Origin of the sequence: Janthinobacterium sp. SUN073, from assembly GCF_030397665.1 — a bacterium.
Lineage (GTDB): Bacteria > Pseudomonadota > Gammaproteobacteria > Burkholderiales > Burkholderiaceae_D > Janthinobacterium.
In genome coordinates, this window is sequence record NZ_JAPUBT010000001.1 from 1,690,566 (window position 1) to 1,748,236 (window position 57,671).

The following is a 57,671-nucleotide window of genomic DNA, read 5'->3' on the forward strand; positions in this document are numbered from 1 at the left end:
TTCATGGTGGCGCCACTGGCCGATCAGGATGATGCCGATCACGCGGCCGCTATCGAAAGACTGGGCGGCCGCATCGAGCGTTTCGGCATCCACGCGCGAAATGAGCATGTCGAAGCCCTGCTCCGTCAGCGCATCGGCCAGGCTGCCCAGCATGCTGAGGAAAAAAGGGTCGGACAGGTGCTGGCGCGTGGCAGCGTCATACGGCACCACCACGCCGACCGTGCGGTTCTGTTTCAGGCGCAGGTTTTGCGCGCCGATATTGATGGAATACTTGAGCGAACGGGCCAGCGCGATGACGCGCGCGCGCGTCTCTTCATTGACCAGCGAACTGCCGCTCAGCGCGCGCGACACGGTGGACGTCGACACGCCAGCCAGGCGCGCGATATCGGCCATCTGCAGGCGTTGCTGCGCCTTTGAATCGGTACCGGTCATCGTACGCTCACTGCGGCACGGTGTCCTTGAACGATGGCCGCTCGGACAGTTTGTCGAACAGGCGCGCCAGCGCGGGATGGTCCGCGCGCCAGTCGATTTCCGGGAAGCGGAAGCTGAGCCAGCCCAGCGCGCAGCCCACGGCCACGTCGGCCAGGGTGTAGTTCTTGCCGGCGCAATACGCACTCTCGCCCAGACGTGCTTCCAGCGCTGCCAGACCCAGCGTGATTTTGTCGAGCTGGCGCGCGATCCAGGCCGCGCTTTGCTGCTCGGGCGGGCGCTGCGTGCGCTCCAGGCGCACCAGCACGCCCGCGTCGAGGATGCCGTCGGCCAGCGCTTCCCAGTTCTTGATATCGGCCCGCTCGCGGCCATTGCCGCCAGCCGGCAGCAGCTTGCACACGGGCGTGAGGGTGTCGAGGTATTCGACGATGACTTTCGAATCGATGAGCGTGCTGCCATCCTCCATCACCAGGCAGGGCACCTTGCCCAGGGGATTGGCCTGGGCGATGCGGGTTTCCGGCACCCACACGTTTTCCAGCTCAAAGACATAGTCGAGCTTTTTTTCCGCCAGCACGATACGGGCTTTGCGGACATACGGGCTGGCGAGGGAGCCGATCAGTTTCATAGGTACTTTAAGGTAAAGGAGCAGCAAGCAGTATAGCATCGGCGGCAGCGGCGTTTGGCAGCGCGCGCCCGGCGCTCCCCGCAGTGTGGCAGGCATGCCGCATCGGGGCCGGATTCGGCCAGATTGCGGTGCGCTGGCGGCCGACGGACGGCTGGCCAGCGGCCAGCGGTGGTAAAATCGCCCTTTACTGTGGCGCCGTCAGTGTTGCTGTATTGCAATAACCCTGCCCTCCCCGCGCGCCACACGCCAACCGTTTCTTTAACTTGCGTCCGCTCTCATGACTTCTACTACTCCGTATTCCACGCTGTCGGCCCTGTCTCCGCTCGATGGCCGCTACGCCAGCAAGACCGATCTGCTGCGCCCGATCCTGTCCGAAGCCGGTTTCATGCACCACCGCGTGAAAGTGGAAATCTCCTGGCTGCAAGCGCTGTCGCAAGCCGGTTTCGCCGAGATCAAGCCGTTCTCGGCGGAAGCGAGCGCCCTGCTCGACAAGATGGCGGCCGATTTCTCGGAAGCCGACGCGGCCCGCATCAAGGCCATCGAAGCGGTCACCAACCATGACGTCAAGGCAGTCGAGTACTGGCTGAAGGAACAAGTGGCGGACGTGCCGGAACTGGTGGCGGCGTCGGAATTCATCCATTTCGCCTGCACCTCGGAAGACATCAACAACACCTCGCACGGCATGATGCTCAAAGCCGCGCGCGATGGCGTAATGCTGCCGGCCCTGCAAGGCTTGGTAGCCAAGCTGACGCAGATCGCGCACGACAATGCCGACGTGCCGATGCTGTCGCGCACGCACGGCCAGACGGCCAGCCCGACCACCCTGGGCAAGGAAATGGCCAATGTCGTGGCCCGCCTGCAGCGCGCCGTCAAGCGCATCGAGCAAGTGGAAATCCTCGGCAAGATGAATGGCGCCGTCGGCAACTACAACGCCCATTTGTCCGCCTACCCAGGCTTCGACTGGCCGGCATTCTCGCAGGCCGTCATTGAACAGCGCCTGGGCCTGGTCTTCAACCCGTACACCATCCAGATCGAGCCGCACGACTACATGGCCGAACTGTTCGACGCCTTTGCGCGCGCCAACACGATCTTGCTGGACCTGAACCGCGACATCTGGACGTATGTCTCGCTGGGCTATTTCAAGCAAAAACTGAAAGCGGGCGAAATCGGTTCGTCGACCATGCCGCACAAGGTCAACCCGATCGACTTCGAAAACTCGGAAGGCAACCTGGGCCTGGCCAACGCCATCCTGAAACACCTGTCGGAAAAACTGCCCGTCTCGCGCATGCAGCGCGACCTGACCGATTCGACCGTGCTGCGCAACATCGGCGTGGGCCTGGGCTACACCCTGCTGGCCTATGACAGCTGCCTGCGCGGCTTGAACAAGCTGGAAGTGAACCACGCGCGCCTGGCGCAAGACCTGGACGCGACCTGGGAAGTGCTGGCCGAGCCCGTACAAACCGTGATGCGCCGCTACGGCATCGAAAACCCGTACGAGCAGCTGAAAGAGCTGACGCGCGGCAAGGGCATCTCGAAGGAAGCGCTGCAAACCTTCGTCAACGGCCTGGCCATTCCGCAAGATGCCAAGGACGTGCTCTTGACCATGACACCGGGTAACTACATCGGCATCGCGGCGCAACTGGCCAAGGCAATCTAAGCGACCATCGCTACCCGGATCAGGCAGATCCACTCCCGCGGGGCGGCCAGCATACAAATGCTGCCCGCCCCGCGGTTTTTCCGGCAATCTTTCTTGTAGAATCTGCAGCACGCAGCGTAATTTGCTTTTCTTTGGTATATTAGGTCGAATTAGTCCTAATACGTACTACATTCAAGAAAGCCGCCGATGCAACGCTACACCACCACCGCCATCATCCTGCACTGGCTGACCGCCCTGCTGATCATCAGCGCCTTTGTCATGGGCCTGGTCATGACGGACATTCCCGGCCTGACGCCCACCAAGCTCAAATATTTCTCCTGGCACAAGTGGCTGGGCGTGACCGTGCTGGCCATCGCCGCCATCCGCCTGCTGTGGCGCAAGGCCAACGTGCCGCCGCCGCACCCGGCCAGCATGGTTGCCTGGCAAAAGAAGGCGGCCGATGCCATGCACGTGCTGCTGTACATCCTGATTTTCGCCGTGCCCATCTCCGGCTACCTGTACACCCTGGCAGCCGGCGTGCCGGTGGTGTATCTGGGCCTGTTCCAGTTGCCCGTCATCATGGCGCCGAACCCGGAACTTAAGCCGCTCTTAAAAGAAATTCATTATGTTCTGAACATGACAATGGCCGCCGCCGTGGCCGCCCATGTGCTGGCGGCGCTGAAGCACCAGTTCATCGACCGCGACGGCGTCCTCAAGCGCATGTTGCCGTAACACCGACTTCCCTTGCTAACTGAAACTCCAGGAAAAATAAGATGAAAACCACCCAACGCCTCGTCCTCGCTTCCCTGCTGGGCCTGTCCGTGGCCGCCACCGCCGCCACTCTGCTGAAAGTCGATCCCGCCAAGACCAGCGTGTCGGCCGTGTTCAAGCAAATGAACGTGCCCGTGGAAGCGAAGTTCAAGAAATTCAATATCGCCATCGATTACAACCCGGCCACGCCGGATGCCTCGAAGGCGTCGGTGGACATCGAGACGGCCAGCATCGATATCGGCGACCCCGAGTACAACAAGGAAGTGGCGAAGAAAGAATGGTTCAATTCGGCCCAGTTCCCGAAAGCCACCTTTGTCTCGAGCAGCATCAAGGCGGCCGGCGCGGGCAAGCTGACGGTGAGCGGCAAGCTGAGCATCAAAGGCAAGACCACCGACGTGACCTTCCCCCTGACGGTGAAAGCCGACGGCGGCAAATATGCGTTCGACGGCGCCCTGCCGATCAAGCGCCTGACCTACAACATCGGCGAAGGCGAGTGGAAAGACACGAGCATGGTCGCCGATGAGGTCACAATTAAATTCCATGTTTCTGCTCAGTAATCGCTATACCCCTTGTTCAACCTTAGGATATTCATGACATTCAAGCATTTGATGATCGCCGTGCTGGCAGCCGCCGGCGCGGGTTCGGCCATGGCCGCTACCGACACCTACAACCTCGACCCGACGCACACTTTCCCCAGCTTTGAAGCCGATCACATGGGCATGTCCGTCTGGCGCGGCAAGTTCAACAAGACCAAGGGAACCGTGACCCTGGACCGCGCCGCCAAGACGGGCAGCCTGGACCTGGTCATCGATGCCGATTCGATCGATTTCGGCCTCGACGCCATGAACACGCACGCGAAAAAAGCGGACATGTTCAATGTGGAAAAATTCCCGGCCATCACCTACAAGAGCAAGTCGTTCAAGTTCAACGGCGATCAGCTGGTGGAAGTCGATGGCGAACTGACCCTGCTGGGCGTGACCAAGCCCGTCAAATTGAACGTGAGCAAATTCAAGTGCATCATGCACCCGCGCTACAAGCGTGAAGTGTGCGGCGCCGATGCCAGCGCGGAATTCAAGCGCAGCGACTTTGGCCTGAACTACGGCATGCCGGCGTTCTCGCCGGAAGTCAAACTGGCCATCCAGGTGGAAGCCATCAAGGCCGACTAAACACAGCCTTGCCGTATCACAAGCCCGCCTCGCTGCCCGCAGCCAGGCGGGCTTTTGCATGCACGACGCAAATCCGCTGGACTTTTCTATCGTGCGGCATCAGTATCACTTGGCATGATGTTTTTCTAACATGACACCCACTTACCCATCGCGCGGAGGATTACATGAATTTCATTATCTGGATCGTTATTGGCGGCGTCATCGGCTGGCTGGCCAGCATGGTCATGAAAACCGATGCGCAACAAGGCATCTTCCTCAATATCGTCGTCGGCATCGTGGGCGCCTTTCTGGGTGGCTGGCTGCTGGCGCCCCTGTTCGGCACGGGCACCATCAATAGCGACAACTTCAGCGTGTCTTCGCTGCTGGTTTCATTCCTGGGCGCCGTGATCCTGCTGGGCATCGTGAATCTTTTGCGCCGCGGCAAAATCCGCTAGACCGGCGACACGCCGTGCCTCACGAGGTGGCCGGGCCGCGCAAGCGCCCGGCCACTTTTATTGCTGCTAGGACACGTATGGACAATACCACAGTCGCCGCACGGAAAAATGCGGGCTGGCGGCCGGCTCCTGCCCCTACGCCACTGATAATGATGCAATTTAAGCAATTATGCCGAAACATGCCACCCGGAAAATGTCATTGACTAGTGCGAGTTCGATACGGATACTCTAGGTCGCCCGCTGAGAAAAACACTGGGTACACGTTGGTTCCGACTTCCCACCATGTAAAAAGACTAGAACTCGAATGAAAAAATCTTTAATCGCGCTCGCCATCCTGAGCAATTTCGCACACGCCGACGAAGGCATGTGGATGCCCCAACAGCTGCCACAAGTAGCCAAGGAACTGAAAGCGGCCGGACTGAAACTCGATCCGACCACCCTGACCAAACTGACCGAGTTCCCGATGGGCGCCATTGTCAGCCTGGGTGGTTGCTCGGCCTCGTTCGTCTCGCCGCAAGGTCTGGTTGCCACCAACCACCATTGCGTCTACAACAGCGTGGCGGTCAATTCGACCAAGGAACGCGATTTGCTGGCCAACGGCTTCCTGGCCAAGACCTTCGCTGAAGAATTGCCGGCCGCTCCGGGCAGCCGCATCTTCGTCACCTCGGCCGTGACGAATGTCAGCGACAAGATCATCACCGCCGACGTGGCCAAGCTGCAAGGCAAGGCACGCATCGACGCGATCGAGAAAAACCAGAAAAAACTGGTCGCCGAATGCGAAAAAGAAGCCGGCTTCCGCTGCACCGTGTCGAGCTACTACGGCGGCCTGGAGTTCTACCTGATCAAGCAACTGGAAATCCGCGACGTGCGCCTGGTACACGCGCCTCCAGCGGGCGTAGGCAAATTCGGCGGCGACACCGACAACTGGATGTGGCCACGCCACACGGGCGACTACGGTTTCTACCGCGCCTATGTCAGCCGCGACGGCAAAGCTGCCGACTTCAGCAAGGACAACGTGCCGTACCAGCCAAAACACGTGCTGAAACTGGCCAAGGATGGCTTGAAAGAAGGCGATTTCGTGATGGCGCTGGGCTACCCTGGCCGCACCAACCGTCACCGCCTGCCATCGGAAGTGGCGTTCACGTTTGACTGGAACTATCCGGCCTTCGTGAAAGCGTCGGGCGAAACCCTGGCCATCATCGCGCGCGAAACCAAGGACAACAAGGACATTGCCCTGAAATACGCGGGTCAGGTCGCTGGCGTGAACAATTACTACAAGAACCGCCAAGGCATGCTCGATTCCTACGCCGGCAGCGACTTCCTGGCGCGCAAGACAACGGAACACGAAGCCCTGAAAACCTGGGTCAACGCCAATGCTGCCCGCAAGGCGGAGTTTGCCGGCGACATCGAGCAAGTGGAAAAGCTGATCGCCGAACGCGATGCCGACACCAAGCGCGACTTCTTCCTGGGCTACGCACAGCCACGCCTGCTGAACACGGCACGCAGTCTGTATCGTTTGTCCAACGAAAGCACCAAGGCCGATACGGAACGCAAGTCCGGCTACCAGACGCGCGATTTGCCGCGCATGGAAGCGGGCATCACCTCGGTCGAGCGCACCTACGATGAAAAAGTCGACAAGGCGCTGGTACTGAACAGCCTGACCAAGTACGCCGCGCAACCGGCAGCACAGCGCCGCGCCAGCTTTGACGCCGCCATCGGCATCAAGGACGGCATGTCGCCAGCCGACCTGTCCGCCGCCCTGGACAAACTGTATGCGGGCAGCAAGCTGGCCGACAAGGCCGAGCGCGCAGCATGGCTGAAACGCACGCCTGCCGAATTCCAGGCCAGCAAGGACAGCTTCATCCAGGCAGCCGTCGCCATGTATCCTGACTCGCTGAAAAACGAAGCGGAAGACGAAGAACTGGCAGGCAAGATCCAGCAAGCCTACGCCAACTACATGAAAGCAAAAATTGCCTTCATGAAGAGCAAAGGACTAGCCGTCTACCCTGACGCCAACAGCACCCTGCGCGTAACGTTCGGCAAAGTGGCCGGCCGTGACCATGGCGCCGACGGCACCACCTGGACCGCTTTCACCACCGTCAATGGCGTCGCTGCCAAAGCCACGGGCCAGGGCGAGTTCAATGCACCAGCGAATCAACTGGCGGCGATCAAAGCCAAGGACTTCGGTAAATTCGTCGATCCGAAGCTGAAAACCGTGCCGGTCGACTACCTGGCAACGTTGGATATCACCGGTGGCAACTCCGGTTCGGCTGCCCTGAACTCGAAAGGTGAATTCATCGGCCTGGCCTTCGACGGCACGCTGGACTCGATCATCTCCGATTGGGACTACAACAAGGCCAACACCCGTTCGATCCAGGTCGACCTGCGCTACATGCTGTGGAACATGAAACACATCGACCACGCAGATAACCTGCTGAAAGAAATGGGCGCTGAATAACAAAAAGCAATAACCCGGCAACGGGCGCTTTAGCCTGAGCCACTCCTGCGGGAGTGGCTTTTTTTCGCCTAGCGTTTTACTTTGGTGAAACGGTAAGGCACTTCTTCCTCCTCGCCAAACACGTGTGCCCTGCCACTTCCCAGCGGCAACATGACCCGCCGGCCATCCTGGCGCAGCAAGGCCAGGTCGGCGCCGGGAAAGCGCTGCGCCAGCAGCGGATACGCCGGCCGGGCTATGCTGGCGGCGGGAATCACGATGCGGTAATCGGCCTCGCCAAAGTCCAGCAGCAGCGCGGGAGCCTCAGGCCCCGGCAGCGCCGTGATGCGCAGGCGCGTGCTTCCCTTGACAAGCTCGAAGGCTGACCACGGGGGCAAGCTGCGCCGCATGGAGCCGATCTGCAACTGTGGCGCCTGGCCCGCATCGGCCGACGTCAGCAAGACATCGGGCCGCTCCTCCGCTACTGCCCCATCGACGGCCAGCAGCCAGCCACGGTAACGTATCAGCGCCCCCTGCGCGGTGGCCGTGACGGAACCGCCCTGCGTCACGGGTTCCTTGCTTGCCGGCAAGCGCAATGGCGCCGCCTGTGCCGCCAGGCAAGCCCACCACACCAGTGCCGCCATCGCTGCCTTGCCCATGCCGCCTCCACCCTTGCGCCTGAAAGGTATTCATAACACAAGTCCGGCGATCGCCTGCTGTCGCGCATCAAGGCAGAAGCGCCGGTGCTACAATTGGCCCCTAGCGGGCGTACTTACCCAGCGCGCCTTCCCCCTCCCAGACTCAGACCGCTATGCCACCAGACTTGCGCACGACCTACGAACTCGGCAACCACAACCAGACCACGACCTGGCTGGAATGCATCACCTTCTACAAAGATCTCGCCGCACGCTATCCGCAGGTGCTGCACTTCGAACAGATCGGCCTGTCCGACTCGGGCGTGCCCATCCACGCTGGCGTCGTCAGCGCCGATGGCGTGTTCGACCGCAAGCAGATCAAGCGTGCAGGCCGCACCGTCTTTTTCAACAACAACGGCATCCATCCGGGCGAACCGGAAGGCATCGACGCCTGCATGGCCATCGTGCGCGACCTCTGCACACAGCCCGAGCGCCTGGCGGCGCTGGGCAGCACCGTGCTGCTGTTCATTCCGATCTACAACGTCGATGGCAGCCTGAACCGCGCTAATACCTCGCGCGTAAACCAGGATGGCCCGGAGCAATTCGGTTTCCGCGGCAACAGCCGCCACCTGGACTTGAACCGCGATTTCATCAAGTGCGACAGCCTGAACGCGCAAGTGTTCAACCGCCTGCTGGCCAGCTGGGACCCGGACGTGATGGTCGACACGCACACGTCGAACGGCGCCGACTATCCGTACACGATGACCCTGATCCACACGCAGACGGATAAGCTGGGCAATGGCCTCGGCCCCTTCCTGCAAGACACCATGCTGCCGCACATCTTTGCGGCCATGGAAAGCGCCGGCTGGCCCACCTGCCCGTACGTCAATCCCGTCAAGGACAGCCCCGACCACGGCATCGCCGAATTCCTCGAAGTGCCCCGCTTTTCCACCGGTTTTGCGGCCCTGCATCACGTCATCGGTTTCATGCCGGAAACGCACATGCTCAAACCGTTTGCCGACCGCTACGCTTCCATGCGCGCCCTGCTCGACATCACGATGGCGTTTACCATCGAACATGGCGAGACAATCCGCCAATTGCGCGCGCAAGCCAAGGCGGCGGGACGCACGCAAGCCGAATGGCCGATCCACTGGGCCATGAATGAAGAGCAACCGTCGACCTTCCCCTTCAAGGGCTATGCGGCGCAATACACGCCGAGTATCCTGGGCGACTACCAGCGCCTGTCCTACGACCGCTCGCAGCCGTGGGAGCGCGATATCGCCTACTACAACCGCTTCGATGCGGACGTCACCGTGGCCGCGCCGAAAGCCTATGTCGTGCCCCAAGCCTGGCGCGAAGTCATCGAGCGGCTGCGCTGGAACGGCGTCGAAATGTCGCGAATCACCGCCGAACAGACCTTAACGGCGCGCTACTACCACATCGCATCCGTCGGCACGCGCGCCACCGCCTACGAAGGCCATATGTTCCACGACACGGTGGAAGTGGAAGCACGCACGGGCCAGTTCACGGTGCAGGCGGGCGATTATGTCATCAGCCTGGCGCAGGACAACGCCCGCTACGCCGTGGAAACGCTGGAACCGCAGGCGCACGACAGTTTCTTCCGCTGGGGCTTCTTCAACAGCGTGCTGGAGAAGAAAGAAGCGTTCTCCGATTACGTCTTCGAAGACATGGCATCCGAACTGCTGCGCGACGAACCGGCGCTGGCGGCCAAATTCGCCGACTGGAAAGCAGCGAATCCGGCCTTGCTGAGCAATCAGGAAGCCGTGCTCGATTTCATTTTTGAGCACTGCCAGCGCTTTGCCGAGCCCGAATGGCGGCGTTACCCGGTCATTGCCCTGATGTAACTCCGGGCTGTAGCGAATGCAACATCCTGGCGCCGCATCGGAGACCCCGGTGCGGCGCCTCTTTCTGTGCCCTGCCCACAAGGTAATCCCATGCACTACGCACTGAACCTGCGCACCTTTATTTACAGCCATTATTTTTACCTGGGCTTGCGCGTGGCCGTCGGCCTGGTGGGCCTGGCCTTGCTGACCCAGGAAATCAGCGACAGCGCCACCGCCATGACGGTATGCATCGGCGCCCTGTGCACGACCCTGATGGACATGCCCAGCCCGCTGCGCCACAAATTCAACGAAATGCTCGCTTCCGTGCTGCTGTGCAGCGCCGTCACCCTGCTGATCAGCCTGTGCGGGCCCGTGCAGTGGCTCTTGATGACGGTACTCGTGCTGGTGAGCTTTCTCGCCAGCATGATGGTGGTGTACGGCAAGAAGTCCATGCCCTTGCAGCTGGCCGCCCTGTTCATCATGACCATGTCGATGGAGCACCAGATGACGTGGCAGCAATCGTTCCACCACGCGGGCCTGTTCATGCTGGGCGGATTGATCTATCTGGCCTATGCCATGGCCATCGCCTGGGTCTTGCGCCACCGCATCAAACAGCAAGTGCTGGCCGAAGCCCTGTTCGAGTTAGCCGCCTACATCGACATCAAGGCCGATTTCTACGACACGCGTTTCAATTTGACGGAGCAATTCAACAAGCTGGTGCGCCATCAAAGTATTTTGGCCGACCGCCAGCAAGCGTCGCGCGACCTGATTCTGCGCAGCCACAAGAACAGCAAGGACGCCATCGTCGTGCAAGTGCACGTGTGCATGCTGGATTTATATGAACTGATCCTTTCCACGCACACGGACTACGCGCTGCTGCGCCAGCACCTGGCCGACTCCGAGGTGCTGCAATCCTTGCACGACCTCGCCTACAAGGCGGCGCGCGATATCGAAGCCGTGGCGTATGCCGTCACGCGCAAGCGCGCCTCGTATGCGCACATCAGTTATGACAAGGAATGGGCCGATATCGAAGGAGAAATTGCCCGCCTGCACGCACAAGGCGACGCTGCGCAGGAAGCGCTGGCGACCTTGCGCGCGCAGCGCAACAAGATCCGTGCCATTCTGAAGATGATCGCGGAGCTGCACCTGGCCACGCAAAAAGTCTACGACAACGTGCCGTTCTGGAGCGGTGCCGACATGGCGCCATTCCTGTCGCAGCAGAAATACGAATTCAAGACCCTGCTGTCGAATTTGCGCCTCGATTCACCCATCTTCCGCTTCGCCCTGCGCGTCTCGATGGCCATCTCGGTGGGATTGCTGATCGGCCACTGGCTGCCGTATGCGGCGCACAGCTACTGGATCGTGCTGACCATCGTCATCATCCTGCGCCCCACGTTCAGCATGACGCGCCAGCGCCGCGCCGACCGCATCATCGGCACCATCATCGGCTGCGTGGTCACGGCCATCGTGATCCGCTTCGTGCACAGCAATATCGTGCTGATGGCCATTCTATTTCTCTCCATCGTCGCCACGCCCACCTTCATCTATCTGCGCTACCGCTACACGGCCATCGCCGTGAGCCTGATGATCTTGCTGCAAATGCACCTGGTGGCGCCCAGCAATACGAACCTGGTCAGCGAGCGCCTGATCGATACCCTGATCGGCGCGGCGGTCGCCACCGTGTTCAGCTTCGTGCTGGCCAACTGGGAATACCAAAGCCTGCCACGGCTGGTGCGCCAGGTGCTCAACGTGAACCTCAGCTATATGCAGGCCAGCTTCGCGCTGCTGCAGGGAAAATGCTTCGATGATTTCGCCTACCGCATCGAGCGCAAGCGATTGATGGACAGCCTGGCAGCCCTCAGCTCGGCGCTGGTGCGCATGCTCGACGAACCGGCCAGCAAGCAGCGCGCAGTGGAAGACATCAACTTGTTCATCGTGCAAAATTACCTGCTGGTGGCCCACGTGGCGGCGCTGCGCTCGATCCTGGGACGCCACGCCAGCCAGCTGCCTGTCGCGCCCGTCAACGCCCTGCTCAGCCACAGCCATACGCAAGTGTGTTTGACCCTGTCGCGCGCGCTGGAGCAACTCGACAACAAGGCCACCATCAGCGCGCCGCTGGCTACCCCTGCCGCGCCGCCCGTCAGCGACGTGGCCTGGTCGGGCTGGCCGCTGGTCAAGCGACGCATCCGGTTGTTGCAAGCCGATGCGGACAAGATTGTGATACATAGCGCGGCGATCGTGCACATCGTCTCACCACGCGGCTGACAAAAAGTCCATGGCGTTGTTGCCGCGCCTCGTCGTACATTCGTACTGCCTTCGGCACGACGCCTAGCCCTGAACATTTTGTCAGCCGCGTTATCCAGGCTGGCCTGCCTGCGGCAGGCCACCAATCACTACTTCAGATACTGCTCGAACCAGCCAATGGTGCGTTTCTGCAAGTCGCGCTGGTGTTCGGGCTTGCGGAAGGAATGGCCTTCGCCATCGTAGATGAACAGGCTGGACGGCACGCCCATGGCGCGCAAGCCGTGCCAGAATTCCAGCGACTGGGCGGCCGGCGTTTCCACGTCGCGCTCGCCCACATAGATCAGGGTCGGCGTCTTCGCCGCCTTGATCGATTCGATGGGCGAAGCACGGCGGTAAACCTCGGGCTTGTCATACGCGGACGCGCCAAAGAACGGGATCATCCACTGGTTGATGCCGTTCTGGCCATAGTAACTGATCCAGTTCGATACTCCCGCGCCCGCCACGGCCGCCTTGAAGCGGTCGCTGTGCGTGACGCCCCACATGGTCATGAAGCCGCCATACGAATGGCCGATCAGGCCCAGGCGCTGGCCGTCGACGGGCGCCACTTTTTCCACCGCATCGATACCGGCCAGGATGTCGCGCCAGTCGCCGCCGCCAAAGTCCGCCATGTTGGCGCGCGTAAACGCCTGGCCTTGGCCAAAGCTGCCGCGCGGATTCGGCAGGAAGACGAAATAGCCTTTTTGCGTCAATTCCTCGATCACGGTGCTCGCTGCCACATAACGGGGCGAGGCGGCGGCGCCCGGGCCACCATGCACGTTGACGATCATCGGGTAGCGCTTGCCGGCCTCCACCGACAACGGTCCCAGCAGCCAGCCCTGCACCTTGTATTGCTCGTTGCTCCAGCCCACGTTCCGCACCGTCAGTTGCGGCGCAAAGCCGTCATTGTCGCGCGTGATCTTTTTCAGCTGGCCCACCGGTCCCGCCACCAGGTAGCTGGCGTGCGTAAAATCTTCCTGTGCGGCAGCGGCTTGGCGGCCATCGGCGCTGAACGACAGACGACCATCGCTGCCGCTACTGCTGAGCTCACCGAGCATCACGGGCTGGGCCGGACCGGTTTGCGCATCGACGGGCACCAGCGCCAGCTGCGAATCGATCAGCGCAGTCGCCAGCAAGCCGGCGCCGCGCCAGACGACGCCATTGAAGGTGCCGCGATAGTCTTGCGTGAGATTGCGCGGCGTGCCGCCGGCCAGCGGTACGGTATAAATGTCGCCGCCGATGGAGCCGAAATCGCTCATCAGGCCGCCGATGAAGGCCACCGTCTTGCCATCCGGTGAGACGGAAGGCAAGTTCAGCTGCATGGCCGGTGATGCGATCACGCGCAGGGCGCCCGTGGCGGCATCGATATGGCTGAGCTTGGCCACCCACCAGTTGCTGTCGCCATTGCCTTGCGCGCTGGTGGCGACAAAGCCGCGGCCATCGGGCGTCCAGCTGTATTCATACACATAGGTATCGCTTGGTGACAGCAAACGCGGTTCGCCGCCACTGGCAGGCACGACGGCGATGCGCTGGGCGTCGTCTTCGCTGCCCACCTCGCCCACCTGGCGCACGCCCGCCTCCACGGCGCCGGCCAACTTGCGCGCGCCCACCGTGGCGAGCAAGGCCAGCTGCTTGCCGTCGGGCGACCAGCGCGCCGTACCGGCCACGCCCTTGATACTGGTTAACATCCGCACTGGCGCCTGCGCCAGGGTAGCCAGGTACAGCTGCGCCGTGCCCGCCTTGGCGTCGTAGCCAACGAAGGCCAGCTGCCTGCCATCGGGCGACCAGCTGGGCTTGTCGTACGAACACACGGTGCAAGGATCGAATTGCTGCACGATGGCGCCGTTGGCGGCGTCGCGCACGACGATGACTGCATGCGGGCGCTGCGGCTGTGGCTGTTCCGCCGCCTTGCTCGATTCAATGGCGGCGATGTGCTGGCCATTGGCCGACAGGGCCACGGCACGGTAATCGCGCAATGCCGGCTCGGTGGCAGGGGCGGCCTGCGCCACGCTCCCCAGAAGGCTGCTTGCCAGCAAGCCGCAAGCGGCCAGATCAGTTATTTTCATCATGTAAATTCCGGTTAGAAATAAAAAAAACCGCCGGCAAGCGCGGCGGTTTCGGATGGAACAGACTGCATTAGCGGGCCTTCTTGCCCAGGTGCGAATGCCGCATGCTGTACAGGAAATAAATGGCTACCGTTACCGCCATCCACACGCTGAACACGACAAACGTCGTATGCGGCAAATCGCGCATGATGTACAGGCAAGCCAGGATGCTCAGGCCGGGAATCACATATGGGCCGAATGGCACGCTGAAGCCTTCGATGCGGTTGGCGCCCTGCTTGTGGCGCAGCACGGGCACGGCAACCGAGACGACCATGAAGGCGGTCAGGGTGCCGATGCTGACCATGTCCCACAAATAAGTGGCATCGATGGAGCCGGCCACCACGGCCACCACCAGGCAGACGATGATGGTATTGCTGACTGGCACCAGGGTGCGCGGGTGGATCTTCTGGAACGACTTCGGGATCAGGCCGTCGCGGCTGACGGCAAACAGGATGCGCGTCTGGCCATAGATCGTCACCAGGGTCACGCTGAAGACGGAAATGACGGCGCCGGCCGACAGCACCAGCGCGGGCCAGGTCTTGCCCGTGACGTTTTGCAGGATCACCGCCAGGCCCGCTTCCTGGCCTTCGAACAATTTCGCCTGTTGCGCGCCCAGGGCGGCCACGGCCACCAGCAAATAAAACACGGTGACGATGAGCAAGGCGCCGAGGATGCCGCGCGGCACATTGCGCGTGGGATTTTTCACTTCGTCGCCCGCCGTCGCCACCGTATCGAGGCCGATGAAGGAGAAGAACACGGTGCCTGCCGCGGCGGTGACGCCCGTCATGCCGGCAAAGCCCTTGCTATTGTCAGTATTAAAGAAGGGAAAGAAGTTGTCGGCATTGAATCCGGAAAACGCGATGACGACAAAAAACACCAGGATCGCCAGCTTGATGATGACCATGATGGCGTTCATCAGGGCCGATTCCTTGGCGCCGCGCAACAGCAAAAAGCCGCACATGCAGATCAAAAAGATCGGCGGCAGGTTGATGTGGCCGGCATGAAACTCCATGCCATGCGGGCCGGAAACGATCATCGGCGTGCGCAGCATCTCGGGAATGTGCCAGCCGAAGGCATTTTCCAGGAAGTTGTTCAGGTAGGACGACCAGCCGATGGCCACGGCACTGCCCGCCAAGCCGTATTCGAGCAGCAAGCAGGCTGCCATGATGAAGGCAAGAAACTCACCCACGGTGGCGTAGGCAAACGAATACGAGGAGCCGGAAGCGGGAATGCGGAACGACAGCTCCGCATAGCACAAGGCCGTCAAGCCGGCCGTGATGGCGGCGATCAGGAAAGACAGGACGACCGAAGGGCCCGCCTTGGGGACGGCTTCGACCATGGTAAAGAAAATGCCCGTGCCGATGGTGGCGCCGACGCCGATCATGGTGAGGGAAAACAGGCCGATGGAGCGGCTCAAGCCGCTGCTGCTGAGGCCTTCACCATATTCGACCGTGGTATCGATCGGCTTGGTGCGGCAAAGTTTCTGGACCAGGGTTTGGCTCACTAGCATTCCTTTATGAGGCACACATATTCGTATGACGGGTAAAAACAAATAGCGCTCCGGCCCTACCTGGCAAAAAACCGGAAAGATCGCGTCCATTTTCAAAACTAAGCGATTATAGGGCTTTCATCGGCTCAGCTAAACAGAACTTTGATGCAAGGAAACAACGCCAGGCGTGCGCCGGCAAAGCCGCAGGAGTGCAGGCGAAGAAGAAATTGTTTATATGAAAGAAAAAGCGCGCCGCTGCGGGGGCAGGGACGCGCTTTTGACTCAGCTCAACTACGCTGGCTTACTTCTTGACGTTTGGCGCATCGGCCGGCGGCCAGCCTGCCTCGTAGCCTTGCGGCACGTCGTCGCGGCGGTCTTTCGGCGCCAGGCCCAGCACGTAGTACAGCACCGTCAGCAGGATCAGCCAGGCTGGTCCGACCATCAGGGCGATGCGCGTATCGGGGAAATACGCCATCAAGCCGATCACCAGCGCCAGGAAGGCCAGCGAAATCCAGGAACCGTAGGGCGCGAACGGCATGCGGAAGGCCAGGTTCTTGATTTCCAGCGGCGTCAAGGTCTTGCGGAACTGGATCTGCGTGACCAGGATCACGCCCCAGGTCCAGACGGCGCCGAAGGTGGAGATCGAGGTGACCCAGATAAACACTTTTTCCGGCACCAGGTAGTTCAACAACACGCCCAGCAGCAGCGCGAAGACGGACACCAGGATGGCGCGGCGCGGCACGCCGCTGGCCGTGGTTTCCGCAAACGCCTTCGGCGCCTGGCCTTGCAGCGCCAGGTTGTACAGCATGCGACCGGTGCTGAAGATGCCGCCATTGCACGACGACAATGCCGCCGTCAGCACGACGAAGTTGATGATGCCGGCGGCCGTCTTGATGCCCAGGCGTTCGAACGTCATCACGAAGGGACTGCCGGTGGTGCCGATTTCATTCCATGGGTAGATCGACAGGATGACGAACAGCGCGCCGACATAGAAAATCAGGATGCGCCAGAACACCGAATTGATGGCGTCGGGAATCGATTTCTTCGGGTTGGCCGCTTCGCCGGCCGTCAGGCCGATCATTTCCACGCCCAGATAGGCAAACATCACCATCTGCAGCGACATCAGCACGCCTTGCGCGCCATTCGGGAAGAAGCCGCCATGCGTCCACAGGTTCGAGATACCGACGGCCACGCCGCCATTGCCCAAACCAAAGACGATCATGCCCGTGCCGCCGACGATCATCAGGATGATGGTGACCACCTTGATCAGGGCGAACCAGAACTCGAACTCGCCGTAAGCTTTCACGGCCAGCAGGTTGATCGCGCCCATGGAGCCCAAGGCCGCCAGGGCCCAGATCCAGCGCGGCACGTCGGGGAACCAGATGCCCATATAGATGGCGACGGCGGTAATTTCCGCCACGCATGTGACGAGCCACAGGAACCAGTAGTTCCAGCCCGTCAGATAGCCTTGCAGGGGTCCCAGGTAATCCTGGGCATAGCGGCTGAAAGAACCGGCCACGGGATTGTGCACGGCCATTTCACCCAGCGCGCGCATGATCATGAAGATGACCGCGCCACCGATGATATACGACAGCATGATGCCGGGACCGGCCATCTTGATCGCGTTGCCGGAACCCAAAAAGAGGCCCACGCCAATCGCGGCGCCCAGCGCCATCAGGCGGATTTGCCGCTCGCCCAGGCCGCGGTGCAAGCCTTGTTCACTCGTTTTCATTACGTGTCTCCGTTTTTTTCTTGAATACACCGATCCCTCGCCCCAATGGCGGTTCCGCTCTTGCTGGAAAGGAGGAAAAGGCGAGCCGGCGGTTATCGCCGGCATGCTCATGTGGTCAGGCTACGGCGTCAGGCCAGTTCGGCGATCAGTTCGATCTCGACGCAAGCGCCCAGCGGGATTTGCGCCACGCCGAAGGCGGAGCGGGCGTGCTTGCCGCTGTCGCCAAAGACTTCGACGAACAGTTCCGAGGCGCCATTGGTCACCAGGTGCTGTTCCGTGAATGTGGAGGTGGAATTGACCAGGCTCATGACCTTGACGATGCGCTTGACCTTGTTCAAGTCGCCGCCGCACGCGTCTTGCAAGGTGGCGATCAGTTCGATGGCGATGCCGCGCGCAGCGATCTTGCCTTCTTCCGTGGTGACGTCCTTGCCCAGTTGACCGACCCATACCTTGCCATCCTTCTTGGCCAGATGGCCGGACAGGAAGACGGTATTGCCCGTGCGGGCATGCATCACGTAGGCGGCAGCTGGTGCGGCAACGACTGGCAGTTCAATGTTGAGGGCTTTGAGTTTTTCGTAAAACGACATGCTATTTCTCCAAGAAAACAATATAAGCGAAACCAAAATTCATGCACGGCAGGGCACGGAGGATGACGCCCTGGCAGCGCGGTAGTGACCGACAACAGTGCCAGATTAAACGTCATCATATTGGTGAACGAGCAGTTTTAGTTCACAAATAGGCCCGGTTATTCAGTGGATTATACCGACAATCAAACAAAATTCAGCATTGGTTCATGAAGCATGCTCTACAGGCATCGAGCGTGACTTTTTTCATTAAATTATCACTTATGCAATGTCAAGCCCTCCGGGTCAAGGTTTATCGCCTGCAAAAATGCCTGGTCGTGCGAAACCACAAGTAACGCCCCCTGATATTGCAGCAGCATCTGCTCCAGCGCCTGCAGGCTGGCCAGGTCCAGATGATTGTCGGGTTCATCGAGCAACAGCAGTTGCGGCGGCGCCAGCGCATACAATTCGGCCGCCAGCGCCACCTTCATGCGCTCGCCGCCGCTGAGCAAACGACTGGGCATGGTGGCGCGCGCGCCGGCAATGCCCAGCAGCGCCAGCCGCGTGCGCAGCTCGCCTTCCGGCACAATGCTGTTGCGTTCCTGCAAGCGTTGCACGGCGCTCCACTCGCCTTCCCGCAGGCCCGCATGCTGGTCCAGCCAGGCCACCTGCGCATGGCAGCGCAGCGCGCCGCTGGCCGGTGTCAGCTGTCCGGCGATCACGCGCAGCAGGGTCGACTTGCCGCTGCCATTGTCGCCCGTCACGGCCAAGCGGCGCGGCCCGCTGAGTACCAGGTTGATCGCGTGCGCCTGGCCATGCGGCAAGACCACGTCGCGCAATTCCAGCAGCAATTTTCCATTCGGCACCAGGCTCTCGGGCGCCAGCAGCAAGCGTTCGACCTCGGGCGCGCAGCGGGCGCTGGCGTCCATCACGCGCTGCTGGCGCGCCTGCTGCGCCTCTTGCGCGCGCAGGCGCAGCTTGCCCTGGCTATCCTGGCTTTTCTCCTTTTTCGCGTCGAGCAGCAGCTTGCTTTGATTGCCTTCGCGGCCCTCGCGTTCACCGCGCGTCACCCGTTTATGTTGCCGTTCTGCCTGCTGCTGCGCCTCGCGCTGTTCACGTCTGGCACCGGCCTTTTCCGCTTGCAGGGCGGCAACGTAGGCGGCCTGCTCCAGTTCCCGCTGCTGCGCATACAAGGCGTAATTGCCGCCATAGCTGCGCAAGCCCTGCGGCGACAGCTCGACGATTGCATCGACGTGCCGCAGCAAGGCGCGGTCATGGCTGACCAACAGCAAGCCGCCGGGCCAGCGCGCCATCTGCGCCACCAGGCGGGCGCGCTGTCGCGCATCGAGATGGTTGCTCGGTTCATCGAGCACCAGCCAATCCGCCTGCGACAGCCAGGCGCCCTGCAAGGCGATGCGCTGGCGTTCGCCACCGCTGAGGCGACTCGTCGGCGTGGCGGCATCGACATGGCACAAATCGAGCGCATCGAGCGCCTGGCGCAGGCGGGCGGGGGCATCCCAGCGCTCGCCCACCAGGGCGTAGTCGGCCTCGTCAACGCTGCCGGCGGCGATGCGCGCCAGCGCCGCCAGCACCTCCTGCATGCCGGCGAGGGCCGCCACGGTGGGATAGCGCTGCGGATCGGGTTCCTGCGCCACGTAATGCAGGATGCCGTCGCAGCGCACGGCGCCAGAAGACGGCTGCGCCTGGCCCGCCAGCAGGCGCGCGAGAACGCTCTTGCCCACGCCGTTATCGCCAACGAGGCCGATACGTTGCGGTGCAAAGGAAAATTGCAAATCGGAAAACAGGGCGCGGCCATCGGGCAGCACGAAGGAAAGACGGTCGAGTTGTAGTAATGCGGGCATGGATACTCCTTGAGCAAGGCTGGCGAACCCGCGCGGCGCAATGGTGCGCTGGCGGGAAGGGCGAGGCCGTGCACAGCACGGCAGTATCAATGGCGCATGTCGAAGCGTCCGGGAAGAATGAGGAAAGAAACCGGAGTTTAGCAGAAGATGGAGGCCATTGCCCGGCGCACGTGCCAAGCGGGATTCTCATTGTTTTTTCATATCGATCAGCACGTGTCGGACAGATTCAATCTTTTTCTCAACGGCTACGGTATTTTCTATCTTGTCGCAAAGCAAGAATTCCATCCACCCTTGCCCATCACAGCGGTGGAAGCCGATGCTGGAGCGGCATTCGAACAATTACCGATAGAGACGCCTTTTCTGAAGACTCGCAACGACGCAAGTGGAAAAGAGGGGCGATTATTTATGATTAGCAAATGAAAAGGTGTCGATATGTTCAACTCTCCACGTAGTGGGCCAGCGCGGCTCACAAACCACCTGGCGATGACGCCCGCGCGCAGTGCCATGCGCCCCACTGTCTTGGTATTTCTGCTGTACATTTTCTCCCCTGTCGCCCAGGCCGGCCTTGGCGACATGATCTCGCCGGCCCAAGGGCCCGTCGCCGATGCCAGGGCCATGCACGCGCGCTCCTTTTCAACCGTCCTGAACGCATCGGCCTCGACGAGTTTGCCGTATTCCAGCCACAGGATTGTCCTGCCCGATGGCGGTGTCGCTACGGAGTTTGCCAATACCGACGGTTTCGTATTCGCCGTGTCGTGGGCCGCCCCAACCATGCCAGACCTGGCATCCCTGCTGGGCGCCTACAAACCCTCCCTCGATCGCGCCCAAGTCGCCCAGCGTTCGTCGCGGATTCGTTCGCCGCGCCTGCTCAATGCCTCCGCCGGCGACTGGACCATCGTTTCAAGCGGACACCTGCGCGCCTATTCGGGCTATTCCTACCTGAGTTCCCGGCTGCCGGCAGGCTTCGACCTGGCGACACTGCGCTAAGAGCCTCGCCCAATTCCCCCCCTCAAGGATTCCATGAAAACGACCTCCTTCGCACACCGCTGCCGCCTACCATTGATGTCCGCGGCATTTGCCCTGTTCGCCACCCTCGCCCTGAGCGCTTGCGGCGGCGGCTCCGACTCATCAGTCCCGCCCCCTGCGACCGGGAACCAGCCCGGGAATCAGCCCGTGATACCGCCAGTGGTGGCGCCTCCTGTCGTCGCCCCACCGGTAGTGGTGACTCCGCCTGTGGTCACCAATCCGCCCGTCACCCCCATCGATCCACCGATCATCATCAAGCCTCCTGAGAACAAGCCCGGCGGATCGCCGTTGAATCCGGTCGCCGCCGTCATCGGCGACGACAATGTCGCGCCTATCTATGTCGATGCCGGCCCCGCGAACGGTAACGGCAACACGCCGAACGCGATCTTTGTCGATGTCAAAATTTGCGCTCCGGGCAACGCCAGCAACTGCGCCGTCATCGACCATGTCCTGGTTGACACCGGCTCGGTCGGCCTGCGCGTGTTTGCCGCCGACATGCCCTCCCAACTGCTGGGGAGCTTGGCCAACGCCACCTCAGGCGGTGAACCTTTGGGCCAGTGTATTTCTTTCATCTCCGGCACCACCTGGGGCAGCGTGCGCAGGGCCAACATCCGCATGGGCGGCACCAATCAGGGCGGCAAACTGGCCACCAATATGGCCATCCAGATCATCGCCGATCCGGCCGCCACATTTGCCAGCATCCCGGCAACTTGCCAAACCCAGGGCAGCATGCTGAAAACGGCGGCGGACATGGGCGCCAAGGGCATCATTGGCGTGGGCTTGTTCGCGCAAGACTGCGGCTCCGCGTGCACTGTCTTCGCCGCTCCGGTCTACTACGCGTGCTCCTCGGCTCCATGCCACCAAATTCCAGTGCCGCTGGCTGATCAGGTTGGCAATCCCCTCACCGGCTTTGGCGCCGATAACAACGGCAACATCATCATCTTGCCCACCTTGTCGAACCACGTTGCCAACCGCGCCGAGGGCATGCTGATCTTTGGCCTGGGAACCCGCTCGAATAATGCCCTGCCGGCGGGCAGCTCGGTACTGGCCGCCACCAATCTCGGCTACTTTTCGTCGGACTTCAATGGCCGCACCTTGAGCAACAGCTTCATCGACAGCGGCTCGACCATTAACTACTTCCCCGCTGGCGGCAACTTCATCTCCTGCAGTGGTGCAAACTCCGCCTTCTTCTGCCCCGGCGGCGCCCTGTCGCTCACGGCCTCGAACACGGGCCGTGCCGGCACAGTGTCGACCGTCTCCATCCTCACCGTCGACGCATTGGCCGCGTTCAGCGCAAACCCGACCGCCCATGCGTTTGAGGGTTTGGCTGGCGCCGTGGGAGCGCCTTACCAGACCTTGAACATGGGGGCGAGCTTCTTTTTTGGCCGCTCGGTTGGCATGCTGATCGATGGCCGCTCCGCAGTGGGGGTGAGCGCCACGGGCCCCGTCTTTACGCATACGCCTTAGCCCTCCAGCCCCGCCGGCTGCCGGCAAAAGACGCTCCCGAGCGGGATTATTAACGCTGGCCCAGCGTCGTGTCGCCGAACAGGTTCTGGTACTCGCGCGGCTGCGAGCGCCAGTACTGTGGTGGCGCCTGCACTTGCGCGCCCAGCTGGGCCGCCGCATGCCAGGGCCAGCGCGGATCGAACAGGATGGCGCGCGCCAGCGCCACCATGTCGGACTGGCCATTGGCAATGATGTCTTGCGCCTGCTGCGCGTCCGTGATCAAGCCGACGCTGATGGTGGGCAAGCCGCTGTCGCGCTTGATGCGTTCGGCAAACGCCACCTGGTAGCCGGGTCCCACGGGGATCTGCTGCTGCGGCGAAATGCCGCCGCTGGAGACGTGAATGAAATCGGCGCCCAGCTGCTTGAGTTCCTGCGCGAAACGCACGCTTTGCTCGATCTCCCAGCCGTCCTCGACCCAGTCGGTGGCGGAAAGGCGCACGCCCACGGCCATGCTGGCGGGCACGGCGGCGCGCACGGCTTCATAGATTTCCAGCGGAAAGCGCATACGGTTGTCCAGGCTGCCGCCATAGGCATCCGTGCGGTGATTCGACAGGGGCGACAGGAACTGGTGCAGCAAATAGCCGTGCGCCGCGTGCAATTCGATGCCCTCGATACCGAGCGCATGCACGCGCTGGGCGGCCGCGACAAAGGCGCCCTTGATTTGCAACAAACCCATCTCGTCGAGGGCGATCGGCACGGTTTCGCCGGGCGCGTGGGCGATGGCGGACGGCGCCACCGTTTGCCAGCCGCCGTCGGCCAGATGCACGCAAGCACCGCCCTGCCATGGCGCGCGGCTCGACGCCTTGCGTCCCGCGTGGCCCAACTGCACCACCAGCGGAATCGGAGCGTGACGGCGGATCGCCTGCACCACGCCGGCCAGCGCAGCCTGATTCGCATCCGACCACAGGCCCAGGTCATCGGCCGAGATACGTCCCTCGGGCGAGACGGCCGTCGCCTCCGTCATCAGCAAGCCCGCGCCGGACAGGGCCAGGTGGCCCAGGTGGATCATGTGCCAGTCGGTGGCGTTGCCATTGTCGGCCGAGTACTGGCACATGGGCGCAATGGCGATGCGGTTGGCCACCTGCAGCGGCCCCAGTGCATACGGCGTGAATAGCTGGCTCATGGCGGACTTTCGGAAAGGGGGAAGCACCGATTCTACTGCGCTTTGGAAAGCACGGCTTACACCTGCTTACGTTTGATACAGCGCAAGGGCTAGCCTTGCGCAGGCGAGGACGTTAATCTGGACACATCAACAACACCCGCACTGCCACCCCCAGGAGAACACATGAACACGACGACCACCGCCAGCCGCATCCACCCCTTGATGGCCGGCGCCGCCATTTCCGTGACGGTCCTGTGCCTGGTGGGCGCGGCGTCCATCGCCGGCATCCTGCCCAATTCGCGGGCGAATGTGCCGGCCACGCCAGCCACCCCTGCCGACGTGGCCGCCATGACGCCGGCGAACGCCGCAGCCCTGGCAGCGCCTGTAGCAGCACCGGTGGCCGCGCCTGTTGTCGCGCAAGCCGCCCCGGCACCGGCGCCCGTCGTGCACAAGCGCGTCGTGCACCACACGCAAGTGGCGCAGGCGCGTCCTGCCTACAATGACGATGGCTACCGCGACACAGCCTACCGCGAACCCGTGCGCCAGCAGCCAGTGCCTGCGCCGGCACCAGCCCAGCCCAATTACGTGGGCATCGGCACGGGTGCCGTTATCGGCGGCTTGATCGGCAATCAGGTCGGTGGCGGCCGCGGCAAGGCGCTGGCGACGGTGGCCGGCGTGATCGGCGGCGGCATGCTGGGCAATGCGGTGCAGAACCAGGTACAACAGCCGCCACAACGTTAAACTAGGTCAGTCGTACGGTCCCAGATAGTCGAGCTTGCCCACGGTCACGCCATTGTTGCGCAAAATGGCGTGGACCATGGAGATGTGGAAATAGAAGTTCGGCAAGGCAAAGCTGAGCAGGTAATTGTCGCCCGAAAATTTCTTGCCCTCGTCAGTCCAGTTCAGCACCACTTCCTTCTGCGCGCTGCCCGCCATCTGGCCCGCATTCACGCTGTCGATGTAGGCGATGGTGTTGGCGATACGCTCTTGCAACTGCTCGAACGACGCTTCGTTATCCTCGAACTTCGGCGCCGGCACGCCGCTCAGGCGCTCGACCGACATCTTCGACGTATCGCTGGCGCGCTGCACCTGCGCCGTCAAGTCCAGCATGTCGGGCGCCAGTTGCGCGCCCAGTAAAATCTCGGGCACGATGCCATCTTCCTCCACATGGGCTTGCGCTTTTTCCAGCAGGGCCGAGACGACCCGCAAGCCGCGGATGAAGACGGGAATGGTTGCCTGATACATGGACACGGACATGGGGAACTCCTGATAGTGAACGATGAGTCAGTGTACCCGAGGCGCTGTTTTCCGGCAGCGCGCGCAATGCCACTCCTGTGCGCCAGCGCACCAAGCGGCACAGTTACCCTTACTTGTCCAGATTCACCTTGCCGTCCGGCGTGTGGCTAGCCTGTTCCGCCGCTTCGACCTGCGGCGCCTGCTTGGTCTTGCGCTTGCCAGTGAAAAACTTGACGATGGCCGCGCCGCCGCCCACCACGGCCAGGATCAGCACTTTCTTGAAGGCCAGCAGCAGCGCCAGCAACTTGCCAAACAGCCCCAGCTTGCTGGCCACGCCACCCGCCACCAGCGCCGCCAAGCCGTATTCGGCCACCTTGTCCGTCTTGCTGTCGAAATCCGTGTAGCGGTTACCGTCGGTAAATTCCGTGAACGCCGTCACTTGCTGCATTTCTTTCTTGATCGCTTCGATCTGTTGCATGCTGGCGATCGCGTTCAGGTTCAGCACGCCTTCGCGGCCCAGCACGCGCACGTTGTAGTTCAGCGAGTGCTCGCCGCCATCGACCATCAAGTCCTTGGCCCAGTACAGCTTGTGCGTATCCTTGGCATAGCTGGGTTTTTCCGCCCAGCCCATCAAATGGATGCCGGGATAACCCTGCTTCTTGCGCTCCGCGTTATGTTCCAGCACGGACGCCTGCATATCCTTGAGCAATTCGTCGTACTTGATGCTGTCCGCATCGTCATCCTTGATATGGCCTTCCTTTTCATACGTGACGATGACGCCCCAGCTATCGCGCTCGAGCACGCTGGTCTTGGCGGGCACGATCATGCCCAGCGATACCATGCCCGGAGGGTTGCCCCAGGCATCGACCAGCACGCGCTCGGCGTCCGTCGGCGACAAATAACGGAAGTTGGCCGGCAAATCCAGGGTGGCGATGCCGCCCGGCAAAGTGATCTTGCCGCGTTGCAGGTGCAACTGGGCAAGGAATTGCTCGGCCGTCATTTCCGGTGCGGCTGCCTTCTCTTCGGCAGGGGCGGCAGCCGTCAGGCCGGAGAGGGTCAGGCACAGCAAGGCTGTCAGCAGGCGTTTCAACATGATCGATCCAAAAAAATTGCAAAGGGTAAATATTTTAAATCAATTGATTGCTTAATGGATAATTATTTCTGTGCGGCATCTTTTTAAACAAAAAAACGCCAGGCGGGTTTCCCCGGCTGGCGCCTGACACTGTACGTGGCTGGAAGATCAGGACACGCGCACCACCATCAAGCCCGCGCGCAAGCCCACGCGCACGTCCGGGTTGGGGAATACCACCAGCTCTTCCGCGTGCCGCACCGTGTAGACGTGCTCGCCATCGCTGGCGATCACGGCGTGCTGCGGCAGGGAGGTGAAATTCTGCGTGCTGCGGTCGAACGCCATGCGGAATTCATCGCTGTGCTTGATGATTTCCTGCGCCACCTTGAACACGTGCGGTTGTGCCTTGACGGGCTGCGCAGGCAGCCCACGCAGCAAGCCGTCGAGCGCCCGCGACACGTCGTCGAACAGAGACAAATCGTTCTGCCCCAGGGTGCCCACGCGGCCCAGCTCCACCGTGCTGGCGGCCGCACCGCAATGCTCGGCCGAATAATAGCTGTAGGTGCCGGCCGACTGCGGGTTCATGATGATGGCGCCGATGGCCGCCTGGCCCAGCCAGTCTATCAGCTGCGCCTTGGCGTCGTCGGCCACCAGGTCCGGCACGATGGCAAACGTGGGGTACACAGAAGGCCGGATGGCCGTGTGCAAATCCAGGTGCCAGCGCACGGGACCCGCCGCTGCAAAGAACGCTGTTGTGGCGGCGATCATTTCATCGGCGCGCGCGCTTTCCGCCGCTTGCGCGAGGCTGCCCCGCACGGGGCGGAACATGCGATTCAGGTCGGCGTCGATGAAACGCTTGCCGGCCCGGATCGCATCGACATTGCCCACACAAACGAGCAAATCGACGGCCAGCTGCGACGCATCGCGCGACAGCGCGTCGAGCAGATGCGCCAGCACTTCGATCGGCCCCGTCTCGTCGCCATGCACGCCCACCGAGACGGCCACGCTGGCGCGCCCCGCATCGGCTTGCGGCTTGACGACTTGCAGCATGCCGGGCGCCGGCAAGGCCACCGTGAAACCGGCGTTGGCAAACAACTGTGCCACGCCGCTGAAATCAGCCTGCGCCAGCGCCTGCACGGCTGGCGGCAAGCCGCCAGCGCCCGATCCAACTTGTCGTACTTCTTGCGTCATTACACCGCCGCTTCCGCTATGGATTCCGCCGTGATTTTATTCACGGCTTCCGACAAGGTCCACACGTCCAGCATGGCTTGCTCCAGTTCCGTCGCCGCCACATACGCCGACAAGCCCAGCGCGCCCGTCACCGCATCGACGGCCTGGCCCGCATTGCCTTGCCCGGCACGCGCCAGCACCTGCGTCAGCAGACGCTGTTGCGTGCGGCGCAGCGCTTGCTGCGCGTAGTTGCGCAACTGTTCCTGCGACTTGCCTTGCGCGGCCAGCTTCAGGCCACGCTCCAGCGTATCGATGCCCGCCTGGCTGCGCAGGGCCAGGCCCACTTGCAGGAAGGCCGCCAGGTCCATCGCCGCAGGACGCGGCACGGACAGGGCCGGGAACAGGAAGCCGGCGACGACTTCCAGCGCGTCGACCGCATCCCACGCCTGCACGAAGGCAGGCGTCAAGCCCGGCACCAGCGCCGCTTCGGACTTGATGCCGACGGCTTGCAGCAGTTCGCGCTTCGATTCCGCACCAAACAAACGCGTCAGTTCGGCCAAGCCGGCGCCACGCAATTGCTCGGCCGGCACGGACAGCACACCAGTGATCATCGTTTGCTGCAGCACGCGCGTTTGCGCGTCGACCTTGATCGACACGGCGCGCGGAATCGTCAAGGCATCCGCATCGAGCGCGTCGAAGACGGGCGCCAGATTCAGCGCCACCCAGGCCTGGCCCCAGGCCAGGATCACGGCCGATTCGTCCACGCCGTGTTCTACGGACAGGTTGCGGATCATCAGCGGGCCGCAGCGGTTGATCACTTCATTGGCCAGCACGGTCGCCAGGATGGCATTGGCCAGCGGGTGGTCGAGCGCCGAACGGGTTTCCACCAGCAGCGACGGGAAGTAAGGCTTGAGCACCGGCTCGGCCCACGTTTCATCCGTCAACGGCAGGGCCGACAGGATGCGCTTGAAGCGGTTCTTCACGTTGGCGATCACCACCGCCAGTTCCGGCGTGGTCAAGCCACGGTTGTCCAGCTTGCGGCGCGCCAGTTCCGCCACCGATGGCAGTTGCTCCAGCTCGCGCGACAGGGCGCCCTCTTCCTCCAGGCTGGCGATCAGCGCGGCATAGCCATCTTGCACGGCGCTCTCGCTTTGCGCCTGCAACTCGCGCACCAGCAAATGCGTCTGCTGCGTGTTGTCGCGCAAGACCAGGCGTTCGACGTCGTCCGTCATCGCATACAGCTCGCGGTTGCGTTCCGCTTCCGTCAGCTTGCCCGCATTGACTTCCACGTCCAGCCAGATTTTCACGTTCACTTCATGGTCCGAGCAATCCACGCCGGCCGAATTGTCGATCGCATCGGTGAAGATGCGCCCACCCGTCAGCGCGAACTCGATGCGGCCGGCCTGCGTCGCACCCAAATTCCCCCCTTCGGCCACGACCTTCACGCGCAGCTCATTGCCGCTGACGCGGATATGGTCATTCGCGCGGTCCTTCACCTGGGCGTGCGTCTCGGTCGATGCCTTGATATAGGTGCCGATGCCGCCGTTGTAGAACAGGTCCACCGGCGACTTCAGGATGCGGTGCATCAGTTCTTCCGGCGCCAGCGAGGTTTCCGCGATATCGAGCGCGGCGCGGATCTGCGGCGACAGCTCGATCGTGCGCGCGGAACGCGGATACACGCCGCCGCCTGCCGAGATCAATTCCTTGTTGTAGTCATCCCACGAAGAGCGCGGCAAGGCGAACAGGCGCGCGCGTTCTTCGAACGAGACGGCGACGTCCGGTGTCGGGTCGAGGAAGATGTGGCGGTGGTCGAATGCGGCCACCAGTTTCAACTGGCGCGACAGCAGCACGCCATTGCCGAACACGTCGCCCGACATGTCGCCCACGCCGACCATGGTGATCGGGGTGGTGTTCAAGTCGTGGTCCATTTCATAGAAATGGCGCTTCACGGCTTCGAATGCGCCCTTGGCCGTGATGCCCAGTTTCTTGTGGTCGTAGCCGTTCGAGCCGCCCGAGGCAAACGCGTCACCGAGCCAGAAGCCGCGCTGCACGGCGATGCCGTTGGCGATGTCCGAGAACGTGGCCGTGCCCTTGTCGGCAGCCACCACCAGGTACGGGTCGGCATCGTCGAAGCAGACGGTGTCGACCGGCGGGACGATATTGCCCAGCGAGCGGTTGTCCGTCACTTCCAGCAGGCTGGAAATGAACAGGCGGTAGACGGCTTCGCCTTCGGCCGCGATGGTTTCGCGCACGGCGTCCTTCGGCATCATCTTGCAGACGAAACCCCCCTTCGCGCCGGCCGGCACGATGACGGCGTTTTTGACCATCTGCGCCTTGACGAGGCCCAGCACTTCGGTGCGGTAGTCTTCCATGCGGTCGGACCAGCGCAAGCCGCCACGGGCGACAGGGCCGCCGCGCAGGTGCACGCCTTCGAAGCGGCGCGAGAAGACGAAAATCTCGCGGTAAGGACGCGGTTCCGGCACCAGCGCCAGGCTGCTGGTATCGAACTTGAAGATGATCTTGTCGCCAGCCTGATTGTTCTGGAAGTAGCTGGTGCGCAGGGTGGCGGCCATCAGGTCGGCCAGCGCGCCGAGGATTTCCTCGGTGTCGGCGTGGTTCACGGATGGCAGGCCGGCCTTGATGGTGGCGATCGCCTCCAGGGCGGCCGTGTGCTGCGCGTCGGACAGCGAGGGATCGAAGCGCTGCAGGAAGGCGTCGACCAGGGCCTTCACGTGGGCCGGCTGCTTGCGCAGGCTTTCGGCAATGTAGCGCACCGAGAAGCGGCTGCCCGTCTGGCGCCAGTAGCTGGTGTAGGCGCGCACCAGCTGCACTTCGCGCGTCGACAAACCGCCTTCGATGACCAGGCCATTCAGGCGGCCATCTTCAGCTTCATCGTTGAACAGGGAGGCAAACAGTTCCTGCGCCACGGCGACGACCGATGGCTGCGCCAGCTTCGCCGCGCTGGCGGCATCGACCGTCAGGCTGGTGACGAAATAGCGCGTGCCGTCCGGCGGCGAAATCGAAAAGGCTTGCTCGCGGTCGATCGCCACGCCCGCGTTATGCAGCGCCGGCAGGATGGCCGACAGCGGCGGCACCTTGTTGGCCGAATACAGGCGAATCGTGGTAACGGCACCCGTCTCGATGCGCACGGCCACGTGCGATGGATCAGTGTTGCGCAGGATGGTGTCGAGGTCGCGGAAGGCGACGGCCGGCGCGGTGGCGGCCACGTAATCGAGCGGCAAGGTGGCGCAGAGTTTGCGCAGGCTGGTGCGCAGGGCCACGTCGGGCACGGCGTCGGCCACGGCGGCAAAGCCGTTATGCCAGCCATCGAGCACGCCAAGCAGCGGCTGTTCGATATCCGTTTCCAGGTCCAGCGGGTAGCGGGCGGCGTGGGCGATCAGGTAGACGCGCGCCAGGGGACCATCGGCCACCAGGGTTTGCGTACTCACATGCGTGGCGCCGGAACTGGCTTGCAGGGCTTTTGCCAGGCTCGATGCCACGCTGGCGCTGTAGCGTTCGCGCGGCAGGTAGACCAGCACGTTCAGGTGGCGCGCATACACGTCGCGGCGCGCAAAGACTTTGGTGCGCGGCTGCTTGTACAGCGAGACGACGGCGCCGCACACTTGCGCCAGCCAGTCGAGGTCCGCTTCCAGCGCTTCGGTGCGCGGCAGGGATTCGAGGATTTCACGGAATTTCTCGGCACGGAAGCCTTGCTGGCGCACGCCGGCCAGGCTCAGTACCTTGGCCACGCGGCCGCGCGCAAATGGCAGCGCCGCCAGCGGGGTGGAGTTGCCGGCACGGGTAAACAAGCCAACGAAGCAATGCTCGCCCAGGATCGCGCCTTGCGCATCCATGTCGCGCACGCCGATGAAATCGAGCTGCTGGTCGCGGTGCAAAGTACCCGCCACGTCGGCCTTGACGATGGACAGCGCCGAGTCGCGCTTGGCCAGGGTGTCGAAGTCACCCGGGATATTCGCCAGGCAGGTGCCGTACACGGGGTGGGCCGTATCCTGCAGCACGCCGACGCGGCTCGGGATGTCGCGTTCGAGTTCGCGCACGCCCGGCTTGACGCGGTAATAGGCGTAGCCGAACACTTCAAAGCCGCCGCTGCGGGCCCATTCCAGGAAGGCGGCCACTTCCGCGCCTTCTTCGCCATGCTGCGATGCAGCCACGGCGACGGAGGCCAGGCGCTCGCTCATGGCGGCGGCGTCGCGGCGTACGATGGCGGCGTCACGCGCGACCAACTCCAGGGCGGCGACCAGCGCAGCCAGGGCTTCCGGCGCCAGCTCTTCGTCAAGCAGTACCAGCACATACGATTCGAGCGGGTCGCCCGGCTGGCGCACCGCTTCCACACTGCCGTCAGCGGCGCGGCGCACGGGCAACACGGTGTTCATCACGCCACGCACGGCCAGGTGCTGGCGGCGCATGGCCATGACGATGGAGTCGACCAGATAAGGCATGTCTTCGTTCAGGATCAGCAAGGCGCTCGCCATGCCGCCACGGCCATCGGCATAACGCAGAGTGGCGATCTGGCAGCCGCTGCCGGTGCGCTTGGCCGCTTGCGTAAAACCGTCGACCAGCACGGGCGCCAGGCTGTCGGGCGCGATATCGGCCAGGTCTTCGGCGTCGAGCGAGTCGAGCCATGCCTGCACCAGTTGTACGACAGGCGCTGCCGCCTTGTTCGCATTGCCAGCCGCGTTAATCAGTTCCAGCGTTTGTGTGCGCAAATCTTGTGGCGTGTGATTCATCTTGCATCTCCATTACGGTAATGTGAATGTCCAACGCTGTCGTTCGGGCTTGTGGCTGGGCGGCAGCGGTGTCAAGAGACGGGGGTCGCCCGTCCAATTCTGTCTGTGCTACGGAAAAAGTAATCCCCAATAAATTATTGTGATTTCTGACTTCCATAACCGGCGCTCTGCGGCGTTGCCCACTGCTAGCAGTGCTCGCACTGCGTCGCAGCGGGCGCCTTGCATAGCATCCGGTTCTGTTTGTCATAACTTCACAATAATTTCCCGTGGATTACTTAGCTGTCTCGGATTTTTTCTGTGTTTTTTCTATCGCCTACAAGTCGTACAATCCAGGTAAGTTGAGGATGATCGTCAATTCTTCAAGCGCCGCATGCACTTCCAGCGCCAGCTGCGGGTCGGCCAGGTCGGCCGGCTCCAGGTGGTCGCGGTAGTGTTTTTCCACCCACTGCACCAGCCGATGGTACAGCGTTTCCGTCATGATCACGCCCTGGTGCATGGCGCGCGCTTCGGTTTCCGTCAGGGCCACGCGCAAACGCAGGCAGGCGGGCCCGCCGCCGTTGCGCATGCTCTGGCGCAGGTCGAAATGAATCAGTTCATCGATGGGTCCACCGCTGGCCACCAGGCCTTCCAGGTAGCGCGACACGGCGCGGTTTTCCTGGCACTCCTGCGGTATCACCAGCGCCATCTTGCCCCCCTCTTTCGTCAGCAACTGGCTGTTGAACAGATAGCTGGTCACCGCATCCTGGATCGGCACCTGGCCCGTGTCCACGCGCAGTGCCTGCAAGTCGGCACCCGTGGCGGCGACGGCGCGGCGCAGCTGCGACAAGCTTTCCCCTTCATCGGCAAACGCCTGCTCGTGATAGAACAGCACATTGCCATTGCCGACGGCGATGACGTCGTTATGGAATACACCCTGGTCGATCACGTCCGGATTCTGCTGCACGTACACGCTGCGTTTTGCATCGAGGCCATGCAGGCGCGCCACGGCTTGCGACGCTTCCAGGGTCTGGCGCGCCGGATAGCGCTTCGGCGACGGCGCGGAAGGATCGAACTCCACCCGGCCATACACGAACAACTCCACCGATGGCGCGCCGTGGTTCGCACCCAAACGCGTGTGGTTGGCCGCGCCCTCATCGCCAAAGGCGGGCGTCGATGGCAGTGCGTCATGCACGGCGAAGTGCTTATCGTCGCCGAAGATGGCGCGCAGGCTGCGCGCCGACTGCGCGTGCTCGAAGGCGCGGTGCAGCTTGTTATTCAGGTTGGCGGCCGTGAAATGCACGCGGCCATCCTGCGTGTCGGCCGACGGGCTGACCGTGGCGGCGTTCGCCGTCCACATGGGCGAGGCGGAATACGCGCAGGCCAGAATCACAGGGGATTCCTTGCAGGCGCGCGCCAGCACCTCGGCGTCCGTGCCCGTGAAGCCGATAGCGCGCAGCAGGCGAAAATTGGGGCGGTCCTGTGGCGGCAGCAAGGCTTGCGCAAAGCCGCGCGCGGCCAGCGCGCGCATCTTGGCCAGGCCCTGCAAGGCAGCCTGCTTCGGATTCGAAGCGCTTTTCACATTGCTGAACGAGGCCACGTTGCCGAACGACAGGCCGGCATAGTTATGCGATGGCCCGACCAGGCCGTCAAAATTGTATTCGCGCGTGCTGTGCATGGGTACTCCTTAAAAATTCAGGCCGGGCGACAGCTTGGCCGGCATTTCCAGCGCGCTGTTTTCGATCGAGGCGACCGGGTAGGCGCAGTAATCGGCCGCGTAATAGGCGCTCGGACGGTGGTTGCCCGACTTGCCGATGCCGCCGAACGGCGCCGTGCTGGCCGCGCCCGTGGTCGGGCGGTTCCAGTTGATGATGCCGGCGCGCGCGCGCGTCTGGAACGTTTGCCACAGCGCCGCATCGTCGGACAGGAGCGCGGCGGCCAGGCCGAATTCGGTGGCGTTGGCAACCTTCAGGGCCGCGTTGAAATCGGCCACGCGTATCACTTGCAGCAGTGGGCCGAACCACTCTTCGTCGGGAATGCCGGTGGCATCGGTAACGTCGACGATGCCGGCCGTGACAAAACCCGCCTGCGGATTCAACTGGCGCATCTGCAGCAGGGTGGTGCCGCCCTTGGCGACCATGTCCGCCTGCGCCTGCACCAGGCGCGCGGCCACGGCGCTCGATACGACAGGCCCCATGAAGGGCTGCGGCTGCGCGTCGGACGCGCCGATGCCCAGTTTCGCCGCCACTTCCACCAGGCGCGCCACGAAGGCAGAACCCGCAGCGTTATCCTGCACTACCAGACGGCGCGCGCAGGTGCAGCGCTGGCCGGCCGACACAAACGCGGAGAAGATCGCGTGGTGCACTGCGGCGTCGACATCCTTCACATCCCACACCACTAAAGCGTTATTGCCGCCCATTTCCAGCGCCAGCATCTTGCCCGGCTGGCCGCCGAACTGGCGGTGCAGGCTGATGCCCGTCTGGCAGGAACCCGTAAACAGCACGCCGTCGAGGTGCGCATTGGCACCCAGGGCCACGCCCGTGTCGCGCCCGCCGTTGACGAGGTTGACGACGCCATTGGGCAAGCCGGCCTGCTGCCACAGCTGCACGGTTTTGATGGCACTGCGTGGCGCATATTCGCTGGGCTTGAAGACGATGGTGTTGCCGGCGATCAGGGCCGGCACGATGTGGCCATTCGGCAGGTGGCCAGGGAAGTTATACGGGCCGAAGACGCCGAACACGCCATGCGGGCGGTGGCGCAGCACGGCGTCGCCATCGGCGATCTTGCTTTGCGTGATGCCCGTGCGCGCGTGATAGGACTGCACCGAGATGTCGATCTTGTTGGCCATGGTGGCCACTTCCGTGCGCGACTCCCACAAGGGCTTGCCCACTTCTTCCGAGATCAGCAGCGCCAGCGCTTCGGCATGCTCCTTCAGCAGTTCGCGAAAGCGCACGCAGATGGCGATGCGTTCTTCAGCGGGCGTATCGGCCCACGCTTCAAAGGCGGCGCGGGCGGCCTGGCAAGCCTCTTCGACTTCGTTTTCCGTCGCTTCCAGGCTGGCCCAGGTCTGCTTGCCGTTCGACGGATCGATGGTGAGCAGTTCGCGGCCCGTGCCTGGCAGCCAGGCGCCGTTGATGAAGTTCGATTGCGTGGTATTCACATTAGACATGGGGATGCTTCCTCGGGTTGAGTGACAAGGTGCGCACGGTGTCGCCGTTGTGGCAACGCAGCAGGTGCAATTCATCGTCATCGAGCGCGATCTTGCCGCTGTGCGGATTGGCGCTGGTGACGATCATGCGGAAATCTTTCAAGTCGGTGTTCGACACCAGATAGGGCTCGGCTTGCGCCGCATCGCCGCAGGCATCGGGGACAACCTCGGCGTCCAGCACGGCCGGCATGCTGTCGCGCATGGCGCGCAACTCGGAGACGCGCGCCTGCAGCACGGGACCGGCGTCGAAAATGTCGACATAGCCTTCGAAGTGCAAGCCTTCCTGTTCCAGCAGGCGGCGCGCGGGCGCCGTGCTCAGATGCACCTTGCCGATCACTTCCTGCGCTTCGTCGGGCAGGTAGGCCACGTACATGGGCTGGCGCGGCATCAGTTCGGCGATGAACGATTTTTTGCCCAGGCTCGTCAGGTCGTCGACGTGGTGGAAATCCATCTTGAAGAAGTGGCGGCCCAGGCCTTCATAAAACGGCGAGCTGCCGTCCGGCGCCTGGTAGCCGCGCATTTCGGCGATCAGTTTTTCGGTGAACAGGTGCGGGAACTGGGCGATGAACAGGAAGCGGCTTTTCGACAGCAGCTTGCCGTTGTTGCCGCTGCGGTAATCGGGGTGCAAAAACAGCGAACACAGTTCCGTGCTGCCCGTCAGGTCGTTCGACAGGTACAGGGTTTCCATGCGCGTAAACACGTCGAGCTCGCGGCTGGAATGGACCAGGGTGCCGATGCGGTAGTTATAGAACGGTTCTTCCAGGCCCACGGCGCCCTTGATGGCGCACACGCCGGCCAGGCGGCCCGTATCCGTATCCTCCATGACGAACATGTAGTCGCGCTTTTCAGGCGCGATGGTTTCGGCGAACGAGGCGCAGGCAATGGCCAGGCGGTCGCCCAGCATTTTCATGTCCGGCTTGAGGGTGGTCATGCCGGTGCCGACCTGGCTGGCCAAGCCGTACAGGGCGTCCAGGTCAGAAGCGTTGATGGCGCGTACTACTAGCATAATGTTCTCTCGGTTAGATGCGCACGCAAATGACGCTGTCGCCTTCGGCCACGGCCAGCGCTTCGAGCAGCTCGGGCGGCAAGCCGACGGTGTCCTGCGCTTCGAGCGCATCGCAGGTAAAGGTGACGGCGCGGAAGTTGCGCTCCGCGCCCGAAGCGACCGCGTAATGCACTTTCAGGCCCGTGCGGCTGGGCGTGACGCCGGCGACGACGCGGCGCGTGAGCGAGCCCGTAAACGAGCGCAGCGCATGCTTGTGCGCCTGCAGGATCGGGCCGCCATCGAAGATGTCGATGTAGTCGTCGGCTTCGAAGCCTTCTTCCGTCAGCAAATTGAACGCCAGTTCGCCGCTCGGGTGGATCTGGCCCATGGCCGCCTGCGCGTCGCCTGGCAACAGCGGCACGTACACGGGGTAGTGCGGCATCAGTTCGACGATCAGGGTGCGGTTGCGCGCGCCGCCGATGACTTTTTCGGCATCGAGGAAATCCATCTGGAAGAACTTGCGGCCCAGCGCATCCCAGAACGGCGACTGGCCGTTGGCGTCCGTGATGCCGGCCAGCGGCACGAAGAAGCGGTCGCCGAAACGGTGCGGCGCCAGCACGGCGAACAGCAGCCGCGCGCGCGACAGCAGGGCCGCCTCCAGGCCCGCCTGCTCCATATTGCGCACATAGAAGCCGGACAGCTGCGAATACGCCGTCAGCTCGGAGCACAGGGTCAGCGCATGCACGCTGTGGCTGATGTTCAGGTCACGCGAGACTTGCTGGATGACGTCGTTGCGAAAGGAAAAATAGGTGCCGTTCGAGCCGGCCGAGGCGAAGATGGCGGCAGTGCCGGCGATGCTCTTGTCGAGCAGGGATTCAAGCACGAAGAGGTATGACTCTTCGCTGGGGATGTCGACATGGGCGGCAAACGAGGCGATGGAGCGCTCGACGGAGGCGGCGATTTTTTCGCGCGTCTTCGGCAGGGTATGGACACCCGGCATGGTTACCGCGGCCAGCGCTTCGAGGGCTGCGATATCCGCAATTTCTACCGGACGGACAACATACATGGGTACTCCTTCAATGCTGACGATACTTGGGCTGAATACCCGGGTAGAACCAAGCCGGCCCGCAGCAAAGCGGCGGGCCGGTGATCAAACAGGGAGCGAGGCTAGCCTCAGGCTTTCAGCATGCCGTCGATGGCGACGCGCAGCAGACGGCCCGCTTCGGCAATCTGCTCGTCCGAGACGATCAGGGCCGGCGCCAGGCGCACCACGTCCATGCCGGCGATCAGCACCATCAAGCCTTGCGCTTCGGCCGCCTTCTGGATGTCTTTCGCGCGGCCCTTGAAGGCATCGCTGACGACCAGGCCCAGCAGCAAACCGCTGCCGCGCACGATGGAGAACACTTGCGGGTAATCCGTGATCAAGCCTTGCAGCATGGCGATCGTGCTGACGCTGGCTTCTTTCACACGCGCCAGGAACGCTGGCGTGTTGATGGTTTCCAGTACGCTCAAGGCCACGGTAGCGGCCAGCGGGTTGCCGCCGTAGGTAGTGCCGTGGGTACCGACGGACAGGGTTTGCGCCAGTTCATTCGTGGTCAGCATGGCGCCGATCGGATAGCCGTTGCCCAGGGCCTTGGCCGCCGTCAGGATGTCCGGCGTGACGCCATAGCCCATGTAGGCGAACAACGCGCCAGTGCGGCCCATGCCGCTCTGGACTTCGTCGAAAATCAACAGGGCGCCCGTCTTGTCGCACAGGGCGCGCAGCTCCTTGAGGAATTCAGGATTGCCCGGCACCACGCCGCCTTCGCCTTGTACCGGCTCGACGATCACGGCGCACACGTCATCGCCGATGGCGGCGCGCGCCGCTTCGATGTCGTTGTAGGCAATGTGGTCGATCGACGGCGGCAGCGGCTCGAAGCCTTCCGTGTACTTGGCCTGGCCGCCGACGGAGACCGTAAACAAAGTGCGGCCGTGGAAGGAGCTGAAGCACGAGATGATGCGCGACTTGTGCGCGCCGAATTTGGTGTGCGCGTACTTGCGCGCCAGTTTCAGGGCCGCTTCGTTGGCTTCCGCGCCCGAATTGCAGAAGAAGGCGCGGTCGGCGAAAGTCGCTTCCGTCAGGGCCAGCGCCAGGCGCAGCACAGGCTCGTTGGTATAGCCGTTGCCCAAATGCCACAAATTATTGATTTGCTTGGTCAGCACATCGACCAGCACAGGATGGCAGTGGCCCAGGCTGTTGACGGCGATGCCGGAGGTGAAATCGAGGTAATGCTTGCCAGACTGGTCCCACAGATCCAGTCCGGAACCGCGCACGGGCACCATGGCTGCAGGGGCGTAGGTAGGAACGAGGACCTGGTCAAAGGTATCCCGGGTGACTGGACGAGCCGTTACGGTCGAATCAAGCTTGGCATTCATAGCATTTCCCCATCAATATGTTAGGTACTCCGCAGCTACGACAGCTACGTGTGTACTGCATTATAAAAAGCGGGATGCTAAAACTCTTTTGAATCTGCGACAAGGATTTTCACAATTCATCACAGCTGCCTTGACACCGGCTAGGCCGGCGGCATGAGCTTTCTTTGCCGCTCTTCGCGTGGGGTATTGCCAAACAGGGTGCCAAAGGCCGTGGAAAAGTGCGAACCGGAGGAAAAGCCGCACATCAGGCCCACTTGCACGATGGAATAATGTGTATCGAGCAATAGTTGCCGCGAGCGCTGCAGGCGCAGCTCCAGGTAGTAGCGCGACGGCAGGCTGCCCAGGTATTGCTTGAACAGCCGTTCCAGCTGGCGCCGCGACAGGCCCACCAGGCTGGCGACGTCATCGGTCGAAAGGGGCTCCTCGATATTGGCTTCCATCAAGGTGACCGCTTCGGACAATTTCGGCTGCAGCACGCCGAAACGCGCCTGCAAGGCCACGCGCTGACGCTCTTCCTTGCCGCGCACCTTGTCCACGCACAACGCTTCCTTGACGAGCGCCTGCACGTCGGCGCCAAAGATGGTCTCGATCAGGGTCAGCGAAAAATCGATGCTGGCCGCGCCGCCGCAGCAGGTGATGTGGGGGCCGTCGATGTCGAACAAATGCGGCGTCAGGATGGCGCGTTCGGCCTTCGCTTCCGCATCGGCATACAAAGCCCAGGGCAAGGCGATGCGCACGCCATCCATGACGCCCGCGTCGGCCAGCCACAGCACGGCCGCACCCACGCCACCCCAGAATGGCGCCGAACGGCAGCGCTCGATCACGGCCCGGCACAGCTCGGCGCGCAGCGGCGCCTCCGTTTCATCGGCCACCAGCAGCGCGATATGCCAGTTGCCGCCCTGCTGGGCCACTTGCTCGGGCGTGCGCACGTCCAGTTGCAGCGCGTCCGGCCCCAGCGCCCGCGCACAGAGGCGCAGCGGTTGCACCAGGCCCGCCCAGGTAATCGACTCGGCATCGCCGGCATGGACCAACAGCAGGCGCAGCGGTTTGTCGAGGCCGATACGGGAAAGATTAGCGAAAGACATCGGCGGAGCGGACCAGGGGCAAGGGCTGAGTTGCCCACATGATACCGGAGTTCCGCCCCATCGAACCCTTCATGCAATAACGCCGCTGCCCCGGCGGAAAAAAGCGGGATGGAAGGATATAATCACACCCCATGGGTGAACGATATTTAAAAAGTATCCGGCTGCTGGCCGAATGCATGCAAGGCTTCGAGCGGTTTTCAGGCGACTTCGTGCGCCAGTACGGCTTGACGCATGCGCAATTCGACATCATTGCCACGCTCGGCAACACCTGCGGCATGTCCTACAAGGAGCTTGGCCAGAAAACCCTGATTACCAAGGGCACCTTGACGGGCGTGGTGGACCGGTTGGAGCAAAAGGGGCTGGTAGTACGCGAACGTTGCAACAAAGACAAGCGCTCCTACTTCGTGCGCTTGAGCTGCGAGGGTGAACAGGTGTTCCATGACGTGTTCCCCAAGCTGACACAGCAGGGACAGCGCTTGTTTGACGGCTATACCGAAGACGATTTCATGCGTTTGGAAACCACCCTGGCAAGCCTGAAACACGCGATCGCCAACGGCCACAGTTGATCATTCACCAAGCACAGACATTCAAACAAGACAAAGGAAACCAAGTTGAAAACCACACTGCTCGACGGCAAAAAGCCCGCTCATTTCGATAAACACATCATCGGCAACCTGCTGCTCAACGCCAGCACGCCGGAACTGGTACGCCAGGAAAAACTGATCATCGGCGTGCGCAACGAAGACGGCGAAATCTACCGCCTGATCGGCGCCACCAAGCACAACAGCTTCATGAATGCCGTCGAGGAACTCTTCGACCTGGGCTTGACGGATGAGCTGGAAGACAGCGATGAGCTCGTTGAAGGCTGTGACGCCATCTTCAGCGAATCTCTGTAGTCGCGCTGTCGTTAGAAAAAAAGGCATGCCACCTGCATAGGGGCATGCCTTTTTTCGTTTCCAGGGCATTTGCTTGCCTTTTGCCAAGCTGTTTGCGAAAAGATCACGGTTAAAAAGTTCCGTACGGAAATATTGCGAGTATAATTTTTTCAATGAACAGACTCGACGCCTTTAAAAGCATCGCCGCACAAGCCGCTCGTGGCGAGCTGACCTTTCCTGCCAATGTGAACGCTTCGCTCAAGCTGCAAGAGGCGCTGGCCGATCCCGACTGCCATATCGAGGCCGCTGCCAAGCTGGTGCAAGCCGACCCGCTGCTGGCCGCGCGCACGGTGGCCATCGCCAATTCGGTGGCGTTCAACCGCTCCGGCAATGAAATCACCAGCGTGCGCAATGCCGTGCAACGGCTCGGCGTGCGTACCCTGCAGTCGGTGGTGGCGTCGCTGATCGTGCGTCAGCTGGGCAGCACCATTACCGATCCCGTGCTGCAGGCGAAGGCCAAGCAGCTGTGGGAACATACGGCCCACGTGGCGGCCCTGTCGCAGGTACTGGCCCGCCGCGTCACCAGGGTGGACCCCGATACGGCCCTGTTTGCCGGCATCATGCATGAAGTGGGCGGCTTTTATCTGCTGTCGCGCGCGGCCGAATTCCCCGGCATCCTCGACGGTGAACCGCAGGACTGGGTCGAACATGGCGAACAAGCCATCGGCCATGGCGTCCTGACCAAACTGAAGGTGCCGGAAGCGGTGATGGGCGCCATCGCTGCGTTGTGGGAAGGCTTGCGCGCCATCCCGCCCGAATCGCTGGGCGACACCTTGCTGCTGGCGAATGACCTGGCGCCGGTATCGTCGCCCCTCAACGAAAGTCCGGCCGCCATCGCCGTGCGCGCCGCCCGCGCCGCCGGCAGCATCGATTGCGTGATCGGCGATGCGACCCTGTCGAGCATCATGGAAGAATCAGACGATGAAGTGCAGTCGCTGCTGAAGGTGCTCGTGCACTAATCCTGTTTTACCGGCACCGGCGGCAAGATCGGCACGCCTGGCGCCGGCCTCGTCACGTCGACGATCAGCACATGCTTGTCCACGGCCTGCGTCCCCTGCTTTTGCTGGACGACTTGCGTGGCGACCGCCTTGGTACTCAAGAGTGGTTTCGGATGGCGTGGCATGAACATGGCGTACCTGCTGGAAGTGGGAGACGCCCCATCTGTGCGGCGACGCTCCAATTATCAAGCTCCGGACAAAAAAAACCCGCTCGAAAGCGGGTAAAGTCCAAAGCTAGGGATGTCCTGAAAGAGACAGCCCTATCTTATGCGGTGCACCACGCCGGCTCCGTGCGCTGGCACACTTAGCGGGCACATTATCCCGGCAGCAGCTGCACATCCGTTTCCTGCCAGGCGCGCAGCTGCCGCACGCGGGCAAACCAGGCCTCAATATGCTGGTACTGCGCCAGCGGCAGCCGCACGGCCTCGCTGTACATCAGCGGCGCGGCCACGGCGAAATCGGCCAGGGTCAGGGCATCGCCGCAAAGCCAGTCGCGCTGCGCCAGATGCGCGTCCAGCACCACGGCGCACTCATGCAGATCGCGCTCGCCGCGCGCCTCTTCCAGCGGGTCCGCCGGACCATTGCCCGTCATGCCCTTCCAGGCGCGTTCCCAGGCCAGCACGCTGATGGCCGGCGCGAAATGCTGCGCCGTCCAGAACAGCCAGCGGTTGACGTCGGCGCGGGCCTGCGGCGCCTGCGGATAAATCGTCTGGCCCGGCACCTGCTCGGCCAGGTATTGCATGATGGCGCACGATTCCCACAGCAGGAAATCGCCATCGGCCAGCACGGGCACCTTGCCGTTCGGGTTCAGTTCGGCCAGGCGGCGGCGGTCGTCCGCATTCATCAGGTCGACTTCGGCCAGTTCCAGAGGCAGGCCGAGGTGGATCGCCGTCATCAGGGCACGGCGGGCATTCGAAGACATGGGGTGGTGGTACAGGCGCATGGTGCGTAACTCCGGTGAGTGAGGAAGCCACCATCGTAGAACCAGTCACTGACAGTTTTTGTCAGGAGCGCGTCTCAGGATTCCGGATCAATCTCATGCGCTTTGCGCCATGTATCGAGCAAGGCGTGGCGGCGCGTGGGATAGCGCTCGTCATGTCGCAGCACGCTGGCGATACGGTCGATGCGGAAATGCCGGTAATCGCCGCGCAGCTCGCACCAGGCGGCCAGCAGGCGCTTGCCTTCAAAAAAGGCCAGGGCAAACGGCCACACCGTGCGCGAGGTGGCGCTGCCATGCTCATCCTGATAGGCGAGCGTGAGCTTCTGTTCGTAGCGGATGGCCTCGCGCACCGGCTGCACGTAGCGGTCGGCCGGCTGCGTGCCATCGGCGGGACGGCCCAGCGGCACCCACAAGCTGGTCTCGGCCATGCTGTCGCGCAGGTCGCGCGGCGAGGCGGCCGCGATCTTCGCCAGGGCATTGCTGGCCGCCTGCGCCAGGCCCGCATCGCCCTGGCGACGCACCCAGCGCGCGCCCAGCACCAGCGCTTCCAGTTCATCGGGTCCGAACATCAGCGGCGGCAGAAAGGCGCCGCGGCGCAGCACATAGCCGATGCCGGCCTCACCCTGCAGGGGCGCGCCCAATTCGGCCAGGGTCTGGATATCGCGGTAAATCGTGCGCTCGGAAACACCCAGCTGCTGCGCCAGCTGGGCCGCCGTGACGGGCACCCGTTTGGCGCGCATGGCGTCCATCAGCAGGAACAAACGGCCGCTGCGGCTCATGGACAAGCCTGCAAAGCCTGGTCGCCCATCACCAGGGCCGACAGGGCCGGCACGTACAGATAGCCGTCGGGCGCCAGGCGCGCCGCGCGCGTTCCCTCTTGCACGCCGGCGATGCCGTAGCAGCGCTGCAGGCGGGCGGCCCCCGGCCACCAGTAGACGACCGCCTCCTGATCGGGAAAGCGCTGGCGCACGCCATCGGCCTGCGCCGCCACCTGCCGGAAATCGCGGTAGAAGGCGGGGCCTATGCCCAGCTCCGCGGCAAACGCCGCTTCCAGCGCCGCCACCTGCGCCAGTTGCACGGCCAGCGCCGCAGTTTCGCGCTCCAGCTCATCGGCCGGCACGCCCGCCTCGATCAGGCTGCGGCGCATGTACTGCGGGCCTTCCTGCGCGCGCAGAAAGGCCGACTCCTGCAGCGCCAGCACGGCGGTGTCTGGAATGCTTTTATGGTGCGCGGCCGGGAAAAGGTACAGGGCACAGCTGCCGGCACACACGGTGTCGATGGCGAGGCTCCATTGCCGCTGGCGCAGGTAGCGCCCCAGCAGCATGGCCGCCTGCGGGTCGCCGCCATCGCTATTGACGCGCAGCACGGTGGTCCCTGGCGTGGCCAGCTGCCTCAGCTGGTCCACATCGCCCTCGGCGATGGCGCCGCGCAGGGCGATGGTATCGCTGCCTACGCGGCGCAATTCCGCGGCACTGGCCAGCGTGCCGATGCCCGCCATGAGGCCCATCACTATCAAACGCTTCATCGTCATCCGTCACAAAAAAAAACGACCACCGCGCGGGTGATCGTTCTTGAATTCGTCATGCAACAAACTGCGCTTACACCACGGCGCCGTCGGTTTCGTCTTTTTCCTTGATCGGCTTGATCAAGTCTTCGCGCTTGACGCCCAGCCACATGGCGATCGAGGCCGCGACGAACACGGACGAGTAAATACCGAAGCAGATACCGATGGTCAGCGCCAGTGCGAAGTGGTGCAGGGTCTGGCCGCCGAAGACCAGCATCGACAGCACCATCATCTGGGTCGAACCGTGGGTGATGATGGTACGCGAAATGGTGCTGGTGATCGCGCTGTCGATCACTTCATGCACGGAAGCCTTGCGCTGCTTGCGGAAGTTTTCGCGGATACGGTCAAAGATCACCACCGATTCGTTGACCGAGTAGCCCAGCACCGCCAGGATCGCCGCCAGCACCGTCAGCGAGAATTCCCACTGGAAGAAGGCAAAGAAGCCCAGGATGATGACCACGTCATGCAAGTTGGCGATAATCGCCGAAACGGCGTATTTCCATTCGAAGCGCACGGCCAGGTAAGCCATCACGCCCAGGATCACCACCACCAGCGCGTTCAAGCCGTTCTGCGTCAATTCGTCGCCCACTTGCGGGCCGACGAATTCCACTTTCTGCAGCACCAGCGCTTCATTGCCGGCGGCGTCCAGGCAGGCGGTCTTGATCACATGCTCGCCCTTGTCGGTGACGGTATCGATGCCCTTGGTCGTGCCTTGCTCGACCTTGCACAGGGTTTCGAACACGCGCTGCGAGGTATTCGCGGCAGTCACGCCCTTTTCCACCGGCAGGCGGATCATCACGTCGCGTGCCGTATCGAAGCTGGTCACGCCGGGCTCTTCGTAGCCCATCTTGATCAGGGTGCCGCGTATGCCTTCAAGGTTGGCCGCTTTCGGGTACTTCACCTCCAGCACGGTGCCGCCCTTGAATTCCACGGACAGGTGCAAGCCCTTGTGGAACAGGAAGAAGACGGCGGCAAGGAAGGTCACGGCCGAAATGACGTTGAAAATCAACGCATGGCGCATGAAGGGAATATCTTTTTTGATCCGGAAAAATTCCATGAAATCCTCTGAGTTCTATTCTGTGCGTCCGGCGGTTGTGCCACCGGACGCGATCGCTGTTGTCGCTATTGGGTGAGTCTGGGCCGCCGCTTATTTGCTCGTGCCCGGCACCCACACCGTGCCGATCGACAAGGTCGTCAGCTTTTTCTTGCGGCCATACCAGAGGTTGACCACGCCGCGCGACACGAACACGGAGGAGAACATCGACGTCAGGATGCCCAGGCAATGCACGACGGCAAAGCCGCGCACGGGACCGCTGCCGAAGGCCAGCAACGCCAGGCCGACGATCAGGGTGGTCACGTTCGAGTCGAGAATCGTGGCCCATGCACGGTCGAAGCCGGCGGAGATCGCCGCTTGTGGCGTACTGCCGGCACGCAACTCTTCACGGATACGTTCATTGATCAGCACGTTGGCGTCAATCGCCATGCCCAGCGCCAGCGCGATCGCGGCGATACCTGGCAAGGTCAGGGTCACCTGGATCATGGACAGCAAGCCGACCAGCAACAGCAGGTTGGTGGCCAGGGCCAGCACGCTGAAGGCGCCGAACAGCATGTAGTAGGCGATCATGAAGATGGCGATGGCGATGAAGCCATACAGGGTCGAATGGAAGCCCTTGGCGATGTTTTCCGCGCCCAATTGCGGTCCGATCGTGCGTTCTTCGATGACGGTCATCGGTGCCGACAGGGCGCCCGAGCGCAGCAGCAAGGCCAGTTCATTCGCGTTTTCCGCGCCGCCCATGCCCGTGATCTGGAAGCGCGAACCGAGTTCCTGCTGGATGGTCGCCACCGACAGCACTTCCGGCTTGCCCTTTTCAAACAGCACGATGGCCATGCGCTTGCCGACGCGCTCGCGCGTCGCTTCGCGCATCTTGCGGCCACCGTCGCCGTTCAGGTCGATCGACACGGCCGCTTGCTGGTTCTGGTCGAAGCTGGCCGTGGCGCTGGAGATATAGTCACCCGTCAGGATCACGTCTTTCGACAGGACGACAGGCACGCCCTTGCCAACCGTAAACAGTTCCGAGTTGAACGGAATGGCGCTCGACAGTTCCGTGCCAGGCACGATGCCTTCGTCGACCAGGCGCACTTCCAGCGTCGCCGTGCGGCCGATGATGGCTTTCGCGCGGGCCACGTCCTGTACGCCAGGCAATTGCACCACGATACGGTCAGGACCTTGCTGCTGGATCAGCGGCTCGGCCACGCCCAGCTCGTTGACGCGCTTGGACAGGGTGGAGATATTCTGTTTCACGCCTTCGTCGATGGTCGCCTTCAGGGCTGCCGGCTTCAGGGTGATGTTCAGTTTCAGATCGCTGCCTTCGCCCGCATCGGCGAAAGCCAGTTCCGTCATCTGGTCGGACAGCACATTTTTTGCCTTCAGGCGCGTATCGGCGTCACGGAAGTTGATCTGCACGCTGTCACCCACGCGCTCGATGCCGGCGTGACGGATATTCTTGTCGCGCAACACGCTACGCGCGGCGGACTGGACGCCCTGGACTTTCTTGTTCAGTACGGCTTTCGCATCGACCTGCATCAGGAAATGCACGCCGCCGCGCAAGTCCAGGCCCAGGAACATGGGCAAGGCATGCAATTTTTGCATCCACAATGGGGTATTGGCTTGCAGATTGACCGTCACGATATACGCAGGGTCGCTGGCATCCGTATTCAGGTCCTTTTCCAGCACCAGTTTTGCCTTGAACTGGGTATCGGGATCGGCGAAACGCACGCGCACGGAAGCGAGGTTGCCAGCGCCATCCATGGTGACACCTTCCGACTTGACGTTTTCTTTCGTCAATATTTGCTCGACTTGCGTCATCAGCTCGCCCGTCACTTTGACGGTCGACCTGCCGCTGGTTACTTGCAGCGCCGGTGATTCACCGAAATAATTGGGCGCCGTATAGAGTGCGCCCAGCAATAAGGCGACGACGATGATGATGTATTTCCAGGCAGGATAGCGATTCATATTGATTCAGCGTTCAGTGTTGAGCGTCGGAGGCGTCGCGAGGGGCGGCGGGTAGCCGCCCCGGTGAATCATTGCCAAGGCAATGACAGCGAGGAATTACAGCGCCTTCAGGGTGCCTTTAGGCAGCAGGGTGGTGATGGCGCTCTTTTGCACCGTGATTTCGGTGCCGGTCGCCACTTCGATGGTGACGTAAGCGTCCACTACCTTGACAACACGGCCCAGCATGCCGCCAGCGGTGACGACTTCGTCACCCTTGGCCAGCGCGTCCATCATCGCCCGTTGTTCTTTGGCGCGTTTTTGCTGTGGACGGATCATCAGGAAATACATGACCACGAACATCAATACCAGCGGCAGGAAGCTGGTCAGGTTGCCGCCGAAGCCCAGGGCGTCGGTTGGGGCTTGCGCATAAGCGTTGGAAATGAAAAACACGGTGACTCCAGTTCTAATCAGTTTGAAAAAATAGCGCTGTATTCTAGCATTGGCTATACGTCGTAACCCGAATTGCAGGCATGGCAACTTTAAGTGGGGCTAAAAAGGCATTATGCAATGCTTTATCGCCCCAGTCCAAGCACCAATCCACAAAACTTCCAGCCCTGCTGCCGCCAGGGCTCAAGCTAAGCTTTTCTTAAGTTCCGCGTGCGCGTTCCGCATGGAATTGCAGGGTAAACGCGTGGAAACGGTCTTCGTCCAGCGCTTCACGCATCTGGCGCATCAAGTCCAGGTAGTAATGCAGGTTGTGGATGGTGTTCAGGCGCGCGCCGAGGATTTCCTTGGAACGGTGCAAATGGTGCAGGTAGGCGCGCGAAAAGTTGCGGCAGGCGTAGCAGCTGCAGGTCTCGTCGAGCGGCGCCTGGTCTTCCTTGTACTTGGCGTTCTTGATCTTGATGTCGCCGAAACGGGTGAACAGCCAGCCATTGCGGGCGTTACGCGTCGGCATGACGCAGTCGAACATATCGATACCGTTCGACACGCCGGCCACCAGGTCTTCCGGCGTGCCCACGCCCATCAGGTAATGCGGCTTGTTGGCCGGCAGGCGCGGGCCCACGTGGGCCAGCATGCGCATCATGTCTTCCTTCGGCTCGCCGACGGACAGGCCGCCGATGGCGATGCCGGGGAAATCGATCTCTTCGAGCTTGGCCAGCGACTCGTCGCGCAGCATTTCAAACATGCCGCCCTGCACGATGCCGAACAGCGCATTCGGGTTCTCGCCGCGGTGGAACTCGTCCTTCGAGCGCTGCGCCCAGCGCAAGGACATGCGCATCGACTTGGCCGCTTCCTCGAGGGTGGCCGGGCGGCCTTCAATCTCGTACGGCGTGCATTCGTCGAACTGCATCACGATGTCGGAATTGAGGACGCGCTGCACCTGCATCGACACTTCCGGCGAGAGGAACAGTTTATCGCCATTGATGGGCGAATTGAAATGCACGCCCTCTTCCGTGATCTTGCGCATGGCGCCCAGCGAAAACACCTGGAATCCACCCGAATCGGTCAAGATCGGCTTGTTCCAGCCCATGAAACCGTGCAAACCGCCAAATTTCTCCATGACGGTGTTACCAGGACGCAACCACAAGTGAAAGGTGTTGCCCAAAATGATCTGCGCATCGATCTCGTTCAGTTCCAGCGGCGACATCGCCTTGACGGTGCCGTAAGTGCCCACTGGCATGAAGATCGGCGTCTGCACGACGCCATGGTTGAGTTTCAAGGTGCCGCGGCGTGCCTTGGTCAGGCCGCTCGTGTCGGTCTTGAGGAGTGTAAATTCCAGCATGGTCAGTCTTTCACGGGAGTATTGAGGTTCAGCGCAGCGCGCGATTGCGTGGTCAGCAGCATCGCATCGCCATAGCTGAAGAAACGGTAGTTCTGCGCGATCGCATGCGCGTAGGCGCTGCGGATCGGCGCATAGCCGGCAAAGGCCGACACCAGCATCAGCAGGGTCGACTTCGGCAAATGGAAATTGGTGATCAGCCGCGTCACCGTTTTAAACGCATAGCCGGGCGTGATGAACAGGGCCGTATCGGCGCTGCCCGCCACCAGCTGGCCGCTTTGCGAGGCCGATTCCAGCGCGCGCAAGCTGGTCGTGCCGACGGCCACCACGTCGCGCCCGGCAAGTTGGGCGGCGCGCACGGCGTCGACGGTGTCCTGCGGCATGGTGTACCACTCGGTATGCATCTTGTGTTCGGCCAGTACTTCCGTGCGCACGGGCTGGAAGGTGCCGGCGCCCACGTGCAGGGTCACATAGGCAAAATTGACGCCCTTGGCCTTCAACTGGTCGAGCAGGGCCTGGTCGAAATGCAGGCCCGCCGTCGGTGCGGCGACGGCGCCGGGCACCTTGTTGAAGACGGTCTGGTAGCGCGTCTCGTCAAATTCGTCCGCATCGTGCTCGATGTAGGGCGGCAGCGGCAAACGGCCATGCGCCTCGATCAGCTCGAATACGTCGGCCTCGAAATGCAGGGTAAAGAATTCGCCGGCGCGCTGGCCGACCGTGACGTCAAACGCGTCGGCCAGGCGGATGCGGCAGCCGGGCGGCGGCGACTTCGAGGCGCGCACCTGGGCCAGCACGGTGCGGTCGTCGAGCACGCGCTCGACGAGCGCCTCGATCTTGCCGCCGCTTTCCTTCACGCCAAAGAAGCGCGCCTTGAGTACGCGCGTATCGTTCATCACCAGCAGGTCGCCCGCGGCTAGCTGTCCGACGATGTCGGCGAACTGGCGGTCGACCAGGGCGTCGCCGTCCAGATGCAACAGGCGCGAGGCGCTGCGCTCGGCCAACGGAGTTTGCGCAATGTTTTCTTGCGGCAAATTAAAATCGAAATCGGAAAGCGAATACATGCGTTTTGCTTCAAAAGTACGTCAAAAATGATTAGGAGTGCGCAATGGAACATCTGGCACTATACTGTGCGCCTATACAGGCATTACAATAATCCGCCGCAACAATTTCCGACTGCGGTACGCACAGGGTGTGCCGGACAACCCTCTATTTTACGCTAGCGGCACCAAAACCTTGCATATGTCCGATCCAAAGCCCGATCTTCCTCCCGCAGCCAAGCCGGCCGCGAAGCCGAAAGCCGTCAAAAAAGTGGTCAGCACGGAAAGCCGGCTGGCCAAACTGGGCTTGCGCACGGATATGGACCTGGTGCTGCACTTGCCGATGCGCTACGAGGATGAGACGAAGGTCTACACGATACGCGATGCCTGCCTGCGCGGCGGCGAGTCGTGGCAAGTGGAAGGCGTCGTCACCAAATGCGAAGTCAATTTCAAGCCGCGCAAGCAGCTGCTGGTGACGATCGCCGACGAAACGGGCAATTTGCTGCTGCGCTTCATGAATTTCTACGGCAGCCAGGTCAAGCAGCTGGCCGAAGGCACGCGGGTACGTGCGCGTGCCGAACTCAAACACGGCTTTTTCGGCGCCGAGATGGTGCACCCGACGTATAAAGTGGTCAACGAGGGCGCGCCGCTGCCCACGGCCCTGACGCCCGTGTATCCGTCCGGCGAAGGCTTGTCGCAGCACGTGCTGCGGCGCGAGATCGCCGACGCCATGCGCCGCATCGACTGGCACGATACCTTGCCTGACGAGCTGTTGCGCCAGATGCAGCTGTCGCCGTTCCGCGCCGCCGTGCACCTGCTGCACTATCCGCCGCAGGACATCGATGAAAGCGCGCTGATGGACCGCTCGCACCCGGCCTGGGTGCGCATGAAATTCGATGAGCTGCTGGCGCAGCAGCTGTCGCTGAAACGCGCCCAGCGCGCGCGCCGCTCGAAAGGCGCGGCGTCCTTGCCCATCGTCGGCAAACTCTCGGCATCCTTTGCCGCCGCCCTGCCCTTCAAGCTGACGGGCGCACAGGCCCGCGTGCTCGAGGAAATCCGCGCCGACCTGCACCAGCCGTATCCGATGCAGCGCTTGCTGCAGGGCGACGTCGGCAGCGGCAAGACAGTCGTCGCCGCCTTGTCCGCCACGCAGGCCATCGACAGCGGCTACCAGGCCGCGCTGATGGCGCCCACGGAGATCCTGGCGGAACAGCACTTCCGCAAGATCGCCGCCTGGATGGAGCCGCTGGGAGTAAAAGTCGCCTGGCTGACGGGCAGCCTGAAGAAAAAGGAAAAGACGGCCGCGCTGGCCCTGATCGAATCGGGTGAAGCGCAGCTGGTGATAGGTACGCATGCGCTGATCCAGGACAACGTGCTGTTTGCCAAACTGGGCCTGGTGATCGTCGACGAGCAGCACCGTTTCGGCGTGGGCCAGCGCCTGACCCTGCGCAACAAGGGCGACAGCGCGGCCGTGCCGCACCAGTTGATGATGTCGGCCACGCCGATCCCGCGTACCCTGGCCATGACGTATTACGCCGACCTGGAAGTGTCGGTGATCGACGAGCTGCCGCCCGGACGCAGCCCCATCGTCACGCGCGCCATCGACCAGAACCGGCGCGACGAAGTCATCGCCCGTGTGTACGCGGCCGCGCTGGAAGGCCGGCAAGTGTACTGGGTCTGTCCCCTGATCGAGGAATCGGAAGCGCTGCAGCTGCAAACAGCCACCGACACCTACATGATGCTGGCAGAAGCCCTGCCCGCGCTGCAGGTGGGCCTCGTGCACGGCCGCCTGAAGCCGGCGGAAAAGCAGGCAGTGATGGATGCCTTCATCGCCGGCCAGATCCACGTGCTGGTGGCCACCACCGTCATCGAGGTGGGCGTCGACGTACCGAACGCCTCGCTGATGGTGATCGAACACGCCGAGCGTTTTGGCTTGTCGCAGCTACACCAGCTGCGCGGCCGCGTGGGGCGCGGCACGGCGGCCAGCGTCTGCCTGCTGCTGTATCAGGGCCCCTTGGGCGGCGTGGCGCGCCAGCGTTTGATGACCATGCGCGAGACGACGGACGGTTTTGAAATCGCCCGCCGCGACCTGGAAATCCGCGGCCCCGGGGAATTCCTCGGCGCGCGCCAGTCCGGCCAGGCCATGCTGCGCTTCGCCGACCTGGAGACGGATCAATGGCTGGTAGACCAGGCGCGCGACGTGGCGCACGATCTGCTGCACGCCACCACCGCGGCGGCGGCCGCCACCGTGGAAGCGCACCTGGCGCGCTGGCTGGGCGGCAAGGAAGAGTTTTTGAAAGTCTGAGTTAAGCGCTTTTCAAGGGCGAAAAAATCACCTGCAAATCGTCTTGCGTGATCGCCAGCGCTTGCGCCGGACCCTGGGCCAATACGGCATCGGCCAGTTCGGCCTTGCGGCGCTGCATTTCCTGAATCTTTTCTTCCAGCGTACCTTTGGCGATCAATTTGTAGACGAATACCGGCTTGTCCTGGCCGATGCGCCAGGCACGGTCGGTGGCCTGATTTTCCGCTGCCGGATTCCACCATGGATCGTAGTGGATCACGGTATCGGCCGCGGTCAGATTCAAGCCAACACCGCCAGCCTTCAGGCTGATCAAAAATAGTGGCACGCTACCTTGCTGGAAGGTGTCGACCTGCGCGCTGCGATCCTTCGTCTCGCCGGTCAGCAAGGCATACGCGATGCCGCGCTCGCGCAACTGCTCTTCGATCAGCGCCAGCATGCTGGTAAATTGCGAGAATACCAGCACTTTGCGCCCTTCGGCCAGCAACGCTTCGAGCATCTCCATCAATTCCGCCAACTTGGCCGACGGCGCCATGCATTTCTTGCCGGCGCCGGCCACCAGGCGCGGGTCGCAACAGACCTGGCGCAGCTTGAGCAAGGCGTCCAGGATCACGATCTGGCTGCGTGCCAGGCCCTTGGCGGCAATCGCCGCGCGCACTTTTTCGGCCATCGCCAGGCGCACCGTTTCGTACAGATCGCGCTGCACGCCGGCCAGTTCGACTTCGCGTACCATTTCTGTCTTGGCCGGCAACTCCTTGGCCACCGTGTCCTTGGTACGGCGCAGCAGAAACGGTTTGATGCGCCGTACCAGGAAAGCGTTGCGCGCGCCATCGCCGAGCTTTTCTATCGGTTTGCGGAACTCGGAGTTAAAGGTTTTTTGATCGCCGAGCAAGCCTGGCATCAAAAAGTGAAACTGCGCCCACAACTCGCCCAAATGATTTTGCAGCGGCGTGCCGGTCAGGCACAAGCGGTGCGTGGCCGGTAGCAGCGCCGCCGTCTGCGCGGCCTTCGAGTTGCTGTTCTTGATGTATTGCGACTCGTCCAGGATCAGCAAATGAAAGTGCTGGCGGCGCAAGGCTTCCTCGTCGCGCGGCAGCAGCGCATACGTGGTCAGCACCAGGTCATAGTGCCCCATCTGTTCGAAATGCTGCGCGCGTTGCGGTCCGTGCAGCAGCAGCACTCTCAGGGCGGGCGCGAAGCGCGCCGCTTCGGCCTGCCAGTTGCCCATCAGGCTAGTCGGCGCGACCACCAGCGCTGGCGACGTCAGCCGGCCCGCCTCCTTTTCCAGCAAGATGTGGGACAACGTCTGGATGGTTTTCCCCAGCCCCATGTCATCGCCCAGGATGCCGGCGAAATGGTATTCGCGCAGGAACTGCATCCACGCCAGCCCTTCGCTCTGGTAGGGACGCAAACTCGCCTGCAGGCCCGTTGGCGCGGCAACCGGTGCCACGCCGTCGAACCCGCGCAGCCGGGCGCCCAGTTGACGCAGCCGCTCGCCGCCCGTCCAGCGCAGCTGCGCGCTCCCTTCCAGTTCGGCCAGGCGCGCCGCATCGAGCACCGGCAAGCGCATGCCGGCGCCGATACGCTCCTTGAAATACAGCTCGCCCAAAGTATGCAGGATGGGCTTGATGCGGCTCCACGGCAGGGCCACCCGCATGCCGTCGGGCAGGCTGGCGATCAAGTGTTCGGCATCGTCGTGCAGCGCCAGCGCGGCCGGATCGAAATGATCGGGCGCCTCGCGTATCCATTGCAGCAGCACCGGCAGCAAGGGAACGCGCTGCCCATTGACGACGATGCCCAGTTCCAGCTCGAACCAGGCGTTGCCGCCCTCGCCGTCTTCCGCCACCTCGGCATACCAATCGTCGACCGATGCCAGATCGTAACGGTAGCCGGGGCCGTATTCGATCAGCCAGCCCTGCTGGCGCAAGGCAGGCACGCCATGTGCGGCAAAATCGAGCCAGGCGGCCTGGTTCGGCAACTGCAGGATGCCGGCCACCGAACCTAGCGCCGATATGCTGGCATCGGGGGCGACAAAACCGTGCGCTTGCAGGCTGCTCATGGCAGCTTTTTCAGCATCCATATCGCGCTTGATCGTCTCGTTGCCGTTGGCGCTATGCCGCTGCAGCTGGTATGCGGCGTCGGCAGAGGCGCGCATGCCGTCATAATCAAACGCCAGCAGGACGAAGTCGTGCGGCGGCGCAGCGGCGGCATCGCTGTCGACGCTAGCCATCAGCAGGAAAGGACGCGGCGCGATATCGCGCCGGACTATCTTGCGCAGTGCCGGCGGCGGCGCAACGATGCGGTCCAGTCCTTGCGCCAGCAGTTCACGCGCCAGGACGGCGCGCTCTTTGCCGGCGACGCGCGGCGCGCTGGCCACCAGCAGCTTCAAGTCGTTCAGCGCCAGGCCCGTCAGACCTTCGGGCAAGTTCAGCGGCCCGATTTCTCCAGCCTGAACAAACAGCGCAGGCTCCGTCGCCAGCACATGCTCCAGCGGCGCGCCATCCTCCGACTCCCAGCGCAGCATGACGCTTTCGTCGTCCTGTATGGCCCAAGCCAGGTGCGTCTGGCGCGCATCGGCCGCCTGCATCCGGGTCAGCAGGCCAACCTTCAGCTCATCGCGTGTGGCGGCGCGGAACAGCCGCTGCTTTTGCAGCAGGTCTTGCAGCAGCTCGGCGCCGATGGCACCGCGCACAGCAGCAACAGCGGTGGAAAACTCGGAGCCTGCGCGCAGCAGGAAAAACAGATGCGCCGAATAACGATCGGCCGCCGTCATGTACGCCGGCGGGGAATGACGAATATCGTAGAGATTGGCCAGCACCGACACCGAGGCAATGGCGCCGCCGACGCGCAGCCGCGCGCGACACAACAACAGATCCAGACATCCCGCAGGGTTGGGCATGAGCACATACACCAGGCGATACATGGCTTGGGTCGCAGCGCCCGCGCGTTTGATCACGGGCTTGGGCGCAACGGCCTGCGCCAGGCCGCGCAACCAGGAAAGCAGGACTGGCGTGAGCCCATCCCCAGGCACGGCCGCAGGCTGCGGCGGCGTCAGTTCCAGGTAGCGTAGCAAGAGCGCCACCACATGCTTGCAGTTGTAATCCATGGGACAACTGCAATCGCCATCGAATCGCACGCCGCGCGGGCCTGGCTTGATCCGCACCGTTTGCCGGTAGCGTTGACCGCCGCTCCCGCTGACCTTACCTTTGATCGCATCGCCATCGGCCGTGACGGCCAGCACCTTGCCGCGACGCACATAATCGCGGCCGCGATGCAAGGTGCCCGCATCAAAGCTGGCGGCAACATCAGCCGCAGTAAAATCGAAAGTCAAATCACCTACCCTCCAATAGACCTACATGCACATCCAGAAGCGGTTCGCCAGGTCGAGCATGAAGTCGGGCCGCAGATAGGCCAGGAAGACGAGGGTCAGCAGCGCGGCGCCAGCCAGGCGCCACAGCCACGTGCGCCAGCTGCCCATTATGCCGCCACCGCCACGCGCTTGACGGCGCGCTCGTCGATGGGCAGGTTGATCAGCGCGGCCATGAGCCCCAGGCCGATGGTGATCATCCAGACGATGTGGTAACTGCCTTGGTGCTCGTACAGATAGCCGCCCAGCCACGCGCCCAGGAAACTGCCCACCTGGTGCGAGAAGAACACCATCCCGGCCAGCATCGACAGGTGCTTCACGCCGAAGATGCCGGCGATGATGCCGTTCGTCAGCGGCACGGTCGACAGCCACAGCACGCCCATGCCGGCGGCAAACAGGTACACCGACCACGCCGACAATGGCGCCAGCAGGAACACGGTGATGACCACGGCGCGCGTCACGTAGATGGCCGACAGCAGGTAGCGCTTGGCGATCTTGCCACCGAGTTTGCCCGCGTAATAGGAGCCGACGATATTGAACAGGCCGATCAGCGCCAGCGCCGTGACGGCGATGTTCGGATTCATCAGGCCCTGGTCCTTCAGGTAGGCCGGCAAGTGCACGCCGATGAAGACCAGCTGGAAACCGCAGACAAAATACCCTGCCAGCAGCAGCCAGAACGAGCGGCTGGCGATGGCTTCGCTGAAGGCCGCGCCAACGCTTTGCTGCGGGCCGCTGGCGTGCGTCACGGGCGGCTCGCGCAGGTAGAAGGCCATCGGGATCATCGCCAGCAGCACCAGCGCGGCCAGCACATAGAAGGCGTTTTGCCAGCCCACGGCGGAAATCAGCTGCTGCTCCACCGGCATCATCAGGAACTGGCCGAACGAGCCGGCCGCCGACGAGATGCCGAAGGCCCACGAGCGCTGCTCGGGCGGCGCGCTGCGGCCGATGATGCCGCTGATGGCGCCAAAGGCCGTGCAGGCCAGCGCCAGGCCGATGAAGATACCGGAACCGGCGATGAACAGCACGGGTTGCGTCACGAGCGCCATCCACACCAGGCCCGCCATGTAGCTGATGGCGCCGACGATGACGACGCGCATGGTGCCGAAGCGGTCGGCCGCCATGCCGGCGAACGGACCGAAGACGCCCCACATCAGGTTTTGCATGGCCAGCGCCAGCGAATACGTTTCGCGCGTCCAGCCATTCGCTTGCGAGATCGGCTGCATCCAGAAGCCCAGGCCGTGGCGCACGCCCATCGCCAGGGTCAGGACGACGCCGCTGGCGATGAGGACGGTTTTCAGGCTGGGGCGGGATGAAGGCGATGTCATGGGGTTCCTGTTCACGCCTGCTCGGCGCTGTGGTCAGAGCGATACACGAGACCGATCTGGCCGCGCATGGTGTCAAGGTTGTGCATCAGCGACACGCTGTCCGCGTGCGGCATGACGGGACTTTCCAGCAGGCCGGCGCGGATGCAGCGCATCGCTTCGATGGCCTCGTGCGCGTAGCCATTGCCCAGGTGGGGCATGGCGACAACGCGGCGTTCGCCATCCATCGTTTCGACGATCAGGTGGTCGGGTTTGTAAAAACGGTTGGGCAGGCGAATCCTACCCAGGCTGCCGGATATGCTCATTTCCGTCGGCGTTTGCGCGCGCAGGCTGCAGGCGCAGGACGAGGTGCCGCCACCCGCGTGCAGCAGGGAAAACACCACCTGCTCATCGACGCCGGTGGCGCCCATTTCAGCCAGCGCCTGCACCTGCGAAACCGGGCCGAGGAAGAACGCCGCCATCGACAGCGGGTAGATGCCCACGTCGAGCAGCGCGCCGCCACCCAGTTCCGGATTGAACATGCGGTGCTCGGGCGGGAAATCGGCGACAAAGCCGATATCGGCCTGCACTTGCCGCAGCACGCCGATTTCGCCGCTGGCGATGATGCGCTGCGCTTCCTGCACGGCCGGCAGGAAGCGGCTCCACATGGCTTCCATCAAAAACAGCTTTTTTTCGCGCGCCAGATCGACCACGGCCTGCGCTTCGCGCGCGTTCATGGTGAACGGCTTTTCGCACACGACGTGCTTGCCTGCCGCCAGGCACAGCACGGCATTTTCCGCATGCAGGGTATGCGGCGTGGCGATATAGATCACGTCCACGCCAGGATCGTCAGCCAGCGCCTGGTAGGAGCCGTGGCAACGCTCGATGCCGAATTCGGCGCCGAAGGCCTGCGCGCCGGCGGCG

General features: G+C 62.6%; 48 protein-coding genes (2 of these 48 cut by a window edge). 16 read left to right on the plus strand and 32 right to left on the minus strand.

Annotated features, from left to right (window positions below; genetic code table 11):
* Together O0882_RS07690 and O0882_RS07695 are read right to left on the minus strand one after the other, a co-directional pair.
* Positions 1-432 carry the 5' end (the start) of a LacI family DNA-binding transcriptional regulator gene (locus tag O0882_RS07690; RefSeq protein ID WP_289946645.1) on the minus strand. 597 nt of this gene lie to the left of the window's left edge, so only the first 432 of its 1,029 coding nucleotides appear in the window; its start codon is at positions 430-432; its stop codon lies off the left edge, out of view.
* Positions 433-439: 7 nt separating this feature from the next.
* Entirely contained in the window at positions 440-1,054 is a 615-nt protein-coding gene (locus O0882_RS07695) for a glutathione S-transferase N-terminal domain-containing protein (protein WP_141170976.1), read from the minus strand.
* A 277-nt stretch (positions 1,055-1,331) separates the two neighbouring features.
* Between O0882_RS07695 and purB the strand changes: the two genes are divergently transcribed.
* From purB to O0882_RS07725, 6 genes are all read left to right on the plus strand, one after another.
* Positions 1,332-2,711 carry an adenylosuccinate lyase gene (purB, locus tag O0882_RS07700; protein WP_116745757.1) on the plus strand — a complete coding sequence of 460 codons (1,380 nt, stop codon included), beginning with the start codon at positions 1,332-1,334 and terminating at the stop codon, positions 2,709-2,711.
* 186 nt (positions 2,712-2,897) lie between these two features.
* Positions 2,898-3,422 (plus strand): cytochrome b, encoded by a 525-nt coding sequence (locus O0882_RS07705; RefSeq protein ID WP_070311507.1) that lies wholly within the window; start codon positions 2,898-2,900, stop codon positions 3,420-3,422.
* 41 nt (positions 3,423-3,463) lie between these two features.
* Positions 3,464-4,018 (plus strand): YceI family protein, encoded by a 555-nt coding sequence (locus O0882_RS07710; RefSeq protein ID WP_289946655.1) that lies wholly within the window; start codon positions 3,464-3,466, stop codon positions 4,016-4,018.
* A 33-nt stretch (positions 4,019-4,051) separates the two neighbouring features.
* Complete coding sequence (locus tag O0882_RS07715) at positions 4,052-4,627, plus strand: YceI family protein (protein WP_096238130.1); 576 nt, start codon at positions 4,052-4,054, stop codon at positions 4,625-4,627.
* A gap of 164 nt (positions 4,628-4,791) precedes the next feature.
* Positions 4,792-5,061 (plus strand): GlsB/YeaQ/YmgE family stress response membrane protein, encoded by a 270-nt coding sequence (locus tag O0882_RS07720; RefSeq protein ID WP_096238131.1) that lies wholly within the window; start codon positions 4,792-4,794, stop codon positions 5,059-5,061.
* Between the two features lie 304 nt (positions 5,062-5,365).
* Complete coding sequence (locus O0882_RS07725; RefSeq protein WP_289946658.1) at positions 5,366-7,519, plus strand: S46 family peptidase; 2,154 nt, start codon at positions 5,366-5,368, stop codon at positions 7,517-7,519.
* A 68-nt stretch (positions 7,520-7,587) separates the two neighbouring features.
* Here O0882_RS07725 and O0882_RS07730 read toward each other — a convergent pair whose 3' ends face one another.
* Positions 7,588-8,154, minus strand: a complete 567-nt coding sequence (locus O0882_RS07730) for a hypothetical protein (RefSeq protein WP_289946660.1) — start codon at positions 8,152-8,154, stop codon at positions 7,588-7,590.
* Positions 8,155-8,306: 152 nt separating this feature from the next.
* On the opposite strand from O0882_RS07730, the gene O0882_RS07735 reads away from it, so the two are divergent.
* Together O0882_RS07735 and O0882_RS07740 are read left to right on the plus strand one after the other, a co-directional pair.
* Complete coding sequence (locus O0882_RS07735) at positions 8,307-9,995, plus strand: M14 family zinc carboxypeptidase (RefSeq protein ID WP_289946661.1); 1,689 nt, start codon at positions 8,307-8,309, stop codon at positions 9,993-9,995.
* A gap of 90 nt (positions 9,996-10,085) precedes the next feature.
* On the plus strand, positions 10,086-12,239 hold the full coding sequence (locus O0882_RS07740) for an FUSC family membrane protein (protein ID WP_289946663.1): 2,154 nt from the start codon (positions 10,086-10,088) through the stop codon (positions 12,237-12,239).
* Positions 12,240-12,367: 128 nt separating this feature from the next.
* On the opposite strand, the gene O0882_RS07745 is transcribed toward O0882_RS07740, so the two are convergent.
* The 5 genes from O0882_RS07745 to O0882_RS07765 form a co-directional block, all read right to left on the minus strand.
* The gene (locus tag O0882_RS07745; protein WP_289946665.1) at positions 12,368-14,323 is read right to left on the minus strand and encodes a S9 family peptidase; all 1,956 of its coding nucleotides are present in this window, start codon (positions 14,321-14,323) and stop codon (positions 12,368-12,370) included.
* A 67-nt stretch (positions 14,324-14,390) separates the two neighbouring features.
* On the minus strand, positions 14,391-15,863 hold the full coding sequence (locus O0882_RS07750; protein ID WP_081344397.1) for an amino acid permease: 1,473 nt from the start codon (positions 15,861-15,863) through the stop codon (positions 14,391-14,393).
* A 286-nt stretch (positions 15,864-16,149) separates the two neighbouring features.
* Entirely contained in the window at positions 16,150-17,580 is a 1,431-nt protein-coding gene (locus O0882_RS07755) for an amino acid permease (RefSeq protein ID WP_289946671.1), read from the minus strand.
* A gap of 128 nt (positions 17,581-17,708) precedes the next feature.
* On the minus strand, positions 17,709-18,167 hold the full coding sequence (locus tag O0882_RS07760; protein WP_070254760.1) for a RidA family protein: 459 nt from the start codon (positions 18,165-18,167) through the stop codon (positions 17,709-17,711).
* Between the two features lie 254 nt (positions 18,168-18,421).
* Complete coding sequence (locus O0882_RS07765) at positions 18,422-20,005, minus strand: ATP-binding cassette domain-containing protein (protein ID WP_289946674.1); 1,584 nt, start codon at positions 20,003-20,005, stop codon at positions 18,422-18,424.
* Positions 20,006-20,152: 147 nt separating this feature from the next.
* Between O0882_RS07765 and O0882_RS07770 the strand changes: the two genes are divergently transcribed.
* The 3 genes from O0882_RS07770 to O0882_RS07780 are packed head-to-tail and all read left to right on the plus strand — an operon-like array spanning position 20,153 to position 22,498.
* Complete coding sequence (locus O0882_RS07770; protein WP_289946675.1) at positions 20,153-20,425, plus strand: hypothetical protein; 273 nt, start codon at positions 20,153-20,155, stop codon at positions 20,423-20,425.
* A 12-nt stretch (positions 20,426-20,437) separates the two neighbouring features.
* Complete coding sequence (locus O0882_RS07775; RefSeq protein ID WP_289946676.1) at positions 20,438-20,992, plus strand: DUF2844 domain-containing protein; 555 nt, start codon at positions 20,438-20,440, stop codon at positions 20,990-20,992.
* 33 nt (positions 20,993-21,025) lie between these two features.
* Entirely contained in the window at positions 21,026-22,498 is a 1,473-nt protein-coding gene (locus O0882_RS07780) for a DUF3443 family protein (protein WP_289946677.1), read from the plus strand.
* Positions 22,499-22,547: 49 nt separating this feature from the next.
* On the opposite strand, the gene O0882_RS07785 is transcribed toward O0882_RS07780, so the two are convergent.
* Positions 22,548-23,660, minus strand: coding sequence for an NADH:flavin oxidoreductase/NADH oxidase (locus O0882_RS07785; RefSeq protein ID WP_289946678.1), 1,113 nt, complete (start codon positions 23,658-23,660; stop codon positions 22,548-22,550).
* A 162-nt stretch (positions 23,661-23,822) separates the two neighbouring features.
* On the opposite strand from O0882_RS07785, the gene O0882_RS07790 reads away from it, so the two are divergent.
* The gene (locus O0882_RS07790) at positions 23,823-24,380 is read left to right on the plus strand and encodes a glycine zipper 2TM domain-containing protein (protein WP_289946681.1); all 558 of its coding nucleotides are present in this window, start codon (positions 23,823-23,825) and stop codon (positions 24,378-24,380) included.
* Positions 24,381-24,386: 6 nt separating this feature from the next.
* Here the strand turns inward: O0882_RS07790 and O0882_RS07795 are convergent, their stop codons facing one another.
* The 10 genes from O0882_RS07795 to O0882_RS07840 form a co-directional block, all read right to left on the minus strand.
* Positions 24,387-24,896: a DUF1993 domain-containing protein gene (locus O0882_RS07795; RefSeq protein ID WP_289946683.1), complete on the minus strand. Its 510-nt coding sequence runs from the start codon at positions 24,894-24,896 to the stop codon at positions 24,387-24,389.
* A 109-nt stretch (positions 24,897-25,005) separates the two neighbouring features.
* Positions 25,006-25,968: a DUF2167 domain-containing protein gene (locus O0882_RS07800; RefSeq protein WP_289946685.1), complete on the minus strand. Its 963-nt coding sequence runs from the start codon at positions 25,966-25,968 to the stop codon at positions 25,006-25,008.
* Positions 25,969-26,115: 147 nt separating this feature from the next.
* Entirely contained in the window at positions 26,116-27,135 is a 1,020-nt protein-coding gene (locus tag O0882_RS07805) for a succinylglutamate desuccinylase (RefSeq protein ID WP_289946687.1), read from the minus strand.
* Entirely contained in the window at positions 27,135-31,862 is a 4,728-nt protein-coding gene (locus O0882_RS07810; protein ID WP_289946690.1) for an NAD-glutamate dehydrogenase domain-containing protein, read from the minus strand. The genes O0882_RS07805 and O0882_RS07810 overlap by 1 nt, the downstream gene beginning before the upstream one ends.
* Before the next feature lie 313 nt (positions 31,863-32,175).
* A complete protein-coding gene (astB, locus tag O0882_RS07815) occupies positions 32,176-33,516 on the minus strand; it encodes an N-succinylarginine dihydrolase (RefSeq protein WP_289946691.1) in 1,341 nt (446 codons plus the stop codon).
* A gap of 9 nt (positions 33,517-33,525) precedes the next feature.
* Positions 33,526-35,007, minus strand: a complete 1,482-nt coding sequence (gene astD, locus O0882_RS07820) for a succinylglutamate-semialdehyde dehydrogenase (protein WP_289946693.1) — start codon at positions 35,005-35,007, stop codon at positions 33,526-33,528.
* Positions 35,000-36,052 (minus strand): arginine N-succinyltransferase, encoded by a 1,053-nt coding sequence (astA, locus tag O0882_RS07825; RefSeq protein WP_289946694.1) that lies wholly within the window; start codon positions 36,050-36,052, stop codon positions 35,000-35,002. Before astA ends, astD begins: the two co-directional genes overlap by 8 nt.
* Positions 36,053-36,065: 13 nt before the next feature.
* Positions 36,066-37,097 carry an arginine N-succinyltransferase gene (locus tag O0882_RS07830; RefSeq protein WP_099376231.1) on the minus strand — a complete coding sequence of 344 codons (1,032 nt, stop codon included), beginning with the start codon at positions 37,095-37,097 and terminating at the stop codon, positions 36,066-36,068.
* A 107-nt stretch (positions 37,098-37,204) separates the two neighbouring features.
* Positions 37,205-38,446 (minus strand): acetylornithine/succinylornithine family transaminase, encoded by a 1,242-nt coding sequence (gene astC, locus O0882_RS07835; protein ID WP_289946696.1) that lies wholly within the window; start codon positions 38,444-38,446, stop codon positions 37,205-37,207.
* Positions 38,447-38,586: 140 nt separating this feature from the next.
* Entirely contained in the window at positions 38,587-39,531 is a 945-nt protein-coding gene (locus O0882_RS07840) for a helix-turn-helix domain-containing protein (RefSeq protein WP_289946697.1), read from the minus strand.
* A gap of 131 nt (positions 39,532-39,662) precedes the next feature.
* On the opposite strand from O0882_RS07840, the gene O0882_RS07845 reads away from it, so the two are divergent.
* The 3 genes from O0882_RS07845 to O0882_RS07855 all read left to right on the plus strand — a co-directional run bounded on the left by O0882_RS07845 (position 39,663) and on the right by O0882_RS07855 (position 41,425).
* Complete coding sequence (locus O0882_RS07845) at positions 39,663-40,097, plus strand: MarR family transcriptional regulator (RefSeq protein ID WP_289946699.1); 435 nt, start codon at positions 39,663-39,665, stop codon at positions 40,095-40,097.
* 45 nt (positions 40,098-40,142) lie between these two features.
* A complete protein-coding gene (locus O0882_RS07850; protein WP_219132418.1) occupies positions 40,143-40,427 on the plus strand; it encodes a hypothetical protein in 285 nt (94 codons plus the stop codon).
* 152 nt (positions 40,428-40,579) lie between these two features.
* Positions 40,580-41,425, plus strand: a complete 846-nt coding sequence (locus O0882_RS07855; protein WP_071075178.1) for an HDOD domain-containing protein — start codon at positions 40,580-40,582, stop codon at positions 41,423-41,425.
* Here O0882_RS07855 and O0882_RS07860 read toward each other — a convergent pair.
* From O0882_RS07860 to queA, 9 genes are all read right to left on the minus strand, one after another.
* Positions 41,422-41,595, minus strand: coding sequence for a hypothetical protein (locus tag O0882_RS07860; RefSeq protein ID WP_289946703.1), 174 nt, complete (start codon positions 41,593-41,595; stop codon positions 41,422-41,424). The genes O0882_RS07855 and O0882_RS07860 overlap by 4 nt on opposite strands.
* A 185-nt stretch (positions 41,596-41,780) precedes the next feature.
* On the minus strand, positions 41,781-42,407 hold the full coding sequence (locus O0882_RS07865; protein WP_289946704.1) for a glutathione S-transferase family protein: 627 nt from the start codon (positions 42,405-42,407) through the stop codon (positions 41,781-41,783).
* Positions 42,408-42,481: 74 nt separating this feature from the next.
* The gene (locus tag O0882_RS07870) at positions 42,482-43,183 is read right to left on the minus strand and encodes a YafY family protein (protein ID WP_289946706.1); all 702 of its coding nucleotides are present in this window, start codon (positions 43,181-43,183) and stop codon (positions 42,482-42,484) included.
* The gene (locus tag O0882_RS07875) at positions 43,180-43,929 is read right to left on the minus strand and encodes a hypothetical protein (protein ID WP_289946708.1); all 750 of its coding nucleotides are present in this window, start codon (positions 43,927-43,929) and stop codon (positions 43,180-43,182) included. The genes O0882_RS07870 and O0882_RS07875 overlap by 4 nt, the downstream gene beginning before the upstream one ends.
* Before the next feature lie 73 nt (positions 43,930-44,002).
* Positions 44,003-45,025 (minus strand): protein translocase subunit SecF, encoded by a 1,023-nt coding sequence (gene secF / locus O0882_RS07880; RefSeq protein ID WP_289946710.1) that lies wholly within the window; start codon positions 45,023-45,025, stop codon positions 44,003-44,005.
* Positions 45,026-45,115: 90 nt separating this feature from the next.
* Positions 45,116-46,981: a protein translocase subunit SecD gene (gene secD / locus O0882_RS07885; RefSeq protein ID WP_289946712.1), complete on the minus strand. Its 1,866-nt coding sequence runs from the start codon at positions 46,979-46,981 to the stop codon at positions 45,116-45,118.
* A gap of 96 nt (positions 46,982-47,077) precedes the next feature.
* Entirely contained in the window at positions 47,078-47,410 is a 333-nt protein-coding gene (gene yajC / locus O0882_RS07890; protein WP_071075172.1) for a preprotein translocase subunit YajC, read from the minus strand.
* Positions 47,411-47,606: 196 nt separating this feature from the next.
* The gene (gene tgt, locus O0882_RS07895; protein ID WP_289946715.1) at positions 47,607-48,746 is read right to left on the minus strand and encodes a tRNA guanosine(34) transglycosylase Tgt; all 1,140 of its coding nucleotides are present in this window, start codon (positions 48,744-48,746) and stop codon (positions 47,607-47,609) included.
* Positions 48,747-48,748: 2 nt separating this feature from the next.
* Complete coding sequence (gene queA, locus O0882_RS07900; RefSeq protein ID WP_289946718.1) at positions 48,749-49,804, minus strand: tRNA preQ1(34) S-adenosylmethionine ribosyltransferase-isomerase QueA; 1,056 nt, start codon at positions 49,802-49,804, stop codon at positions 48,749-48,751.
* Between the two features lie 178 nt (positions 49,805-49,982).
* On the opposite strand from queA, the gene recG reads away from it, so the two are divergent.
* The gene (recG, locus tag O0882_RS07905; protein ID WP_289946720.1) at positions 49,983-52,085 is read left to right on the plus strand and encodes an ATP-dependent DNA helicase RecG; all 2,103 of its coding nucleotides are present in this window, start codon (positions 49,983-49,985) and stop codon (positions 52,083-52,085) included.
* A 1-nt stretch (position 52,086) separates the two neighbouring features.
* Here the strand turns inward: recG and O0882_RS07910 are convergent, their stop codons facing one another.
* The 4 genes in view from O0882_RS07910 to O0882_RS07925 are tightly spaced (at most 21 nt apart) and all read right to left on the minus strand, a layout consistent with a single transcriptional unit that may run on beyond the window.
* Entirely contained in the window at positions 52,087-55,410 is a 3,324-nt protein-coding gene (locus tag O0882_RS07910) for a DEAD/DEAH box helicase (RefSeq protein WP_289946721.1), read from the minus strand.
* Positions 55,411-55,431: 21 nt separating this feature from the next.
* Complete coding sequence (locus tag O0882_RS07915) at positions 55,432-55,557, minus strand: hypothetical protein (RefSeq protein WP_289946723.1); 126 nt, start codon at positions 55,555-55,557, stop codon at positions 55,432-55,434.
* Positions 55,557-56,771 (minus strand): MFS transporter, encoded by a 1,215-nt coding sequence (locus O0882_RS07920; protein WP_289946725.1) that lies wholly within the window; start codon positions 56,769-56,771, stop codon positions 55,557-55,559. Before O0882_RS07920 ends, O0882_RS07915 begins: the two co-directional genes overlap by 1 nt.
* 11 nt (positions 56,772-56,782) lie before the next feature.
* On the minus strand, positions 56,783-57,671 hold the 3' portion of the coding sequence (locus O0882_RS07925; RefSeq protein ID WP_289946726.1) for a Gfo/Idh/MocA family oxidoreductase. It continues 113 nt past the right edge of the window; 889 of the gene's 1,002 nt are visible here — the last part of the coding sequence; the start codon falls outside the window, past its right edge; the stop codon is at positions 56,783-56,785.

Bases quoted from the DNA above. Each gene is read 5' to 3' on its own strand.
- O0882_RS07780 (WP_289946677.1), top strand. From the start codon at position 21,026: ATGAAAACGACCTCCTTCGCACACCGCTGCCGCCTACCATTGATGTCC.
- O0882_RS07730 (WP_289946660.1), bottom strand. From the start codon at position 8,154: ATGGGCAAGGCAGCGATGGCGGCACTGGTGTGGTGGGCTTGCCTGGCG.
- astA (WP_289946694.1), bottom strand. From the start codon at position 36,052: ATGCTAGTAGTACGCGCCATCAACGCTTCTGACCTGGACGCCCTGTAC.
- O0882_RS07755 (WP_289946671.1), bottom strand. From the start codon at position 17,580: ATGAAAACGAGTGAACAAGGCTTGCACCGCGGCCTGGGCGAGCGGCAA.
- O0882_RS07760 (WP_070254760.1), bottom strand. From the start codon at position 18,167: ATGTCGTTTTACGAAAAACTCAAAGCCCTCAACATTGAACTGCCAGTC.
- O0882_RS07790 (WP_289946681.1), top strand. From the start codon at position 23,823: ATGAACACGACGACCACCGCCAGCCGCATCCACCCCTTGATGGCCGGC.
- purB (WP_116745757.1), top strand. From the start codon at position 1,332: ATGACTTCTACTACTCCGTATTCCACGCTGTCGGCCCTGTCTCCGCTC.
- O0882_RS07810 (WP_289946690.1), bottom strand. From the start codon at position 31,862: ATGAATCACACGCCACAAGATTTGCGCACACAAACGCTGGAACTGATT.
- secF (WP_289946710.1), bottom strand. From the start codon at position 45,025: ATGGAATTTTTCCGGATCAAAAAAGATATTCCCTTCATGCGCCATGCG.
- O0882_RS07745 (WP_289946665.1), bottom strand. From the start codon at position 14,323: ATGATGAAAATAACTGATCTGGCCGCTTGCGGCTTGCTGGCAAGCAGC.
- O0882_RS07920 (WP_289946725.1), bottom strand. From the start codon at position 56,771: ATGACATCGCCTTCATCCCGCCCCAGCCTGAAAACCGTCCTCATCGCC.
- astB (WP_289946691.1), bottom strand. From the start codon at position 33,516: ATGCACAGCACGCGCGAATACAATTTTGACGGCCTGGTCGGGCCATCG.
- O0882_RS07720 (WP_096238131.1), top strand. From the start codon at position 4,792: ATGAATTTCATTATCTGGATCGTTATTGGCGGCGTCATCGGCTGGCTG.
- O0882_RS07710 (WP_289946655.1), top strand. From the start codon at position 3,464: ATGAAAACCACCCAACGCCTCGTCCTCGCTTCCCTGCTGGGCCTGTCC.
- recG (WP_289946720.1), top strand. From the start codon at position 49,983: ATGTCCGATCCAAAGCCCGATCTTCCTCCCGCAGCCAAGCCGGCCGCG.
- O0882_RS07805 (WP_289946687.1), bottom strand. From the start codon at position 27,135: ATGACGCAAGAAGTACGACAAGTTGGATCGGGCGCTGGCGGCTTGCCG.
- secD (WP_289946712.1), bottom strand. From the start codon at position 46,981: ATGAATCGCTATCCTGCCTGGAAATACATCATCATCGTCGTCGCCTTA.
- O0882_RS07800 (WP_289946685.1), bottom strand. From the start codon at position 25,968: ATGTTGAAACGCCTGCTGACAGCCTTGCTGTGCCTGACCCTCTCCGGC.
- O0882_RS07785 (WP_289946678.1), bottom strand. From the start codon at position 23,660: ATGAGCCAGCTATTCACGCCGTATGCACTGGGGCCGCTGCAGGTGGCC.
- O0882_RS07840 (WP_289946697.1), bottom strand. From the start codon at position 39,531: ATGTCTTTCGCTAATCTTTCCCGTATCGGCCTCGACAAACCGCTGCGC.
- O0882_RS07765 (WP_289946674.1), bottom strand. From the start codon at position 20,005: ATGCCCGCATTACTACAACTCGACCGTCTTTCCTTCGTGCTGCCCGAT.
- O0882_RS07715 (WP_096238130.1), top strand. From the start codon at position 4,052: ATGACATTCAAGCATTTGATGATCGCCGTGCTGGCAGCCGCCGGCGCG.
- O0882_RS07725 (WP_289946658.1), top strand. From the start codon at position 5,366: ATGAAAAAATCTTTAATCGCGCTCGCCATCCTGAGCAATTTCGCACAC.
- O0882_RS07705 (WP_070311507.1), top strand. From the start codon at position 2,898: ATGCAACGCTACACCACCACCGCCATCATCCTGCACTGGCTGACCGCC.
- O0882_RS07915 (WP_289946723.1), bottom strand. From the start codon at position 55,557: ATGGGCAGCTGGCGCACGTGGCTGTGGCGCCTGGCTGGCGCCGCGCTG.
- O0882_RS07740 (WP_289946663.1), top strand. From the start codon at position 10,086: ATGCACTACGCACTGAACCTGCGCACCTTTATTTACAGCCATTATTTT.
- O0882_RS07875 (WP_289946708.1), bottom strand. From the start codon at position 43,929: ATGAAGCGTTTGATAGTGATGGGCCTCATGGCGGGCATCGGCACGCTG.
- tgt (WP_289946715.1), bottom strand. From the start codon at position 48,746: ATGCTGGAATTTACACTCCTCAAGACCGACACGAGCGGCCTGACCAAG.
- O0882_RS07845 (WP_289946699.1), top strand. From the start codon at position 39,663: ATGGGTGAACGATATTTAAAAAGTATCCGGCTGCTGGCCGAATGCATG.
- O0882_RS07695 (WP_141170976.1), bottom strand. From the start codon at position 1,054: ATGAAACTGATCGGCTCCCTCGCCAGCCCGTATGTCCGCAAAGCCCGT.
- queA (WP_289946718.1), bottom strand. From the start codon at position 49,804: ATGTATTCGCTTTCCGATTTCGATTTTAATTTGCCGCAAGAAAACATT.
- O0882_RS07860 (WP_289946703.1), bottom strand. From the start codon at position 41,595: ATGTTCATGCCACGCCATCCGAAACCACTCTTGAGTACCAAGGCGGTC.
- astC (WP_289946696.1), bottom strand. From the start codon at position 38,446: ATGAATGCCAAGCTTGATTCGACCGTAACGGCTCGTCCAGTCACCCGG.
- astD (WP_289946693.1), bottom strand. From the start codon at position 35,007: ATGTCTAATGTGAATACCACGCAATCGAACTTCATCAACGGCGCCTGG.
- O0882_RS07830 (WP_099376231.1), bottom strand. From the start codon at position 37,097: ATGTATGTTGTCCGTCCGGTAGAAATTGCGGATATCGCAGCCCTCGAA.
- O0882_RS07775 (WP_289946676.1), top strand. From the start codon at position 20,438: ATGTTCAACTCTCCACGTAGTGGGCCAGCGCGGCTCACAAACCACCTG.
- O0882_RS07795 (WP_289946683.1), bottom strand. From the start codon at position 24,896: ATGTCCGTGTCCATGTATCAGGCAACCATTCCCGTCTTCATCCGCGGC.
- O0882_RS07735 (WP_289946661.1), top strand. From the start codon at position 8,307: ATGCCACCAGACTTGCGCACGACCTACGAACTCGGCAACCACAACCAG.
- O0882_RS07870 (WP_289946706.1), bottom strand. From the start codon at position 43,183: ATGAGCCGCAGCGGCCGTTTGTTCCTGCTGATGGACGCCATGCGCGCC.
- O0882_RS07855 (WP_071075178.1), top strand. From the start codon at position 40,580: ATGAACAGACTCGACGCCTTTAAAAGCATCGCCGCACAAGCCGCTCGT.
- O0882_RS07770 (WP_289946675.1), top strand. From the start codon at position 20,153: ATGGAGGCCATTGCCCGGCGCACGTGCCAAGCGGGATTCTCATTGTTT.
- O0882_RS07865 (WP_289946704.1), bottom strand. From the start codon at position 42,407: ATGCGCCTGTACCACCACCCCATGTCTTCGAATGCCCGCCGTGCCCTG.